This window comes from Kaistella chaponensis (genome assembly GCF_900156725.1).
In the GTDB taxonomy this organism is placed as follows: Bacteria; Bacteroidota; Bacteroidia; order Flavobacteriales; family Weeksellaceae; genus Kaistella; species Kaistella chaponensis.
This window is the reverse complement of the sequence record NZ_FTOI01000005.1, coordinates 57672-115342: the sequence shown is the minus strand read 5'-3', so window position 1 is coordinate 115342 and position 57671 is coordinate 57672. Positions and strand designations below refer to the sequence as shown.

The window sequence follows — 57671 nt, the reverse complement described above, 5'->3', positions numbered from 1 at the left end:
CAGTTCTGTGTTTTAGAATGTGGCATTTTACCCTTTCGCCAAAAAATGGTATTTTTGATCAAATCCTTTTCACATGAATTTTAAAACTATTGCGGTAAGTGCAGCCGGATTACTTTTTGCAAATTACACCGCCCAGAAAATGACCCCTAATTTGAAATATCCTGAAACAAAAAAAATAGATCATTTTGATGATTATTTTGGAACAAAAGTAAACGATTCTTACCGCTGGTTGGAAGATGATCGCGCAGAAGACACCAAAGATTGGGTAAATCGGGAAGTTACTTTTACAAAAGATTACCTGGCGAAGATTCCGTTTCGGGAAGAAATTCGCGCGCAATTGAAAGAGATCTGGAATTATGAAAAAATCGGAGCTCCCTTTAAAGAAGGCAATTTTACCTATTTCTATAAAAACGACGGACTTCAAGCGCAATCCGTTTTGTATCGAACAGATCAATCGGGGAAAACCGAAGTTTTCTTAGATCCCAATAAATTTTCCGAAAAAGGAACCACTTCTTTGGCCGGAGTTTCTTTCAATAAAAAAGGAAATCTCGTTGCATATTCGATTTCTGAAGGCGGAAGTGACTGGAACAAAATCATCATCATCGATGCATTGACGAAGAAAGTGATTGATGAAACCATCATTGATGTGAAGTTTTCCGGCGCTTCTTGGAAAGGAGATCAAGGTTTTTTCTACTCGAGTTATGATAAACCAAAAGGATCAGAATTATCTGCCAAAACCGATACACACAAAGTATATTTTCACCAATTAGGAACGAAACAGAGCGCTGATCAACTGATTATTGGTGGTGATGACTTCAAAAGAAGATACATGGGAATCGGCGTTTCTGATGACGAACGTTTCGAGATTTTAAACGCTTCGGAAGCAACCAACGGAAATGAACTGTACATTAAAGATGTACAAAATAAAACCGATTTTCTCCCTATTCAAAAAGGATATGAGTTCAATACAGATTTCGTGGATTCTAAAGGTGATTTTATTTATGCGATGACCGATCAAAATGCCCCGAATATGCGTTTGGTGAAATTTGATATTAAAAATCCTTCCGTTTGGATCGATGTGATTCCGGAAACTGAAAACGTTTTGAATGTTTCTACAGGCGGTGGTTTTATTTTCGCAAAGTATATGAAAGACGCTGTAACTTCTGTAAAACAGTTTAATTACGAAGGCCAATTAATTCGCACCATCGCTCTTCCTGGAGTCGGAACTGCGGGTGGTTTTAGCGGAAAGGAAAAAGAAAAAGAGCTTTATTTCTCTTTCACCAATTATATTACGCCACCTACGATTTATAAATTCAACGCCGATTCTGGAAAGTCGGAAGTTTATCAGAAACCAAAAGTGAAATTCAATCCAGAAAATTTTGTGTCGGAACAAGTTTTCTACACTTCAAAAGACGGAACCAAAATCCCGATGATGATCAACTATAAAAAAGGTTTGAAATTGAACGGAAAAAATCCGACCATCCTTTATTCTTACGGCGGATTTAACGTCAGTTTGCAACCGGCTTTTTCGGTAGTGAATGCAGTCTGGATGGAAAATGGCGGAATCTATGCCGTTCCAAATATCCGCGGTGGTGGAGAATACGGCAAGAAATGGCACGATGCCGGAACCAAAATGCAGAAGAAAAATGTTTTCGATGATTTCATTGCGGCAGGTGAATTTTTACAGAAAAATAAATATACCTCGCCAAAATTCATGGCACTTTCCGGTCGGTCAAATGGCGGACTTTTAGTTGGAGCAACCATGACAATCCGTCCAGATTTGGCGAAAGTTGCTTTTCCGGGTGTTGGTGTTTTAGATATGTTGCGTTACAATAAATTTACGGCAGGAGCAGGTTGGAGCTACGATTACGGAACCGCCGAAGATTCCAAAGAAATGTTCGATTATCTGAAATCTTATTCCCCGGTTCACCAAGTGAAAAAAGGAGTTTGTTATCCTTCCACCATGATCATTACAAGTGATCATGATGATCGCGTTGTTCCGGCGCACTCTTTTAAATTTGGCGCAGAATTGCAGGAAAAACAATCCTGTGGAAATCCGGTTTTGGTGAGAATTGAAACCAATGCAGGTCATGGAGCGGGAAGAAGTACAGAACAAGTGATTGGTGAAAACGCCGATATCTTGAGTTTTGGCTTGTTTGAAATGGGTTTTAAAACTTTGAAGAAATAATTTCAAGCTGAATACTTCAAAAAAAACTTTCTGGATTTTTTCAGAAAGTTTTTTGTTTTTAATGGTCATCGCGAGGAACAGTTTGTCCCGAATTTCGCAAAAGCAATCTCAACATTCCGTTTTCTTTTAAATTGGTGTTTCGTTAATGGATTTCGTTCAAACAAACCAAAATACCATTACAACATCATTTTGTTGCCTACAAAACAGCAGCAGATTAACCATTGAAAAACAAAAACAAAAATTCCTTATTTTTACCACATGAAACAGCAGGAAATATCCCAATTTTATGATGAATTTGTGCAGCGCCAATTGAAGATCGGGGCCAACGAAAGGCTCATCTCTTTATACAAAAGACTTCTCCATTTAGGATTAAAAGAAGATTCCAGAGTTTTGGAGTTAGGTTGTGGCGTCGGAATTTTCACGAAATTATTGGGCAAAAAAATTTCCTCCGGATTGATCGAAGCGGTTGATCTGAGTGAAAAAAGCATCGCGGTATCTCGGGAAGAAATGAAAGCGAAAAAAAATGTTTTCTTGTCAGTCGGCGATGTCGTAAAATACCAACCTCAAAATTCAGATTTCGATTTCATTACTTTAATGGATGTTATTGAACATATTCCGCTGGATCAACATGAACAATTATTCGAAAATTTAAGCCAAATTTGTACAGACACTACTCAGATCGCCCTCAATATTCCGAGTCCGCAATATATTGGATATGTTAAAAAACATCGTCCCGAAACTTTACAGGTAATCGATCAAGAAGTGCATTTGTTTCCTTTGATGCAACATCTCGAGAAAAGCAATTTGGAATTGGTTTATTTTGAAAAATATGGCATTTGGGAAGAGGAAGATTATCATTTTATGGTGATCAGAAAAAAAAGAGATTTCGTTCTCAAACATCTTTCTGACCAAAGAAATCTTTCAGAGAAAATTGCTAAAAAGATCGCGGATCAAATCGACGGACTGAAGTATAAATAATCGGGGAACAACTATTTCAAAAAATAATTCAATAAACCCCTTTTGAATCACTATTTTTGTCGCGATTATAAAAATATGTCAGATATTATCAAACTTTTACCGGATCATGTTGCCAACCAAATCGCTGCTGGTGAAGTGGTGCAACGACCGGCCTCTATTGTAAAAGAATTGATGGAGAACGCGGTAGATGCAGGTGCTACGAAAATAGAACTCATCATTCGCGATGCAGGAAAAAACCTGATCCAAGTCGTAGATAACGGGAGCGGAATGAGCGATACCGATGCGCGCCTCGCTTTTGAAAGACACGCTACCTCAAAAATAAGTACCACCGAAGATATTTTCAGAATTTCTACAAAAGGATTTCGGGGCGAAGCGTTGGCTTCCATCGCGGCAGTTGCTCAGGTGGAACTCAAGACGAAAACGAAAGACGCAAAAGCAGGTACAAATATTTATATTGAAGGCGGTGGTTTTCAGTTTCAGGAGCCGATTCAAACCACGGAAGGTTCTAACTTTCTTGTCAAAAATCTTTTTTACAATGTTCCGGCAAGACGGAAATTTCTTAAAAACAATAATGTAGAATTTCGCCATATTATCGATGAGTTTCAACGCGTTGCTTTGGCGCATGAAAACATCGATTTTGAGCTTTTTCATAATGATGACATTATCTTTCGGGTAAGAAAATCGAGTATTCTGCAAAGAATCGTCGAAATCTTTGGCCGAAAATTGCAACCGCTTTTAGTTCCCATTAATGAAAATTTAGGATGGATCAAACTGGGCGGATTTGCCGCAAAACCAGAAGGAGCTAAAAAAGTTCGGGGCGAACAGTTTTTGTTTGTAAATGGCAGGTATTTTCGCAGCGCTTATTTGAACAAGGCGGTTCAGGAAGCTTTTGAAGGTTTGCTTTTGCCGGGATATATCCCTACTTTTTTTCTGTTTTTAGAATTAGATCCAGAGAAAGTAGATGTCAACATTCATCCTCAAAAAATCGAAGTGAAGTTTGAAGATGAAAATCTTATTTTCGCTTTGATTCGCTCCACCATCAAAAGATCGCTTGGAATTTACAATGTTGCGCCGAGTTTAGATTTCGATAGAGATACTTCAATCGACGCATTCACCCATCAAACCAAAAAGACTGGCGAATATAAAAGTCCAGAAATATTGGTCGACCGAAATTATAATCCTTTCTTGGAAGAAAAGGTTTCGGCGACCGAGAGTGTTGCAATGGGCGAAATGTACCAACAAAATAATTCAGCAGAACCCTCGAAAATTAACCTTTTTGAAGACGAAGATTTTGATGAAGATCTGATGCGGCTACCAAATGGTTATTGGCTTTTTAATAAAGGTGGAAAGACATTGATGCTCGATTTAGGCAGAATGCACCGCTTGGTGGTGAGCGAAAGAAATGGCAAGAAAAAACGCGGCAACGAAAAGCAGACTTTGCTTTTTTCTTTGGAGTATCACATGAATGAAACGGAGAAAAATAAGTTTCGCTCCATCAAGAAATTTTTGCCAGATTTAGGATTCGATATGGTGATTGCCAATGACAACGTTTTGCGAATCGATGCAGTCCCAGAAGGATTAAAAGAAATGCAGGTCATGAGATTCATGGAAGAGCTTTTCGAGATATTAGAATACAGAACGGAAGAAGAATTCCTTCAATTCTACCAAAGCAAGTGGAACAAGATCCAAAGTAAATCTAGATTTGATTTTCTTTATAAAACTGATGCAGAACACGTCATTCGTGATTTTACTGCATTAGGTTTTCCCGATTATTTACCCTCTGGAAAGCGCTGTTTTATCGAAGTTCCGCTGGATGAATTAAAAAATAAATTTTAAAAATATGTTCCCAAGACTCACCCCAATTACCAAAAATATAATCATTATTAATGTTCTGGTTTATTTGGTTTCCAATTTTTGGAATCCACTTTTCATGTACACCGAATTTTCTGCTTATTATATTGGCTCACCATTTTTCAAAGTTTGGCAAATCATTACTCACATGTTTATGCATGCACCTTTAGGACAGGGAATTGGTTTAACGCATATTTTGTTCAACATGTTAACTCTAGTGAGTTTCGGACCGATTTTAGAGCAAGTTCTAAGTCAGAAAAAGTTTATCATTCTCTATTTCGCAAGCGGAATTGGAGCGTATGCTTTAAACTGTCTTTGGAATTTTGTTGAAATTTCGCAACTTGGAGCCAATCCCGAAGACATTTTCCGATCTCCAATGATGGGAGCTTCTGGTGCCATTTTCGGTGTTGTTGCTGCTTTTTCTACGCTTTTTCCAGATTCCAAAATGTCGATTATGTTTATTCCTTATGGCATCAAAGCGAAATATCTCTTGCCCGGAATCATCGTAATCTCGCTTTATTTAGGCTTCAGCGGTTCCATGGGCGGAATTGCGCATTTTGCGCATATTGGAGGTGCGATCGTAGGTTTTGTTCTGGCGCGATACTGGAAAAACAACCAGTTTAGAATTAATTAAAAAGTACATTGGTGAAGATTCTGAAGTTTTTTTTGGTCCTCATACATCTTTTGGTTATTGTTCTTCTCTTGGGAACTTTGCTGAATGATGTTGTACCGCCGAAAACTTTTGCCTGGCTCAATTTACTTTCTCTGGCTTTTCCGGTTTTAATGATTTTCAATGTAGGATGCTGCATTTTTTGGATCATTTTGAGGAAAAAGCGAGCGCTTTTCTTTCTTTTGGTTTCCGCAGTTTTTATTAATCCTGTGAGAAGATGGGTGAATTTTACGGAGAAAGTTTCCGAAAAACCCAATTTAAAGATCGTCACCATGAACATCAAAACCGGAGCGATGGGCAGAGAGAAAATTTATGATTTTCTAAAGAATACAGATGCAGATATCATCATTGGTCAGGAATATGGCACTGAATTTAATGTTCCAGGATATCTTTACCGAACCGATCAATATGAAATTGTCGCTCTAAATTCGAAGACTGAAATGATCAATCAGCAGAAATTAACCACCGTCGGGAATGGCAATTCTTTTTTTGCGGATATCAAGTTTAAAGGAAAAATAATTCGCGTGATCAATGCTTATTTAAATCCTTTTTCCTTTGAAAAAGCCAAGGTAAAACCTACCGAAGATTTAGAAACCAATAAAACCAAAGCGCTTTATATTCTAAAAAGACTCATTCCGACCTTCAAAATTCATCAGCAGGAAGTTTCAGATATCCGAAAAGCCATCGATGATTCCCCATATCCTGTGATTTTGGCAGGCGATTTTAATTCGGTGCCGAATTCTTATGAATACTACACTTTAGGAAAAAATTTAACCGATGCTTTTGTCGCTGTAGGAAGAGGAAGCGCTACGAGTTTTCACGATTATCAATTTCCGATCAGAATCGATTATATTTTTACCTCAAAAGAAATTAAACCCATCAGTTACAAAGTGGACCGTAATGTAAAATTATCGGATCATTTTCCGGTTATTGCAGAATTTAAAATTGATTAAAATGAAAAATTTCATCGTGTTTTCCTTTTTTTTACTCATGGTTTCGTGCGGTAATAAAGAAGTGGTAAGTGAGGCGGTTGTCGAGGAAAATGTCGCCATTCCGCCGTATGATACCATTGCAGTAGATTCTTTTTCTACAGGCGCAATGTCGGTTGATATCGCACGCAAAATTAAAATGTCTTCTGTAGCGTACCAAGATTCTTTACGCGATGTTCTAAAGAAAATGGAAGCTGAGAAATTATTGCAAAAAGAAAAAGAGGAGGTCGAGAAAGCCACAAAAAAAGGGGAAGAAGATCTAAAAAAAGCGGAAGCCTCAAAATTGAAAAAAGAGAAAGACAACGCTTCACCTGAAGTTTCACCTTCTGATAATACGGTAAAGCCTTAAAAAGTGGAGCTTTAATAGTAAACTACAAGTATAACGGCAAGGAGTTGCACGAGACGGGAATGTATGATTTTACGTCGCGAGAGTGAAACATTGGCTCAAAGTCAGGAGAATTTGCGCAGCGGGTTAATTTTTTGAGACAGAAAATGCAGATGAAACCACCAGTAAAAAATTAAAAAATGAAAGTTATTTTTTATATTATTAGTTTTTTGTCAATTTTATTGATATTGGTTACGCCTAAAAGTTTTCATGACGACATGACAGGTTTACTTGATAAAATTGTTTTTATTGGTATACTAATAAATATTATTTTAGGGAGTATAAATAAAATACATTTAAAACAGTACAATTTTTATTTGATTGCTTTGTTTCAATTTATTTATTGTCTAGTAACAATTAGCTATTACGACCACAATGATTCTTATTGGCTAAGAATTGATAGTATTTTTTCACAAAAAGAAAAAATCTTTAATACAGCTTTATTGAGTTCTTTTGGATTTTTATACTTGATTATTGCATTGCTAGTGATTACACTACAGATAAGAAGTTTTATATTAATTTTATATTCCCGTCAAAAATAAAATAACAAACCCTCCGCTGCGCAAAGTCTCCTCACTTTGAGCGAAACTAATCAACCCACTTCATAAAGTCTCCCGACTTGAACAAAGGTGAGAGTAATGATGTGACAGGAAAAGGACTTATAAATATAGAAATAGTAGATAATCCGATGGTGAATGTACCGAAGACCAACGAATTTTGGAAATATAATAGTTATGAGGAGTGAAACATTGGCTCAAAGACAGGAGACTTTGCGCAGCAGGTTAAATATTGATAATAATACGGGTTTAATATCTTCTTATTCAGAATTATTTAATTCTTTATTTAGTGATTTTGATTTTGACTATGAAATAAAAGATTTAGAGGATGATAAATTAAAGCAAAACCTTCAGAAATTGAAAGTTATGCTTGAAGAATACAAAGAGCCATATTCTTTTGATTTTAAAGAAAATTGGGATGACAGTATAATTCTTAATGATTCTAGATGGTTAGAAATTGTAAATTTTGCAAAAAATATTATAAATGATATTAATGAAAATCCCTTGGAATAAACAATTATATTTAACAGTTCTTTTAATGTTGAGTTTTGTTTCTTGTCAAACAAAAAAACTGTATTTTAGTGCGTATAAGGATTTGCCTCTTGAAGAAAAGCAAGAAGTAAATACATATTTAGCTGAAGTTAAACAAGCATATCCAAAAAATGATAATGAAATAATTCTTATGCTAAGCTATGAATGCTTTTTAAAGCAATCAGTAATTATTAACAAGAAAATACAAAAAGAGTTTCCTGAAGTAAAAAATGGCAGTCACTATGGAAAAACTCTTATAATTACTATTGGAAAAGCTTTAAATAAAAATATAGAATTAGAATTCTCAAATGGAAATACAATCAAGATTTCTCCTAAAGAAAAATATGATTATATATCTGTTTGCTATGGAAAGGATTCTAAAGAATGGTACATTGAATATTACGATTACCCCCATTTAAATTTTAGCGAATAAAACCCGCTCCGCAAAATGTACGCACTTTAAGGCATAGCAAATCCTCCACTTCGCAAAGTCTCCCCACTTTTCCGCATATCCTCCAACTTATACCCTCGGTTTCCAACCAAGGGTATTTTTTTTAAAAAAAAAGGGTGTTTTCACTCTTGTGCCATTTCACAATATCAAATAAATTTGAATAATATTAACCCCTAAAAACACAAAACGATGCCATCACAATCAGAAGTAGGTCACGCCAAAAATGTAGCCAACCTACAAAAACTCACAGAACAAGTAACCGTTTTCGCCCTCTACAATCCACCCGTAGAAAACCTTACCGTTGCAAATCTTCAAGCTCTTTACACCACCGCATCTGCAAAATTAACCGAAGTCGAATACCAACGAAACGCCAACAAATACACAATTGCAGTACGCCAAACCACATTCGGAAACCTAAAATCAACCTGCACAAGAATCATCAATCTCCTCAATATTTTAGGATTACCTCCCGGAACACTCGACCAAGCAAAATCCTTAAACCGCTCTATTCAAGGCGGCCAAAAGTCAACAACCAAAACACCAGAAACCCCCGACAACGGACAACCATCACCCATGAACCAAATCTCAACCTCAAGACAATCCTACACCCAAAAAGCCGTCAATTTCGGGATTTTGTTGCAGTTGTTAGAAACCATTCCAACCTACACCCCCAACGAAGACGATCTCAAATTACCCAATCTCACCACCTACCAAGCTTCACTAATGAGTGTCACACAAGCAGTTGACCAAACCGAAGCACAGCTCAACGCAAAATTTATAGAAAGAGACCAAATTTTATATGCAGCCGGAACAGGACTCTACACCATCGCCCAAAACGTTAAAAAATACGTGAAAAGCCTTTACGGAGCCACCTCTCCCGAATACGCAACCATCTCTATAATCAAATTCACTGTCCCAGTTTAATAGTGAAGCAAGCCCATTTTCCATTACACCATCCGTGTTTTATATTCTCGCATCCTAACCGAATATTCCGTTAGGATGTTTTTATACTCTTCCATCATAACACGATATTGGCACACCCAAAAGTTATATTCTTTCCTTTGTAAGTTATATTCTTCCATCTGTAAGTTATATTCTTGCGCATGTAAGTTATATTCTCGCGTCTGTAAGTTATATTCTCGCATCTGTAAGTTATATTCTCGTGTCTGTAAGTTATATTCTTCCATCTGTAAGTTATATTCGTGCGTTTGTAAGTTATATTCTCGTGGATGTAAATTATATTCTTCCATCTGAAAACAATATTCGAGCGTTTGAAACTTATATTTTTACGTTTGTAAATATGATGCTCCCAAAATCAATTCACCCATTGATAAAGCCAAAGAAAAACACAATCCACCTGGCGAAAATTTGAAAAATCCAGCCGCAGACGGTGCAGAAAAAGTAGAAAAAAATGCAGAAAAAGCAAAAGAAGATTTACGAAAAAAATAACAATACCATCCGTTGAAATTCAGCGGATTTTTATTGATTCAATAATAAAAGGGGCTCAATAAATTCGCGGTCGTTGCTTAGTCGCGGGACTTTATTCTGTCCCCCGAGTTTTCCTCTTTGCGACATCCATTCATAAAAAAGATGAGGTTTCGCGGCGTGAACAATTGGTTTTTTCAGCGTAATATTATTGTATCTTTTCGCTTCGTAGTCAGAGTTAACCGCTTTTAAATGGCCATCGAATATGTCGGTAAAGTGGGCCAAATCTTGTGGCGGTTTTGTAAACTCAAAAATCCATTCGTGTGCGCCACTTTCGCCATCTTTCATAAAAACCGGCGCACCTGTAAAATCTGAAACACAAGAATCAGTAATCTCGCAAGCTTTCGTAAGAGCCGTTTCTACATTGTCGATCATCAGTTCTTCACCGAACGCATTAATGAAATGTTTCGTTCTGCCAGAAATTTTTATCCTGAAGGGTTTCAAAGACGTGAATTTTACAGTATCCCCAATTAAGTAGCGCCAAAGTCCGCTGTTGGTCGTAATAACCATAGCATAGTTTTTTCCGATCTCTACATTTTCTAAAGGAATCGCTTCTAAATTTTTGGGATCAAAAGTTTCCATAGGAATAAATTCGTAGAAAATTCCATAATCGAGCATGAGCAACATTTCGTCGCTGCCATACTGATCCTGAATACCAAAAAAACCTTCGGAAGCATTGTAGATTTCGTAATAATTGATGTCTTTCCCAATGATTTTACGGTATTGTTCTTTGTAAGGTTTAAAACTGATTCCCCCGTGAAAGAACACTTCCAAATTAGGCCACAGTTCAGAAATACTTTTGTTGCCAGTTTCGGCCAAAACTCTTTGCAGTAAAACCATCATCCAACTTGGAACACCAGTAAGACTTCCTACATCTTCATTTTTTACTTCAGAGATGATCGCTTTCAGTTTGCTTTCCCACTCCGACATTAAAGAGATTTTTTTGCTTGGTGTGGTAGTGATTTCTACCCAAAAAGGCAGATTCTCAATCATAATTGCCGATAAATCCCCAAATTTGGTATTGTAATTTTTGTAGAGTTCAGAACTTCCGCCCAATCTTAAATTTTTATTGAGAAAGAGCGCGTTATCGGGATGATTATTGGCATAAATAGAAACCAGATCTTTTCCGGCTTTGAAATGGCAATCGGCCAAACTCTCTTCGGAAATGGGAATAAATTTACTTTTCGCATTGGTAGTTCCGGATGATTTCGCGAATTTCCGAATGTAACCTGGCCAAATAACATCTGGTTTTCCCTGTCTTGCCTGTTCAATAAAGGGTTCGAAATCTTCGTAAGTAACGATAGGAATGTTTCTGCGGAAATCATCATAACAAGAGATCGAATTGAACCCGTGAATTTTGCCATAATCCGTGTTTTCTGCCAGAAAAAGCTGCGACAGCAAAACCCCGTTTTGTGTTTCAAGAGGGCGATTCATAAAATTCTGAATCTGATCAATTCGTTGCCGAATAAAATAATTAACTACCGTATTGAAAAGCGCTTTGGTTGCCATATAGACAAATATAATATTTTTCCTATAAAGTGCACGTAGCTTTTGCCAACAAAAAAATTCCGCCTTCTGAAAAGCGGAATTTTTATTTAAACTAAAACTGTCGTTTAGCAATATTCGTTGTAAGCAGCTTGCAGGTTTGCTGCAATTGCTCCTGCCGGATTTCCTTCGATGTGGTGTCTTTCTAGCATGTGAACCAATTCACCGTCTTTGAAAAGTGCGATACATGGTGAACTTGGCGGAAACGGTGCTAAAAATTTTCGTGCTTCGTCGACCGCATCTTTATCATACCCTGCGAAAACAGTTACTAAATGAGCGGGTTTTTTATCGCCTGTTAAAGAAAAAACAGCTCCTGGTCGTGCTGCTCCTGCTGCGCAACCACATACAGAATTAATCATCAAAAGGGTTGTTCCTTCTGTTTTGATGGCGTTATTTACGGCTTCAGGAGTTGTGAGGTCTTGAAAACCTTTATCGGTAAGTTCTGCCTTCATCGGCATTACTAAATCTTCTGGATACATATTAATATTATTTATGGTTTAAAATTTTACTTAATTGTTGCAAAATAATTCGCGTACAAATTTAAATCTTTTTAGAGGAGTACGTTCATCTAAAATATTGATCAAAATCATTCCAAATTTCAATAATGGTCTTTTTGGCAGAAAAAACCCGAAGGCAATCAATGCTTTCGGGTCTAATCAAATCGATATGCAAAAGTTGAATATCCGTTTTTTTAATGATAACGCTAGATCATCATTTTAGAATGAGACTTTAATGATTGCTCATCAAAAGTTCATTATCATTTTAGGAAAGTAATTTTTTTGCCATGTCGGAAATACTTTTTCCGTCGCTCTTTCCAGCAAGTGCTTTGCTTGCCATTCCCATTACTTTTCCTAAATCTTTGGCGCTTTCGGCACCGGTTTGCGAAATTATTTTCTTTATTTCCGACTCTAATTCCTCCGTGGAAAGTTGCTGCGGAAGAAACTTTTCGATGATGGTCGATTGGGCTTGTTCAACTTCAGCGAGATCGCTTCTGTTTTGTGCAGTAAACTGGTCAAAAGAGTCTTTTCGCTGCTTAATCATTCGTTGCAAGATTGCAATTTCCTGTTCGGCAGAAACATCGGCGCCTTTTGCTTCTGTTTTTACTAATAAAATCTGTGATTTCACTGCGCGCAAAGCATCTAGTGCTATTTTATCTTTTGCCCGCATTGCATCTTTGATTGCGTCGCTGATGATTATTTCTAAACTCATAATTTTTTATTTGAGAATTTGATACTTGCTTAATTTGATAATGAAAATTGATGATCACATTTTCAAATGAGCTCGTTATCACATTATTATTAATCTACGTCTTTGTTTAAGAATCTGTTTTCGCGAACCTGCATTTTTCCATCGGTTTCGGTGAGAAAACTGTTGATGGTTTGTGATGATGCATGTTGTCCTTCCAACATGATGTTTTTTCTTTTAAAAGCCGGGATCGTATCGAAATCGTTTTCAGAATCATTAACTTGATATCTGGAATTGAATTCTTTTAATTTATTTCTTCTTTCCAAAGCTTTCTCATTCGGAGTCGTTTTCGTGATAAATGTAAAATCATTTTCAGCTTCGAACTGCGCGAGTTCAGCATTGGTTTCTGTTACAGTTTCCGTTTTGATTTCCTGCACCGTTGTCGGTAATTTTTGAACCGGTTCTTGTTTGATTTCTGCTTTTGGTTGTGGTGTTTCAACTTTGGGCTCCTCAATCGGTTCGTTTACGAAAAAACTGAATTCCATAGCGGTTTCATCCGAAAATGTATTCGTCGTTTGCGATGGTTTTCTTTCGATTGGTTCTTCGATCTCGAAGGTGAAAGACTCTCTTTCTAGTGATTCTGAAGCATCGCTATCGAAAGAAAATAGATTCATTTGATCGTCAACCGGAATATTGAAAGTGCGGTCTTGTTGGTTTTCGTTGTCTTCCAGATCGAAATATTTTACTTCGGCAGGTTGCTCTTTTTGCAACATTGTTGGTCGCTCTGCAGAAGTTGTTTTAAATTCTGGCGTACTGAAATCATCTTCATCATCTAAGATAAAAAGACTTTTTCTATTGAAATCTTCTCTTTTAATTTCCTCTTTCTCCGCTTTTTGTTTGAAAGGAGAAGTTTTGGCAGGTTCCATAGAATCTCCGAGCGCAAATTTTATTTTCTCTGTGGATCCAGCGTGTTTTTTATCTTCATTAGAAAAACCGGTTGCGATCACCAAAACGCTAATTGAATCGCCTAATTCGTCATCTGTTCCGACTCCGAAAATGATATCTGCAGTGTTTCCTGCTTCTTTTTGGATATGATCCATGATCACTCCAATTTCGTCCATGGTTACTTCCTCGGAACCACTTCTGATCAAGAGTAAAACGTTTTTCGCACCTGTAATTTTATTGTCATTTAATAATGGCGAATCCAAGGCTTTTTTAACGGCATCTTCGGCTTTATTTTCACCTGAAGCGATCCCATTTGACATCAATGCTGTTCCTGAATTTGCTAAGACAGATTTTGCATCACGGAAATCGATGTTGACATCAAAATATCCGGTGATTACTTCTGCCATTCCTTTTGCAGCGTTTGTTAAAACTTCATCAGCTTTAGAAAAACCAGATTTGAAGCCTAGATTTCCGAATTGCTGACGTAATTTATCGTTGTTAATGACGATTAAAGAATCGACGTTGTTGCGTAATTTATCGAGACCTGTGTCTGCTTGTTCTAATCTTCTTTTTCCTTCAAAACTGAAAGGGATTGTTACGATTCCTATGGTTAGAATTCCCATATCTTTTGCCACTTTAGCAATAATCGGCGCTGCACCAGTTCCGGTTCCACCACCCATTCCTGCGGTGATAAAAACCATTTTGGTATTTTGTCCGAGAGCAGCTTTTATTTCTTCAATGCTTTCTATTGCTGCTTTTTCGCCAACTTCAGGATCAGCTCCGGCTCCAAGTCCTTCTGTAATCGACATCCCAAGTTGTACTTTATTGGCAACAGGATTATTGTCTAGAGTTTGAGCATCGGTGTTACAAATCACGAAATCTACGCCGTGAATTCCGCGTTCGTACATGTGTTTCAAGGCATTGTTTCCGCCACCGCCAACTCCGATTACTTTTATTATTGAAGAATTTCCTTTTGGCAAATCAAATGAAAATCCTTGGGTGTTTATATTTTCCATAGCTTGTATAATTACTGATTAATAGTTGATAATTTTTAAAATTGACCTTTGATAAAATCATTGATCAATGATCATTCGTGTTTGATGGTTATTCTACTTCTTCAAAGAATTTTTTTACACTTTCCATGATTTTTTGTCCGATCGTGGGTTTGTCTTTTCTTCGATTTGCGGTTTCTGGAACTGCTATTTCTTCGGTTCTAAATTCAGGTGTTTCTACAATTACCTTTGGAGTGTCGATGATTTCCTGTTTTTCTACCACTTCTTCTGGTTGTTCAAGGCCGTTTTTCTTATCACGGATTTTCAAACTTTCCATGAGCAATCCGATTGATGTAGCGTATTCTGGACCTTTTAACTGTTGATTTTTATCGTTTGCTATGTATTCATTTGCAAAACCGATTCTGCTGTCGAAACCAGTGGTATAGTTGGCTAATTGGCGCAGATGACGAAGGTTTGAACCACCGCCAGTTAAAACGATTCCTGCGATGAGTTTTTTCTTCTGTTCAAAGGCGCCGTAAGCTTTAAGCTCCGTATTCACCATTTCTAAAATTTCTTCGACTCTTGCATTCACAACCTGCGCCAAAGTTTTCAGAGAAATTTCTTTATCTGGTCTTCCGTGCAATCCTGGAATGGTTACGAACGTAGAATCTTTTTCTAACTCAGGAACTGCAGATCCGAATTTTACTTTCAGTTGTTCTGCATGTTTTTCAATGATTGAACAGCCTTCTTTGATATCATCGGTAATGATTCCGCCACCGTAAGGAATGACGCAAGTATGACGGATAATATTATCTTTAAAAATAGCAATATCTGTAGTTCCGCCACCAATATCTACGATGGCAACTCCAGCTTCTTTTTCTTCTTTGGTTAAAACAGATTCGGAAGAAGCCAATGGTTCTAAGGTTAAAGCTTCCATCTCTAAACCAGCTTCACGAACGCATCTCGCAATGTTTCTAATACTTCCCATTTGTCCGACCACCACGTGGAAATTCGCTTCCAATCGTTTTCCGTGCATTCCGATGGGTTCCTGAATTTCGCCTTCAGAATCAACTTTATATTCCTGCGGAAGGACGTGAATAATTTCTTCGCCCGGAAGCATCACTAGTTTTTTAACCTGATCTTTCAGTCTTTCGATATCTTCTTCGGTAATATATTGATCAGGATTGTCCCTCATAATATAATCTGAATGTTGAAGAGAGCGAATGTGTTTGCCAGCGATTCCTACGGTAACTTTTCGGATAAGTACGCCGGAACTGGATTGCGCTTCTGCTACTGCGGCTTTTATGGACTGAATAGTTTGGGAAATATTGTTCACAATTCCTTTGTGAACACCCAAACTTTTTGCTTTTCCAACGCCGAGAATTTCAATTTTTCCGTGGGCATTTCTTCTACCGACAATCGTTACAATTTTTGTGGTGCCAATATCTAGGCCTACTGAATACTCGTGTTTTTCCATTTGTATGTCGATTTGATTTCTAATATTTTTTTCAGGTTTTTTTCCGTTGCATTTCTAAATTGTCACTTAGAGATTTTTTTTACTCTATTTTCACTTTCGCTTTGGGTTTAGGCTTCGTAGCGGAAGTTGAGGTTTTTTTTGATTGAGATGCTTTAGGTTTTTCCTTTTCTTTTTTTACTGTTTTTCCTTCTTGCTTTGTTTTAAGCTTTTCCGGTGCTGATTTCGGTTTAGCAGAAGTTGTTTTTGTTTGCTCTGCCTTTTTAGCGGTGTTTTTTTTAACAACCGGCTTTAGTTTTTCTGCTGTGGTCGCTTTTGTGGAGCTGTGTTTTATGGCTTCTTCTTTTTTCTGCGCAAGCAAAGGTAATTTTGCCAACTCCTTATTTCCTACGACAATGATACTGTCATTTTCTTCAAAGTTAGGATTGAGTGTCGTGACAATTTGGTTATCATATTTTACAGAAATTTTGCTGTATTTTTCGCCTTGCTGATAAACCAGATATTTTTCGACAAATGTTTTAAAACCTTTTACTTTCAGATGAATTCGATCTAAATCACCGATTTCAACTTTATAATTTCCCTGACTCGTTATCAAATTGTAGCCGCCTTTTTCTTTGGAGACTCCAATAAAATATTTTTTGCTGAATTCATCATTATCAATTTTATCGACCAATTCTGCCAATTTTTGGTACTCAGATTTTTGAACGTCACCGGTAACCAGCATGCAGGGAAAAGAATAGTTTTTCGAAATCGGGAACTCATTTCCTTTTTCATCCACATAAAAATCTTTTCCGTCTTTGTTTAATCGGAAAGCAGGAACTCTTTGTTTGATATCTAAATTCAGATTTCCATTCAAATTCAAATAGACGTTTGCACTGTCGACCGCAGGAAGTTGATTGAGCTTTTTCTCCAACAGCGGAATATCAATATCGCCCACTCTTTTCGTGGGATTTGAACTTTTCACCAAATCTTTTACATCTTTCTCATCAATAAAATAAACCGGATTTTTGGTTTTGGTCATGTTTACCGTGACTTTTTCCATGGGTTTATTATTGAATCTTTTCAACGAAAAACTCAACAGAAATCCAAAGATGATTACTGTAATTAATATTTTTAATATTCTGAATTTGTTTTTCATTTCTTTTTTTTGAACACGAAGTTCACAAAGGTTTTATAGTTAATTCTTTTATAAGCGAAGTGGCTCTATGAGACACTCTACGCAATTTTCTCTGTGTGCTCTGTGTTTGAATCAGCCATTCAACCATTCTACAATTCCATCATAAAGCGTATCGATATTTCCGGCTCCTACCGTCAATAAAACATCGAAATCTTTATTTTTTATTTTATCAAAAGCTTCATTTAAGGTTGAAATTTCCTTGTTCTCTAATTTTATTTTTTCTAAAAGCCATTTCGAAGTGATGCCTTCAAAATTCTCCTGTAATTCACGCGCCGGATAAATATCGAGCAAGATCAATTCATCTGCTTTATCTAAACTTTCGGCAAAACCATCGGCAAAATCGCGGGTTCTGCTGAATAAATGTGGCTGAAAAACCACCAATAATTTCTTGTGCGGATAAAAAGTTTTAATTGATCCAATTACCGCATTCAATTCTGTTGGATGATGCGCATAATCATCGATATAGATTTTTCCGCTATCGAAATTATGTTTCGTATATCTTCTTTTAATCCCTTTGAAATTGGCAATACCGCTTTTCAAAGTTTCAAAATCAACGCCCAAATTATTTAAAATTGCAATAGCAACCGTTGCATTTTCCACATTATGAATTCCCGGAATTTCCCAAACGAAATCATCAATTTCTTGTGTTGGGGTGTGAAAATCAAAATAAATTTTGTCACCAATTTCTCGGATATTGTCCGAATAAAAATCGGCTTCCTCATTTACGGCATACGTTTTCGCAGCTCTTCCAATCTGAATTCCTTTTCGGATAAAAAGTTGATCACTTTCCGGAACCAAATCTGCAAAATCTCTGAATCCTTTTTCAATCGTTTCTTTGTCGCCGTAAATATCCAAATGATCTGCATCAATCGAAGTTATTGCAGCCCAATTTGGGGAAAGATTGAGGAAGCTTCTGTCGTATTCATCGGCTTCAACCACGGAGATTTCATTTCCATTAAACAAAAAATTCGATTTGAAGTTTTCTGCAATTCCCCCTAAAAAACAGGAGAAAGGAAGGTTTGCTTCTTTACATAAATGCGCAACCAGCGAAGAAGTTGTTGTTTTTCCGTGCGTTCCTGCGATGGCGATGCAATTGGTGTTTTCGGTAATCATTCCGAGGACTTTCGCTCTTTTCAAAACCGTGAAACCATTCTCATTGAAATAGTTGAGAATATCAAGTTTTTTAATTGCAGGCGTATAAATGACGAGCGTATTTTCCCGATCCAGGTTTTTAATTTTATCATTAATACCATCTTCAAAAACAATATCGATTCCCTCTGAAACCAAGACATTGGTCAACTTGGTCACGGTTTTATCGTAACCCAAAACATTTTTTCCCGATTCGTTGAAGTAGCGCGCCAAAGCACTCATTCCGATGCCGCCGATTCCTACAAAGTAGAAGTTTTGATATGTTTCTAAAGATTTCATCTTATGATTGAATGTTTATTAGTTCTAAAATTTTGCTCACTATTTCATTTGTCGCTTTTGGTTTTGCAAAAAATTCCAGATTTGCAGACATTTCTTTTCTTTCGTTTTCATTTTCGCAGATTGCTAATAAAGTGGATAGAAATCTGTCCTTCATTTCGGTGTCTTTTACCATTTTCGCCGCGTCTTTTTCAACTAGAGTCATCGCATTTTTGGTTTGATGATCTTCAGCCGCAAAAGGAAATGGTACTAAAAGCACGGGTTTTTTCGCGACCGCCAATTCCGAAATCGCAATTGCTCCAGCTCTGGAAACAATAACATCTGCGGCGGAGTAGGCTAAAGCCATGTCGGAAATAAATTCTCTGACGAGAATTTGGTTGTTGGTTGTTGATTTTTGGTTGTCTGATTTCCCATCAACCGACAACCGACAACTATCAACAATTTCAGCATAATCTGTTTTCCCAGTTTGCCAAATAAGTTGGTACTCTTTTTCAACGATTTGATTGAAGTTTTCTTTCCAACCGTTGTTTATTGTTCTTGAGCCTAAAGAGCCGCCAACAGAAAGGATGGTGAGTTTTTCTGGGTTTAAACCTAATTTTTCTTTTGCAGATTTTGTTTCAATTAAATCTGTAATAATATTTTTACGAATAGGATTTCCGAGGAAAAAAGTTTTCGTTCCGTGGAAAAATTGCTCCATGTTCGGATAAGCGGTGAAAACTGCTTTTGCTTTTTTAGATAAGAAGATATTTGTTTTTCCCGGCAAAGAATTCTGTTCCTGTACAAAAATAGGAACACCTAATCTCGAAGCCGTATACAAAGCGGGTCCACTTGCAAATCCTCCTGTTCCAATGGCAATATCGGGATTGAATTCTTTGATGGTTTTTCTAGCTTTCATCAAGCTTGAAATGACTTTGAAAGGAAGATTGATGTTTTTCAGCAAATTTCCTCGATCGAATCCAGCGATATTGAGTCCGACAATTTTGTAGCCTGCTTGTGGAACTTTTTCCATCTCCATTTTTCCGTTCGCACCAATGAACAAAAATTCTGCATCCGGAAATCTTTTTTGGATTTCATCGGCAATAGCGATTGCTGGAAAGATGTGTCCACCAGTTCCGCCGCCGCTCATTAAAACGCGAATTGCTTTTGGCTTTTGGCTTTTAGCTTTTTGTTCTAAATTGTTTGACATTATTTCTATTCTTACTTTATGTTTGTAACGCCAGATATTTTGCGATTGTAATCTAAAAATATTCGGTTTTAATTAGATTAATTTCGCAATACATCTACTTTACGCAATATCATTTATTTCTTCAATATTTTGTGTTTTGCCCATTCCTTCTTCATCGTAAACTTGAATTCTTGAACTCACATTTAAAATTATTCCCAATTGGATATAAGTAACCAACATCGAGGTTCCACCGTAACTTATCAAAGGTAAAGGTTGTCCTGTAACCGGAATGAGATTAATGGCGACCGCAATATTTACGGAAAGTTGCATAAAAATCATGATTCCTAAACTCAGCACAAGCAAGCTGCCGAAAAAAGCGGGCATTTTACTGGCAATCATTACAATTCTAATGATCATGATGAGGTAAAGAACGATTAAAAACACCGCCCCAAAAAATCCATATTCTTCGACGATAATGGCAAAAATAAAATCGGAGGCAGATTGTGGAAGCATTTGTTTCAACGCGCTTTTTCCAGGTCCCATTCCGGTAATTCCGCCGTGAACGATGGCTGCTTTTGCCTGCATCACCTGATAATTTTTTGCTTTTAAGGTTTCATCTTCAACATCGGTGGTTTTTTTGGCATTGCTGAAAGTTTCTACACGGCTCATCCAAGTGTGAACACGGTTGCTTCCAATCAAATCGGTTTTTAATGCCAAAAACATAAATAATCCGATCGCGACCGTGGAAATTCCCATGAAGCCTAAAATATATTTTTTGTTCAGTTGTCCGATAACCATTACAGCAAGTGAAACCATTAAAATCATTAAAGCGGTAGAACCGTTATCTTTTGCGACCAATCCAAAAACCAAAAGTACAGGTCCGAAAATATAAAATACATTCTCTATCGGAAGCCGGTCTCTTTTAATTCTTTTGGTTAAATATCTGCAGAGATAAATCACAAGCAGCAAATAGGCGAAAGACGAAGGTTGAAAAGAAATGGGCGTTCCAGGAATTTTTAACCAGCGGGAAGCGGAAGCACCGTCGATTTTCTGTCCTGTAAACATGGTTAAACCTAAAAGCAAAACCATTACTCCCAATAGAATACTGCTGAGTTTACCGATGTGTTCGTATTTGAAAAATCCTACAGATCGCATAATCACTAAACCAAGGAATACGAAAAACATGTGCTTCATTAAGTGCGTCGTCGTAGTTCCATTATTCACGATAAATTCCAAATTTGAACTTGCAGAATAGACGGGAAATACAGAGAAGAACGAGATCAGCAAGATCACGCTCCAAAGTACTTTGTCGCCTTTTAATAGTTCGAATTTGTTTTCTGTTTCCTGCATTTTGTTGGAATCGTTTCTGATTTTATGTTTTGGTGTAGGACGATTTTCGATATGATCCTACTTCATTTTCTATTTTAAAACTTCTTTTTTGAACTGATTTCCTCGGTCTTCGTAATTGTTGAACAAATCGAAACTTGCACAACATGGGGAAAGTAAAACCGTATTCCCTTTTTCAGCTAAAGATTTCGAAACTTTCACGGCTTCTTCCATACTTGATGTGCTGTAAATCAGTTCTGTTTTGTCTTGAAAAAAGTCGATAATTTTCTGGTTGTCAATTCCTAAACAAACAATTGCTTTCACTTTTTTCTTTACCAAATCTTCAATTTCGGTGTAATCATTTCCTTTATCAACGCCACCTACAATCCAAATCGTGGGTTGTTTCATGCTTTCAAGAGCGTAATAAGTTGCGTTGACATTGGTTGCTTTGCTGTCATTAATGAATTTTACCCCATCAATTTCTGTCACTTGTTCCAAACGGTGTTCAACCGCTTGAAAAGTCATCAATGAATTTCGGATGCTTTCATTGCTTATTTTCAAAATTTTTCCGGCGATAGAAGCGGCTAAACTGTTCGCAATGTTGTGATTACCGACCAAAGAAAGCTCTTCGATTTTCATGGAGAACTCGTTCTCCATTTTCACAATCAACTTTCCGTCATTGATAAAACCTCCCTCTTTCATTTTCTCTTTCGTGGAAAAAGGGATCATTTTAGCGTTGATTTCTAATTTTTCGAGCAAGTTGATGCTCATTTCGTCATCCTTATTGTAGATGAAGAAATTATTTTTTTCTTGGTTTTCTGCAATTCTGAATTTCGCCAATGCATATTCCTCATAATTGTAGTTGTATTGATCCAAATGATCCTGACTTAAATTCAACAACAAAGAAATATACGGTCTAAAATTTTGAATATCGTCGAGTTGAAATGAACTTACTTCTAAAACATAGTAGTCGAAATTTTCATCAGCAACTTGTTTGGCAAAACTTTTCCCAATGTTTCCACCAAGACCAACTTTCAGATCATCATTTTTTAAAATATGATAAATGAGAGAAGTCGTCGTGGTTTTTCCGTTGCTTCCGGTGATGGCAATTATTTTAGCATCAGTAAATTGTGAAGCGAACTCAATTTCTGAAGATAATCGGATTCCTTTTTGGTTAATTTTAAAAATAATATCCGCTTTTTTAGGAATCCCGGGAGATTTGATAATCCAATCTGCGGCGAGAATTCTTTCTTCCGAATGTTGCCCTTCTTCGAACTCGATTTCGGCGTCGGTCAAAAGTTTTTTGAAGTCCTCTTTGATCATGCCTTTATCGGACAAGAAAACATCAATGCCTTTTTTCTTCGCCAAATAAGCTGCGCCAAATCCGCTTTCTCCGCCACCTAAAACTACTATTTTCATATTTCGTTTTGTAAAATGTATCAAGTACAGTGTAAAATGTTCTCTCTACGCTTTTTATTTATCTAACTTTTAAGGTAATCAAACAGATTATTGCAAATAAAACGCCCATAATCACCATTCTATTCACAATTTTACTTTCGTGATACCCTTCTTTTTGGTAGTGATGATGCAATGGAGACATTTTAAATAACCTATTGTTTTGGGCATATTCTAACCCATATTTTCTTTTTCTATATTTAAAGACTGCAACCTGTAACATGACAGAAATGTTTTCTATTAAGAAAATTCCGCACAGGACAGGAATCATTAATTCTTTTCGGAGAATTATGGCTAAAACTGCGATAACTCCGCCCAACATTAAACTTCCGGTATCGCCCATAAAAACCTGCGCAGGATAAGTATTGTACCAGAAAAATCCGATCACAGCACCGACCAAAGCGAGCGCAAAAATGGTCGTTTCACCCATATTCGGAAGGAACATTATATTGAGATAGTCGGCAAAAATGATATTCCCCGAAATGTAGGCAAAAAACGAAAGGGTGAGCAAAATGACGACACTTGTTCCTGCAGCGAGACCATCGATTCCATCTGTTATATTCGCACCATTGGAAACTGCAGTCACAATAAAAATTACGATTGGGATAAAAACAATCCAAGACCATTCGTGTGCTTTTTCAGGCGTCATCCAAAATAAAATTCCGCTGTAATCGAACTCGTTATTTTTTACGAAAGGAACGGTAGAAACCGTAGATTTTTCCGTCGGCATAAAGTTTCTTTCTACATTATTCCGATTCACTTCTTTTGCATCTGCATACTTTCTTTTTACGGTAATATCGGGATGAAAATACATGGTAACTCCCACAATTAATCCCAAACCAACTTGTCCGATCACTTTGAATTTTCCGCTGAGTCCGTCTTTGTTTTTCTTTACTTTCTTTAAATAATCATCGATAAATCCGATCGCACCCATCCAAACGACGGAGGTAATCAGCAAAACGATATACACATTAAATATGCGGGTAAATAAGAGCACGGGAATTAAGGTTGCCATAATAATGATCAAACCACCCATTGTTGGTGTGCCTTCTTTTTGTTTCTGACCATCTAAACCCAAATCGCGAACCAATTCGCCCATTTGTTTCTGTCGCAGATAATTGATGATTTTCTTCCCAAAAACCATCGCAATGATTAATGACAATAAGACCGCCATTCCAGCTCGGAAAGAGATAAATTTAAACATGCCAATTCCCGGAATATGAATTCCGTGGGCGATGCAATATTCGTAGAGGTAGTATAACATGCTCTTGTTTTTGGTTTATTTTGACATTAATTTTGCTAATTCCAGTACCGTTTCTTTATCATCAAAATGATGTTTGATCCCATTAATTTCCTGATAATTTTCGTGACCTTTTCCAGCGATCAGGATGATGTCTTTCGGTTCGGAAAATTTAATGGCCATTTTTATCGCTTCTTTTCGGTCGGGAATGGAAGTGTATTTGCTGAAATACTGCGGTTCGACTCCAGCTTCGATTTCTTTAATGATGTCTGCTGGATTTTCTGTCCTCGGATTATCTGAAGTGATGATTGCCAAAGTAGATTTTCTTGTCGCAATTTTTCCCATTTCGGGGCGTTTTGCCTGATCTCTGTCGCCTCCACAACCGAAAACCGTGATTAATCTTTCGTTTTTCGTACGGATTTCGTTGATGGAATCTAATATATTTTCCAACGCATCCGGAGTATGTGCATAATCGATAACGAAGAAAATTCCGCCTTCAGATTTTACGGTTTCAAATCTGCCTTTTACGGTTTTTAATTGAGACATTGCTTTTAAAATATCTTCACTATGAAAACCACTTTCTTCCGTAATTGCATAGGCTAAAAGCAAATTATAGACATTAAATTTTCCGGTTAAAGTCGACCAGAATTCTTTTCCATTAAAGTGGAGAAGCATGCCATTGAAGTCGGTTTCCAACATTTTGCCATGGAAATCTGCCATTGTTTTCAAAGCGTAAGATTTCTTTTTCGCTTTGGTGTTTTGTAGCATGAAGTTTCCGTTTTTGTCATCAATATTGGTGATGGCAATTGCGTCTGAACTTAACTCGTCGAAAAATCTTTTTTTGGTTTTTAAATAGTCCTCAAAAGTTTTGTGATAATCGAGATGATCGTGCGTAATATTGGTAAATCCGGCGATTTTGAAATGCAAACCTTCCGTTCTGTTTTGATGAATTCCGTGGGAAGAAACTTCCATAAAAGCATATTCGCAACCCAATTCTACGGCTTTTGCCAACATTTGATTGATTCGGATAACATCAGGAGTGGTGTGTGTGGAGGGAATTATCTCGTCCCCAATTCGGTATTCCACTGTGGAAATCAAAAGCGATTGAAAACCTAAAATTTTGAAAATATCAAAGAGGAGAGTAGCAACAGAAGTTTTTCCGTTGGTTCCTGTAATGCCGATTAAATTTAATTTCTCTGAAGGATTTCCGTAAAAATTAGAAGCCAACTGACCTAAAGTTTTCGAGCTATCTTTCACTTTAATGTAAGTCACTGCTTCATGCAGAACTTCGGGTAAAATTTCACAAATAATTACTTTCGCACCTTTTTCAATAGAAGAATCGATGAAGGTGTGACCATCGGAAACAGTTCCTTTGATGGCAATATATAGAGAATCCGCCACAGCTTTTCGGCTGTCGAAAATGATTTCTGAAACATCGGGATTTTGATTTCCGATCATTTCTAAAACGGGGATTCTATTTAATAATTCTTGTAAATGCATTTTTTAGTTCTGTAATTGCAGATAAATTCTTTGATTCTTATTAATAATAGTGCCTTCTACTGGAAATTGTTCTTTAATTCTTCCAACCCCTTTGTAATCAACTCGGTATCCTTGGTTTTCCAATTGCGGAATAATATTTTTTCCGATAAGACCTGTTACTTTTGGCATTTGGTTTCTGGTAACTGCTATTTTTACAGAAGGCTCGATCATTTTGCTTAAATCTACCTTGTTGTCGACCAGTAATTCTTGCTCTATATTTTGTGGTGTTTTCAAAAATGTTTTCCCTGCGATTTCTTTAAAAACCGGAGCTGAAACTGTTGCACCATAAAAACCTTTGGAATTATCTGGCTGATTAATCATTACAATACACGTATATTTTGGATTATTTGCGGGATAAAAGCCGGCGAAACTCGCTTGATATTTTGCGGGACCCGGTTTCCAATATTCGAATCTTGCGGTACCTGTTTTCCCCGCCATTTTTAAATTTGGGGTGAAAATACTTTTTGCAGTTCCTTTTTCCACTGCTTTTGTTAAAGCATTGGTCATCATCGTAATTGCTTTTTCAGAAGCCATTTTTTTAACCATGATTTCTGGTTTGGCGGTGAAGAGAACCTGCCCATCTTTCATAATTTTATCGATGAACAAAGGTTTTAGCATGACTCCTTTGTTGGCAAGACCATTATAAAAAGTGGTTAACTGCAACAAATTAAACCGAGAAGAATATCCGTAAGCTAAAGAAGCAAGCGTTGCAGCGTTCCATCTTTTGCTTTCTGGAGTTACAATATAGGGTTTGGTAACGCCGGGAAGTTCGATATCCATTTTATCGAACATTTTCCATCTTTTTAAATGGTCTAAAAATACCTGCGGTTTGTCTGCATAATATTTGGTAATCAGTTTTGCGGAACCAACGTTGCTCGATTTCGCTAAAACATCTGAAATATCGTAAGTTCCGCCGCCGTGACCGTCAGAAATTCTTTGTTTCGCATAAACCCAAATTCCGTTCCCAACATTTACGGTCGTATTTTCATCAATGAAACCATCGTCCATTGCTGCTAAAAGCGAAACTGTTTTGAAAGTCGATCCTGGTTCTGAGGCGTCTTTCATGGCATAATTGTAGGCGTCAACATAAATTCCGGGTTCAGTTCGGCGAAGATTAACCATGGCTTTTACTTTTCCAGTGGCTACTTCCATCACTAAAACACAACCATGATCTGCATCAAATTTGATGAGTTGTTTTTCTAAAGCTGAGCTTGCAATATCTTGAATTCTTAAATCGATGGTCGTGTAAACATCTTGTCCATCAATGGGTTCGTTCACTTTCCAGTAATCGATAGGTTTCCATTGGCTAGAATTGACTCTTTGCTCCAAACGGGTTCCATCTTTTCCGGTTAAATATTTGGAAAAAGCACCTTCTAAACCAGATTGCGATTCTCCATTGTCCATTCCGATTGTTCCTGCTCCGATTTGAGTGGTTGCCAATTCTCTTTTGAATTTTCGGTCGATGATGAATCCCCCTTTATTTTTTCCTTTAATGAAAATCGGGAATTTCCGAATCCGGTCATACTCATCGAAATCTAAACCTTTTGCTAATGCATAATATTGGTTTTTCTCTTTTTTCTGTTGATCAAGTCGATCTCTGAAATAACTTCTGGGTTTGCCAAACATTTGTGACAATGAATCGGTTAACGCACCGATATTGTTGGAGTAAACCGTGTCTTTTATGGTTTTGAAATCGAGATAAACATCGTATCGCATTACGGTCGTGGCAAGAATAGAACCGTCTGCAGCATACAGATTTCCGCGTGCTGCTTTTAAGCTTGCTTCGCGGTAGTTTTTGTTGATATAATCGTCTTTAATTTCCTGAACATTAGTGTTTTGCAAGACAATTATTCTGGCGAGAAAGATCATAAATAAGACAAAGGCAAAACCTGCGAAGAAGTAACCCCATCGTAATGTTTTTGAGCGCTTATTTTCGAATTCATTTTGAACCGCCATCTGTACTGTCTAGTTTTATCAATAATTTGTGAGGATGATTTTCTAAAGATAAGAGGGAATCCTGCACCATTTCTTTTCCTAATTCTGATTCTAATTTAACTTTGATCAATCTGCTTTGAGCGTATGCATTCCGTGATTTATATTCCTCGGTCTGCTCTTTTAGATCATTAACCATTTCTATTTTCTGGCTCACCAAGTGATTGCTGTAGATCATGATCATCATTAATAAAAAGACCAACATAAAATACTTGTAATGGATTTTTACTTCATCGCGATTGAGGAAATTTCCTTTTATAACATCTATAAAAGTGAGTCTTTTCTGCGGGCGATTTGAAGGTCTTTTTGCCATTTTTCAAGATGAATGATAGTGAATCACCAATCAATTATAATTTTATTCCAACACGCATTTTTGCGCTTCTTGCACGGGAGTTTTCTGCGATTTCTTCCTCAGAAGGAATAATTGCTTTGGTTTGAAGAAGATCAAATATTTTTGAAAAATTCCCATAAATATCGCGCGCAGGTTCGCCTTCGAACATTCCGTTTTTCAAAAACCTTTTTACCAAACGGTCTTCTAAGGAATGGTAAGAAATTACGACCAATCTTCCTTGTGGTTTTAAAGTATTGTAAGACTGTACAAGCATTTCTTTTAATACTTCTAATTCTTGGTTTACCTCAATGCGAATTGCCTGAAAAACCTGTGCAAAAAATTTATTTTGCTTGAATTGTGGAATATAGCTGAAGAGTTTTTTTAAGTCGTCGGTCGTTTCGATTATTTTGGTTTTTCTATGATTGACGATTTCTCTTGCTAATTTTCGGGACTCTCTTAGTTCTCCATAATAATAAAAGATAGAAGCTAATTGTTCTTCTTCATATTCATTAATGATTTTTTTGGCGTCTAAAACCTGCATTACATTCATTCTCATGTCTAAAGGAGCATTCATTCTGGTTGAAAATCCTCGGGAAGCTTCATCAAACTGATGAGAAGAAACTCCCAAATCTGCCAAAACACCATCAACACGAGTGATTCCATAAGCCATCAAAGAATTTTCCAGAAATCTAAAATTTTGGTTAATCAATGTGAATCTGTCATCATCAATTGTATTTTTCAATGCATCTAAATCTTGGTCGAAACTGTAAAGCTTCCCTTTAGGAGAAAGTTTTTTTAAAATTTCACGAGAATGACCGCCGCCGCCGAAAGTTACATCTACATAAATTCCGTCAGGATTCGTCACCAAATCATCTACACTTTTCTTCAATAAAACGGGATTATGATACATCTTTTTTATTATTTCGCGGATTAATTTTCGCTGTCATCAAAACTTATTTCGCCCATCACTTGTTCAGCTAATTTTGCGAAATCCTCTTCGGAAGTGGCGATTACTTTTTCATAAGCATCTTTGTCCCAAATTTCAAAAAGTTCCCCTGCGCTGGTTATCACGATTTCTTTTTTTAGGTCTGCAAAAAGCGTAAGATCTTTAGAAATCTGCAATCTTCCAGCGTTGTCTGGCTCAACAGTTTTTAAACCGGCCGTAAACTGGCGAATAAAATCGGCATTTTTCTTTTGGAATCGATTGAGCTTATTTATTTTTTCCATCAGCTTTTCCCAACCCTTCATCGGATAAACTTCTAGGCAGGATTGAAACACAGAACGCTTTACCACAAAGGAATCACCGCCAAAATCCTCCATCTGCTTTACCAAAGATGAGGGAAGTTTGATGCGACCTTTGTCGTCCATTTTGCATTCGTAAGTGCCGATGAAATTCTTCATTTGGGACAAATTTATATAAAAAATTCTAAAACCTCCCACTTTTTCCCACTTTTTGACTTAATGTTAATAAGTTTTGGATTTTGGCATTAAATAATTGATTGAAAAGCAGTTATGGTTCTGTAATATTTTTTGGAATTTTTACGAAAAAATGATTTTAGATGTTATTAAAAATATTACATTTATTAAAATTTAAACAACCAAATCAATATTGGTGTTAAATTTGTATTTTTGCGACGCTGATAAAGCAATTTTATGAGATTTATTACGAAAAAAGAAAAGAAATTCTCTTTCATTGAAGCTGGAGAAGGGCATCCGTTGATTTTATTACACGGATTGATGGGTGGTTTGAGCAATTTTGACAAAACCGTGAAGTTTTTTTCGGAAAGAGGTTTCAAAGTTTTTGTACCTGTATTGCCAATATACGATCTTCCCGTTTTAAATACCAACTTAACGACGATTGCGAAATATGTCGCAAAATTTATCGAGTCAAAAACAACTGAACCTGTAACCATCGTTGGGAATTCGATGGGAGGTCATGTAGGTTTGATTTTAACTTTGGCGAGACCCGAATTGGTAAAAAATTTGGTGCTCACAGGAAGTTCTGGTCTTTATGAGAGGACTTTTGGGGACAGTTTCCCGAGAAAATCTGATAAAGAATACATTAAAAAGAAAACACAAGAGGTTTTCTTTGATCCTGATATTGCGACCGAAGAATTGGTTGATGAAGTATTTACTCTTGTCAATGACCGCATGAGAGGAATCAAAACAGTTATGCTTGCAAGAAGCGCTATAAAACATAATATGTTAAATGACTTGCCTAAAATTACAGCACCTGTTTGCTTGATTTGGGGAAAGCAAGATAATGTGACGCCACCCGAAGTGGCTATAGATATGAATAAATTTCTACCCAAATCTTCTCTTTATTGGATTGAAAATTGTGGGCATGCAGCAATGATGGAAAAACCCGATGAATTTAATCAGATCTTATATGACTGGTTGCAGGGTTTAGAAAGTTAGTAAAGTGGAAGTTTTAGCTTCCATTTTTTATTTAATAAATTTGAAAAAAAAACAAATGGTTATCAAAACAACGGAATTTGTAAAAAGCAGTGGTAAATGGCAGGAATGTCCGGAACCCAACTTGCCAGAATATGCTTTTATTGGCCGGTCGAATGTGGGGAAATCGTCACTCATCAATGCGATGATGAATCACAAGGATTTGGCAAAAACTTCTCAAACTCCCGGAAAAACACAATTGATTAATCATTTTTTAATCAATGAAAATTGGTATCTTACTGATTTACCAGGTTACGGTTATGCGCGAGTTTCGAAAAGTATGCGAAAGGACTTTGAGAAAATTAATACCAATTATATATTGAACCGACAAAATCTGGTGAACCTTTTTGTTTTGGTTGATTCCCGACATTCTCCACAGCAAATCGATATCGAATTTATAGAATGGTGTGGAGAGAGCGGAATTCCTTTTTCGATCGTTTTTACGAAAGCTGATAAATTAAAACCCAATACTGTCAATGCAAATGTGGAGATATATCGGAATGAGCTTTTGAAAAGTTGGGAAGAATTACCAGACATGTACGTAACTTCAGCAGAAAAGAAAATTGGAGGCGACGAGATTTTGGAGTTTATTACCAAAACCAATGAACTGTTAATTAAAAATAAAGTGAAGTTCGAATGATCGAAGAACGCATCTGGAAAATAAAATCTTTTGAAGAGCTTACCACAAAAGAACTGTACGAAATTTTAAAAATCCGGCAAGAAGTTTTTGTCGTAGAACAAACCTGCTATTATCTTGATGCTGATGGAGCCGATGAACATGCGGTACATGTGTGGGCAGAAAGTGAGGGTCAGATTTTAGCGTACTGCAGAATTTTCGAACCGGGAATAAAATTTACCGAAGCATCCATTGGAAGAGTCCTCACACACCCATCCTACAGAAGTCTTAAATTAGGAAAGATATTGATGAATATTGCGATGAGTACCATCGAAGGAAAATTTCGCACCCCAAATATTAAAATATCTGCGCAGGATTATTTGCTAAAATTTTATTCAGATTTTGGTTTTAGAGCGACCGAAAACAAGTATTTAGAGGATAACATCCCTCACACTGAAATGATTAAATATTCTTAAAATGCACGAAACGCTGTTTGGTGAAAAAATTGGATATTTGAAAATTCTGTCCGAATATGATTTTTATTCAAACGATTATGTGCTTTTTACGTACTTAAATTAGCAATTGTTTAAAAAAGTAACAATATAATTTGTTTAATAAAGATGAATTATATACTTTTACCAAAATCATTTAATTTAAAAGGTTATGAAAAAATTTTTACTTACTGGCTTTGCGCTAGTTTCAATGGCATCTCAAGCACAAACTTGGGTACCACAGGCGACAAAACTACCTACGTCATTTGCTCCTAGAGAAATCGCTATAGTCAATGCAAATGTTGTTTGGACAACAGTTTCAGATGGTAGACCTTTATCACAAGGTGGCGGAACTTATCCTAAAACCTTCACTAAAACGATTGACGGTGGAACAACCTGGACTCCAGGTAATATTACGGGTGCTCCTGCTGCTGCACTTGTTGGTGACATTGCGGCGTTCGATGCAAATACTGCGTGGGTTGTAACTGCACCTTCTGATGGTGGTACAGTCGGAAATGGTGTTTATAAAACAGCGAATGGTGGTACTTCTTGGACAAAGCAAAATGTATTTTCTGCTTCTTCTTTTGGTAACATTGTCTATTTCTGGGATGCAAACATAGGTATCACTGCTGGAGATCCTGTTGGCGGAAAATTTGAAATTTTCAGAACGACAAATGGCGGTACAGCTTGGAGTGCAGTAGTAACTGCTCCATCGCCGAGTTCTTCAACTGAGTATGGTTTAACAGGAGTACGTTATGCTATTGGCGACAATTTGTGGTTTGGTACCACAAAAGGTAGAATTGTTCGTACACAAGATAAAGGACTTACTTGGAACATTTATTTTTCACCAGCTTTAGATTTCGGTAGTGGAGATGCCACTGCTGGTACTGTTGGTTCATCAGCTTCAATGGCTTTCAAAGATTCAAATAATGGTCTTTTAATTACTGTTGATGGCGAAGTAACCGGTCAAACACCTACAGTTTCCCTTTACCCTACTACAGACGGTGGACAAACCTGGAGTCCTAATCCAATTATTCCTAATGGTCCGATGTACTATGGAGACATCACTTATGTTAAAGGAACTCCTAATACTTATGTTTCAACCGGAAATACTACCGCTGATGCTACAAAAACAGGTAGTTCATATTCCACAGATGGTGGTTTAAACTGGATTGCAATTGATAATGGCCAACAAAGAGGTACCGTACAATTCCTTAATTCTACTACAGGGTGGTGTGGTGATTTCGCTGATGCTGCTCAAACAAAGGGAATTTTTAAATTTAGTGGTGATTTAGCTTTAGCAACCAACGAAAATGCAGTGAAGTCTACTTTAAAAGTATTCCCTAACCCAGCAGTTGATGTTGTAAATGTATCTTCAAAAGAAGACATTAAAGCAGTAAGCATCATGGATCTTTCTGGTAAAAGAGTAAAAGCTGTTCAAACTAAAGGTGAAGTGAATGTTTCTTCTTTAACCAAAGGAACTTACATTTTACAAGTATTATACACGAACGGATCTGTAGAAAATACGAAATTGATCAAAAAATAATTTTTATAATGATCGCAATAGAATGGATGAGTTTTTCTCATCCATTTTTTTTTGATCTAAAGTCCTATATGAAATGATTTTCTTAAATTAGCCCTACTAAAATTTTATAAATGAAAAGAATATTTTTATTGCTCACCTTTATGTTGAGCTTTGTACAATTTAAAGCCGACGAAGGAATGTGGCTTTTAATGATGATTAAAAGACTCAATGGCGTTGACATGCAGAAAGATGGTCTTCGACTCACAGCAGAGGAAATTTACTCTATAAACCAATCAAGCCTGAAAGATGCAATTGTTCAGTTTGGTGGTGGTTGTACCGCAGAAATGGTTTCAAAAGAAGGCTTGCTTTTTACCAACCATCATTGTGGTTATGGGTCGATTGCTGCACTTTCTACTCCAGAAAAAGATCATTTAACTAATGGATTCTGGGCCATGAAAAAAAGTGAGGAACTCCCTTCCAAAGGACTTTCTGTAAGATTCTTGGTCAGAATGGATGATGTTTCTAAAAGAATTAATGCCAAATTAAATAACAACATGACTGCTGACGAAAGAAAAGCAATCATCGATGCAGAATACAAAGCCATTCAAACCGAAAATTCCGAGAATGGGAAATATGTGGTAACCGTAAGAGATTTCTTTAATGGTAATGAATTTTATTATTTTGTTTATCAAGATTTCAAAGATGTAAGATTGGTTGGAACTCCACCAAATTCTTTAGGTAAATTCGGTGGCGATACTGACAACTGGGAATGGCCAAGACACACTGTAGATTTTTCTGTCTTCCGTGTATATGCAGACGCAAACGGAAATCCAGCAGAATATTCGCCGAATAATGTCCCAATGACTCCAAAACATGCGCTTCCAATTTCCTTAAAAGGATATCAACCGGGAGATTTTACAATGATCCTCGGTTTTCCAGGGAGAACAAACCGATTCTTGACTTCGTTCGGAATCGAACAAATGGTTAATAAGGACTATCCAGCTTGGGTAGAAGCTTCTAAAATGGCAATGGACGTGATGAAAAAGTTCATGGACAAAGATCAGGCAACTAAATTAGACTATGCATCCCAATATGCTTCTGTTGCAAACTACTGGAAAAACAGACAAGGAACTATCGAAGCCGTAAATAAAAATGGGACCATCGCCGAGAAGAAAGCTTTAGAAGGAAAATATATGGCATGGGCTTTATTGCCAGAAAATCAAGCCATGTATAGTGGAGTTTTAGATGATCTTAAAGCCAACTATCTGCAAATTTCAAACAGAAATGTAGAGCGTAATTATTCGCAAATAATGCAGAGAAATGCCAAATATATTCCGATTTCTTATCAGTTGGGAACGCTATTGAAAACCTATGCAGATCAAGATGATGCCGGTAAAACTGCCATGAAGCAGAAAGTAACCGACGCAATTAACAAAGCGTACGACAAACTTAATGTGAATTTAGAAGGTGAAATGCTCAACTCTTTGGTAAACCTTTATCAACAAAAAGTTAATAAAGATGTTGCATCCCCAACTTTGATGAGTGCAGATGCAAAAAATCTCTCTCTCCAAGCATTCTCTTCTATTTTTGCTAACAAAGAATCTGCTTTGAATTTTGTTAACAATCCTGACCGATTGAAAATCGATGCCGATCCTATGTTTAAATTGGCAAACGGATACATTACCGATCAAAAACTAGAAACTGAGAAATATGCCAAAGTTGATGAAGCTTTTGCTAAAAATACCAGAATGTTTTTAGACGGTTTAAGAAAATCTCAACCAGAGAAAGACTTCTATCCAGATGCAAATTCTACCATGAGAATAACTACTGGGAAAGTTACAACGCTTCCAGAGCGCACCGATAGAAAATATTTCGGCATCAATGAGAAAAATAACTACTATACCGATATTAATGGAATGGTTGCCAAATACAAAAAAGGTGACGAGGAATTTGATTTGCCACAAAGATTATTAGATTTGGTGAAGAAAAAAGATTTCGGACAGTATAAAGACAAAAAAGGATTTATGCCCGTAAATTTCTTGTCAGACAATGATATTACAGGTGGAAACTCTGGTTCTCCGATTATGGATGGATACGGAAGATTGATCGGTCTTGCTTTCGATGGTAACAGCGAAGCACTTAGTGGAGATATTATCTTCGATAAGAAATGGCAGAAAACAATTAACGTAGATATCAGAATGGTTCTTTGGACCATCGAAAAATATGGACAAGCTGGTCACTTAATTAGTGAAATGACTTTGGTGAAATAACTCGCCCGATAAATTTATAAGAAAGACTGCCGAATTTTCAGCAGTCTTTCTTTTTTTGTATCATCCTGCGATAATGGTAATTCAACCCCAATTCAGATGTACCGTTAAAACTTTACCAATCTGAACATAAGAAAACATGAAGATTTTCTTCGTGAAGTTAATTTTGTAGGACTGCAAAACATTTTACTTTCCCAAAACACATTATATTCTTCTGTATTTCCTTATTTAAGATAAAGCTTTTAATTAAATTTAAAAGGCCACGGAATTGATAGCCTTCTCTTCTTTCTTCATTTTTCTCCAATTCCACGGTGATACAGGAGTTTTATCTTTCCACAATCCCACTTTTTTATTTCGAGCTTCAATTTCTAATTGAGCATAAATTTCATCTTTAGAATACTTCTTAAAATGCCAAGCTAAACCAGCTTTTACCAAAGTTTTATTTACATTAATCCCATTAGGAAGAAGGAGTTCTGCAATTAATCTGCCATTGCGGTCCCGTTTTCCATCACCTTTCAAACTTACCATTTTCCCGAAACAAAGCACCGAAATCATATCCTTCGCTTTCGTACCATACGGCTGTTTTTTTTCCGGACAATCGATATGTGCCAAACGAACCGTCTGTTCTTTTCCGTCCATTAGCAGTGAGACGGTATCACCATCTTTGATACCGATGACCTTGTAGGTTTGGCAAAAAGCGAAGGAACAGAAAATTAAAAGAAAGAGGAGGAAGCTTTTTTTCATCATTAAGTAGTATTTAATCCTTTATATAAAAGGAATTCGATCTGAGATTGAGGCACAAAAAAGCGAAGAAATAATCTTCGCTTCTTTTTTAATTATTTAAGTCTGCACGAAGCATTCCCAATTCACCGTAATGCTTTTTGAATTTTGCAATCTTCGGTCCCACTACTGCACTGCAATATGGTTGCGTTGGGTTAACTTCATAGTAACCTTGATGATATTGTTCTGCCGGAAAAAACTCCTCCAACTTTGTAATTTCTGTCACATATTGTCCGTTCCATCTTTCGCTAAGTTCAGATTGTTTCAATGCGTTTTCAGCTTTAGCTTTTTCCGCTTCATCTTTAAAAAAGATCACCGAGCGGTATTGCGTTCCGATATCATTTCCTTGTCTGTTCAGTTGCGTAGGATCATGCAGGAAAAAGAAAACATCCATTAGCTGCTCATACGAAATAAGAGACGGATCATAAGCAATTTGCACCACTTCAGCATGGCCCGTTTCTCCCGTACAAACCTCCTCATAAGTCGGGTTGGCTTTATGTCCGCCAGAATACCCCGAAATCGCAGCATGCACTCCGGTTAATAGATTAAAACAACTTTCTACACACCAAAAACAACCACCACCAAAGGTGATATATTCTAAATTTTGTTGACTCATTTTTTATATTTTAAATTCTTTTTCACCCTCTTCTGCACAAAACAGACCATTTTTTGAAAGAATGAGAAGAATCATTTTTTTTAATTTAAATTTTTCGCTGATTTTACTGATTGAGTAGATTTCAGGAAGTCATAAACCCGCATAGTTTTTAAAATCTACGAGAAAGTATCGTTTCAAAAATTTTTTTACCGATATTTTGAAAGGGATTTAAGAAAACCACGATAGTCACTTATCCCACACCAAAGCACTCGCACCCAGAATGGCGGCATCTGCTTCATCAAGCTCACTGAAGACTAGCCGAACTTTGTTACGAAAAATAGGTAAAAGATTACGCTCCATATGAAGTTTCGTGGGTTTCAGAATAAAATCTCCTGCGTGTATAACGCCACCAAAAAGTAAAATCGCTTCCGGCGAAGAAAACATCACAAAATTGGCTAAAGCTTCCCCCAATTTCTGACCCGTATAACGAAATACTTCAATCGCAGTAGCGTCACCTTTTTTTGCGCATTCAAATACAACCTGTGAGTTGATCTCTGCTTCAGGATATTCGTTTAGCTTCGAATCAGGAAATTCGGCACGCATTTTTTTTGCGGTGATGGTAATTCCCGTTGCCGAAGCATAAGCTTCCAAAGAACCTTCAGAACCAGTACTCCAGTGTTTTCTGCCACCTGGTTTTACAATGGTATGTCCTAGTTCTCCGGCAAAACCATCATGTCCGTAAATCAGTTGTCCGTTGGCTACAATTCCGCTTCCAACACCAGTTCCTAGAGTCATCATGATGAAATCTTTCATTCCTCTCGCCGCACCAAACATCATTTCGCCCAAAGCTGCAGCATTAGCATCGTTGGTCATTTTACAAGGTACTCCAAACTTTTTTGTCATTAATTCGGCAAAAGGAACGATTCCTTTCCAATGAAGATTTGGCGCCTGCTCAATTGTGCCGCTATAGAAATTGGCATTTGGTGCACCCACGCCGATTCCATCAAATTGCTTTTGAGAGCAGTGCTTGTCTATCAATGGGGATACTTCATTATAAAGGGCATCAATAAAATCTTCAACTTTCGGATAATCTTCAGTTTTTAAATGGCCTTTCGCCAGAATTTCTCCACGGTGGTTTACAATTCCATATTTGGTGTTGGTTCCACCGATATCGACACCGAGTGCAACTTGTTTTGATAAATCGATTAAGGACATCTAGTTTTATTTTTAGCCTTTAAAAATACAAAATATTTAAGTAAAAGACCCAAAAAAACTTCCCCGATGCCGAGGAAGTTTTAAATATAATAAGTTGACCTTTTTACGTTGGGATTTCTCCTTTGTATAAAAATGAAATGATTTCTTTATTTACTCTTTCAACCATTTCGCTGAAAAGATAAAAAGACTCTTGTTTGTAAATCACCAAAGGATCTTTTTGTTCGTAAACTGCACCTTGTGACGATTTTCTTAAATCATCCATTTCTCTCAAGTGAAGCTTCCAGTTTTCATCGATGATAGAAAGCGAAATGTTTTTCTCAAAATCGTTGATAAGGGAATCACATTGCGTGTCGTGTGCTTCTTTCAGATCTGTAACAATGGTCATTGTTTTAATTCCATCTGTAAACGGAACCTGAATCATTTTGAACATAGAACCTTGGTTTTGGTAAACGTTTTCGATGATTGGGAATGATTTTTCTTTTAGCAAATTCAGCTTCATTTGGTAATCAGCTGAAGCAGCTTTAAATAATAAGTTTGTTAATTCAGGGACTTGCTTAGTTTTAAATTCGTCTGCCGAAACTGGCGATTCCATTGTAAAGTTTTTGATAATTTCGTATTCAAATTCTTTGAAATCTCCTTCTATTTTTCCTTTGGTTACAATGGATTGTGATACATCGAAAATCATGTTTGAAATATCATATTTCAAGTGATCTCCGAACAATGCGTTCTTTCTTCTTTTGTAGATGACATCGCGCTGTTTGTTCATTACATCATCATACTCCAACAATTTTTTTCTGATTCCGAAGTTGTTTTCCTCTACTTTTTTCTGCGCTCTTTCGATGGATTTAGAAATCATTCCGTGCTGAATTACTTCACCTTCTTTATGACCCATTTTATCCATCATTTTCGCAATTCTTTCCGAACCGAAAAGTCGCATCAAATTATCTTCCAAAGAAACATAGAATTGAGAACTTCCAGGATCTCCTTGTCTTCCGGCACGTCCACGCAATTGTCTGTCAACACGTCTAGAATCGTGTCTTTCGGTTCCGATAATTGCCAATCCGCCGTTTTTCTTAACTTCTCCTTGCAATTTAATATCGGTTCCCCTTCCTGCCATGTTGGTTGCAATGGTTACAACTCCTGGTCCTCCTGCCATTGCTACAATTTCTGCTTCTCTGGCGTGAAGTTTCGCATTCAATACATTATGCTGAATTTTTCTTAATGAAAGCGCTTTTGATAATAATTGAGAGATTTCAACCGAAGTTGTTCCCACTAAAACCGGTCTTCCAACAGCGGTTAATCTTTCGATTTCTTCAATAACTGCATTGTATTTTTCACGATTGGTCTTGTACACCAAATCTTGTCTGTCATCTCGAACAATAGGCTTGTTGGTAGGAATTACCACTACATCCAATTTATAAATTTCCCATAGTTCACCAGCTTCAGTTTCTGCTGTACCCGTCATTCCCGCCAATTTATTGTACATGCGGAAGTAATTTTGAAGAGTAATGGTTGCAAAAGTTTGTGTTGCTGCTTCAATTTTTACGTTTTCTTTTGCTTCAATCGCTTGGTGAAGTCCGTCGGAATAACGTCTCCCTTCCATGATACGACCGGTTTGCTCATCTACGATTTTTACTTCACCGTCAATTACCACATATTCATCATCTTTTTCAAATAAAGTATATGCTTTTAATAATTGGCTTAAAGTGTGAACGCGCTCAGATTTTACTGAAAATTCACTAAATATTTTCTCTTTTGCTTCAAATTCTTCTTCTTTCGATAAATTTTTAGCTTCTATTTCTGCGATTTCAGTACCGATATCATTCAAAACGAAGAAATCTTTGTCTTCATTTCCAGCTGACATATATTCCACCCCTTTATCGGTAAGATCAATTTGATTGTTTTTTTCGTCAATAACGAAATACAAATCTTTGTCAACAATCGGCATATCGCGGTTGTTGTCTGCCATGTATTGCCCTTCAACTTTTTGAAGGAGTGCTTTGTGACCACTTTCAGAAAGAAATTTAATAAGGGGTCGAGATTTTGGTAAACCTCTGTAAGCTTGCAAAAGTTTGAATCCGCCGTCTTTGGTATTTCCGTTGGCGATTAATTTTTTTGCTTCACTAAAAATTCCGGAAACTGTTTTTTTCTGAATTTCAACAATTCTGTCAACAGAAGGTTTTAAAACATCAAATTCTTGGCGATCACCTTGTGGAACTGGTCCTGAAATAATTAATGGTGTTCTTGCATCATCAACCAAAACAGAATCTACCTCATCAACAATCGCAAAGTTTAATTCTCCTTGTACCAATTCTGTTGGAGACGTTACCATGTTATCTCTTAAATAATCGAAACCAAATTCGTTGTTTGTTCCGTACGTAATACTGGAATTATATGCTTTTCTTCGGGCGTCAGAATTCGGTTGGTGCAAATCGATACAATCGATTGTTAAACCATGAAATTGATACAAAGGTCCCATCCAAGCGGAATCTCGTTTCGCCAAATAATCATTTACGGTTACAACGTGAACTCCACGTCCTGGAAGTGCATTGAGGTAAATAGGTAAAGTTCCCACCAAAGTTTTTCCTTCACCGGTCGCCATTTCCGCGATTTTTCCGTTGTGAAGTTCGATTCCTCCGATAAACTGAGTGTCGTAATGAACCATGTCCCATTTAACAGCGGTTCCTGCAGCATCCCAATGGTTGACCCAAATCGCAGTTTCTCCTTCAATGCTTACGAAATCTTTAGTTGAAGCCAATTCACGGTCAAGTTCGGTTGCTTTCACTCGAATTTCTCCGTTCTCTGCTAATCTTCTGGAAGTTTCTTTGATCAAGGCAAAAGCTTCTGGAAGTATTTCTTTCAGAACTTTTTCTTCAATTTGATAGGAGTCTTTTTTTAATTCTTCTATTTTGGTAAAAAGGTTTTCCTTTTCATCAACATCTTTAGAATTTTTGATCTGTTCTTTAGTTTCTTCGATCTGAGCGGTAATGTTTGCAGTTGCAGCTTTTAGTTTAGCCTTAAATTCTGCGGTTTTATCTCTCAAACCATCATCAGAAAGTTGATTTATAGTTGGCTCAACAGCTTTTATTTTACTTACTACTTTTTTTACTTCCTTCAGGTCGGTCACACTTTTGTCCCCCAAGAAACCTTTAAGAATTTTATCTATAAAACCCATATGTTTTAGCTTTGCGCTTAGTGCAAAAGGCAATAAGCAATGTTGCACAAATTGTGCTTATGTTAATGAAAAGGCTTAAAGCGTTTTGCCAAAAGCCGGCTGTTTTTTTTAATATTCATCCTCATTCCAGAGGAAATCATCATCGGTTGGGTAATCGCTCCAAACTTCTTCGATAGACTCATATATTTCCCCTTCATCTTCGATGGCTTGAAGATTTTCTACCACTTCCATTGGTGCACCTGTTCTAATTGCGTAATCAATAAGTTCTGCCTTCGTCATCGGCCAAGGTGCGTCACTTAAATAAGAAGCTAATTCTAATGTCCAATACATATCATATAATTTTTTGCAAAAGTATAAAAATAGGCGACATAAAAAAGGTTTTTGTCGCTGATTTTCAATAAATTTTGATTTTTTATTGTTAATTTAATCACGAACCATTTTTCAAAAACCATTCCACAAATTTTTTTATGCCATTTTGGAAGTGAGTGGTTGGATGATAGCCAATTAATGACCGTGCTTTGGTAATGTCGGCATTGGTTTTTTGTACATCACCGGGTTGTAATGGCAGAATTTTTTTGGTGGCTTTTTTATCTAAATTTTCTTCGATCGTTGCAAGCATCTGATTCAGATTGATGACTTCGTTTTCACCAAGGTTAATAATTTCATACACATTTTGATGGGTTTCTAAATAGTGGATAGATTTTAAAATTCCATCGATAATGTCGTCAATATAGGTATAATCTCTTGCCGTAGAACCGTCGCCATAAAAAGGAATTTCTTGGTGGGAATTAATAAATGTGGTGAATTTAGAGATCGCCAAGTCGGGTCTCTGTCTCGGTCCGTAAACAGTGAAAAACCTTAGATGAACCATGTTAATCCCATACAGATGATGGTAAACGTGACCTAGAATTTCAGTGCATTTTTTTGTTGCTGCATAAGGTGAAATCGGTTCGTCAACTGCATCTAATTCGGAGAAAGGAATTTTACTGTTATTGCCGTAAACACTTGAACTTGAAGCATTCAAGAATTTAGTGATGTTAAACGCTTTGCAAAGTTCCCAAAGATTCATCGTGCCTTTTATATTAACTTCCTGATAAGCCATTGGATCTGCAATTGAAGGACGAACTCCTGCCAAAGCTGCTAAATGAATGATTGCATCAACTTTATGTTTCGTAAAAATTTTCTCTAAACCTTCTTTATCCCGAATATCCTGATAATAAAGGTGATATTTTTTCGAAGAGGTTTCGAAAATAAGTTTTTGAATATCCAACTCTTTTTCGTGGAAAGAAAATTCCAAAGTTTTGCCGATGGATTCTAAAGTATTTTTAATTTTTATTTGGTAATCATAGAAATCATCAAAATTGTCAATGTTAATGACAGAATGTCCGTTTTTCAACAGATGTTGCACCAGATGAGACCCAATAAATCCGCTTCCGCCTGTAACGATATAGTTCATTATGTATTTTTAGAATGCTAAGGTAAGGATTTAATAAAAAAATCTACACTTTTTTAATGGGTACAATTAGGGCATAATAAGAGTTTTTTGAATGCTAATCCAGGCTTTCACGACCTTTGTTGAAAATTAATGAAGGCTCTGCTCGTATTTTTTAACTCAATAAAATAGGAGATATGCAGTTTTGGAAAAGTTGTTTTCATACTTTTGTTTAAAATAATTGCATGATAGATTTCCGAAGACTTATTGTTTTACCAAAAGAGGAAGATGAAGAGGTTACTTTTTCAGAAATACAAGAAGGTGTTTTTTTCAGGGGTCACAATTTGTGGCTTTTGGTCATCTCGATGGGTATTGCCTGTATTGGTTTAAATACGAACAGTTCAGCAGCGGTGATTGGTGCAATGCTTATTTCGCCACTGATGGGACCGATTGTTGGAGCTGCTTTCGGCTTATCGATCGGAAACCGACTTTTGATAAGATTGGGAATTGTCAACTGGATTTTAATGATTGTCATCGCATTATTTTCTTCTACCATGTACTTTCTTATTTCTCCTTTTCATGCAGAGACGGCACAACTTGAAAGTTTTAAAACAGCGACAATTTTCGATTGTTTTCTCGCTTTTTTAGGCGGACTTGCGTGGTTTCTTGGTATTGTGAGAAAAGAAGCCATTAAAGTAATTGCCGGTGTTGCAGTATCTACAGCTTGCATCCCGCCGCTTTGTACTGCGGGTTTTGGCATTGCAAATGGCAACTGGGAGTATTTTTGGGGTGGATTTTATTTCTACCTCATCAATTGTTTTTTTATTGGTGTAGGTTCATTCGTTCTCAGTATTGTTTTGGGTTATCAAAAATATTACCTCAACAAAAATAAATTCAGGAATCTAAAGTCATACATGATGATTGGATTGATTTCGGCTGTCATTCTGATTCCAAGCATTTTACTTACAAAGAAAAAATGGGATCGGGAAAAACTGAAAGAGAGATCCGACCACTATATAAAAAGTATAAAAACAAACCATCCCGAACTTGCCATTATTAGCTACGAATCATTCCAAAATAAAGGAAAGAATTTTTTAAAAGTAACGGTGCTTAATGATAGCATGACCCTGGAAAAAAGCAGATTAAGTGATCATGATAATATGGTGAAAGATATCCATCTGATTTGGCAATATTCACCACGACAGGAAAATAATCAAAATCCGGAAGTGAAAAATCTTCAGACACAGATTTCGGCTTTGCAGGAAGAGATTCAACAAATAAAATCGCAAAATAATCGTAACTGATCTTAAAATTTTATCTTTACCAAAAGTATCAATCACTATGCAGTTTCAAGGGCAAATTTTAAAAATGATCACGCAAAACGCGAAACCCATTCAATACTTTCTCAACCTGTCTTCAGATTTGATCAATATGAATCAGTTGATCGGTAAGAAAATCACCCTCAAACATGTCGGGTACGAATGCGTAAACTGTGGTAATGATGAGAAAATTTACCGCATGGGATTTTGTAAAAGATGCTTTTTCGAAAGTCCGTACGCAAGTGAGACCATTATTCGTCCCGAACTTTCGACCGCACATTTAGGAATCGGCGAAAGGAATCTGGAAGTAGAAGAATCCATTCAGCTTGTGCCACATATTGTCTATCTTGCATATACAGGCGACGTGAAAGTGGGCGTTACAAGAGAAACTCAAATCCCAACAAGATGGATTGATCAGGGTGCAACTTTCGCAATTCCCATTGCAAAAACACAGAATCGGTATGAAGCAGGAATGATCGAAGTGGCTTTGAAAGAACATTTTGCCGATAAAACCAACTGGCGAAAAATGTTAGAAGACGATTATGAAGATGATCTAGATTTAGCTGATTTCCGCGAGAAAGTGCAAGAATATTTCCCAGAGGAATTCAAAAACTATTATTCCATAGACCACGAAATGTGCAAACTGGATTATCCTTATGTCGCGCCAGAAAAAATCAATTCTTTTACCCTGGATAAAAAACCAGAGTTTGAGGGAATTCTACAAGGTATCAAAGGACAATACCTTTCTTTCGAAGGTGGTGATTTTATCAATATTCGTGGGCATGAAGGATATGTGATTGAAATGAAAATCGAGTAATTCTGCAATTTTACCAATTCACTTTACCATCTTTGAGCAGTTCACGATCCTTTGATAAGATTTTTTTTGCATGTACTAAAGAAAATTAAGTTCGATCGTTTCAATTCTCATTTGTAATGGCACAAAATTTTTATACGGATGATCATGAAAAAAAAATACCTTAAAATTTTTTCGATTGTCGCAGGAATCGTACTCCTTCTTTTTATTTTTGCAAATTTTGGATTAAATTTTTGGCTGAAACATCACCTTCCGAATTACATCAAATCTCAGTCAGAATACGTGGTAACGTACAAAACCCTCGATGTTGATCTGGGAACTGGAACTGTTTTTTCTACCGGAATCACCATTAACAATAAAAATCCTGACCGTACGGATAAAATAGGTTTGCAGGGAACGGTCGATACGCTTTCTGTGGCCAGATTAGGTTTTTACGATATGGTTTTCAATAAAACTATTAATATTTCTGATCTTAAACTAGCAAGTCCAAACCTCAATATTATACTCCCAAAATCACGCGATAAAAAAGGGCGCACCAATAAAAATGAATTTGCTTTCAAAAATATCACCATCAACAATGGAAATATTCAGGTTTATCAATCCACCAAACAAAAGGCTTTTTCGGTTCGTGATCTAAATTTAAAGGTAGAAAACCTGCAGATGAATGACGATTCCATGCAAAACAAACTTCCATTTACTTTTGATCACTATACGGTGAATGGGAAAAACTTGTTTGTTCGTCCCGATAATATTTACGCTTTTACCGCAAAATATATGTCCACAAAAGAAGATCAGATCAGTGTCAAAGAATTGGCAGTGATTCCTTTGCTTTCTTATCAAAATTTTAAAAGATTTTATCCTGAAAAAAGAAATCTGTTTGATTTTAAATCTTCTGAAATGGAGTTTAAAAATATCGCACTGAAAGATAATAGAATTAATTTACAGAAAGTTCGTTTTGAAAATCCAGAACTCAAAATGTTCACAACCAATGTAAAATCTCCAGAAAAAAAGAAAAACTTTCCCTACGAAGTGCAACTGGATGATGTTCTCCTTAATAATGCCAAAATAAATATCGTAAAACCAAACGGATCGCCCTTATTTTCCGCCGGAAACCTCACGCTGAATATCAACCAACTGGTCATGAACGAGGAAACTGCAAAAGGCAATATTCCTTTTCAATACAATGATTTTAAAATAGTCGGGAAGCAAATTAATTATGTTTCGAATTCTGAAAATGTAAAAGCTGGTGCAGTTTCAATTTCGCCAAAATGGGCAGATTTTAGAAATCTTTCTGTCAATCCCACTGTTTCAACTTCAGATCAAACTTTGCTCGATTTTACGGTGCAAAATGTTAATTTAAAAATTAAAGAGTGGAATTTCCGAGATCGCAAACTGAAATTCAACATCGAAAATATATTAGTGAACGGACTGAACGGAAAAATTGTTGGTGCAGAACATCCGAAAACTAAAAAGCCAAACTTTGAAGGAGTTTCTTTTCCGCTCATCATTAAAAATGTGAATTTAAAAAATTCAAATCTTACGTATTCGAAAGGCAATCAACCATTAATTTTAAAGGATTTGAATGCAAATGTGCAAAATATCCAATGGGATGAATCGCGCGGTAAAGGGACTGTTCCGTTCACAATAGGTTTTTACAGTCTATCGAGTCGTAATTTTAAGTATGAAACAAAATTCTATCATTTATCTTCCTCATTATTAAAATGGAATAAAAATGCGGCTCAGATTTCTAATTTCGCCATGAAACCAAAAGTTTCCAGAGCACAGTTTATTCGAATGATTCCTACCGAGAAAGATTTGTACACCATTACTGCAAATCAAATTTCGATGAAAGGCAATTGGGATTTTCTTTCTGCGCAACCATTTTTAAAGGCTTCTCAAGTGACTTTAGGCGAAGTGAACGCCAATATTTTCAGAAGTAAAATTCCGAAAGATGATCTCACCGAAAAACCGTTGTATTCAAAATTATTAAGAAGTATTAAATTCCCTTTGCTGATTGAAAATTTGGATCTGAAAAATTCAGTTTTAACTTACGAAGAAGATACCAAAAAGAGTGATGGACCCGGAACACTCACCTTCAATCGATTTAATATGAATGTGAAAAATATCAATTCTGGGAAGATGAAAGGGAATTCTTCGGTGGTTCCGATCGCGATTAATTGTCTTTTTATGAATGCATCGCCTATGAATGTAAAATGGACTTTTAATACAGCAGATTTAACGGACTCGTTTTCGATCTCCGGAAATGTTGGCGATTTACCAGCTGCGAGAATTAACCCTTTTATTGAACCTTACCTGAAAATTCGCGCAACGGGTTTTATCTCTGATCTCCTTTTTAGTTTTAAAGGAAATAGAGAAGGACTCACCGGAAGTTTGAAGATGAAGCATGAAAATTTAAAGATTTCGGTTTTGAAAAAAGATGGTGAGAAAAACACGGTACTTTCGGCGGTGGCAAATATTTTTGTAAAAAGCAATTCTGGTAATTATCCAGAATCTGTTGAAGTAGAAAAAGTGGAGCGCGACAAGACCAAATCTTTTTTCAACTTATTTTGGCGTGGAATTGAGCAAGGATTAAAGAAAACGCTCATCGGTAAAAATGCGCCAAAAACTGAGAAAACGATTAAGGAAACCATCGGTAATACCAAATCTGCATTGGAAGAGAATAAAAAAGTCTTGAAGCAAACAAAACTAGAAGTAGCAGAAAAAACAGGGTTAATCAAAGAGAAAGTTCAACAAACCAAAGAAAAAATAAAGGAAAAAACCGATTTCGAAAAAATATTCAAAAAAAAACCCAGGTCGTAAATACCTGGGTTGGATTATGTTTTATTCAAAGTCATATTCGGGGTTTTCTTCTACCGGAACCTTTCGAAGAAAATTATCAAATTCTTCTCCATTGTGATTGCTTTCTGCGCCATAAGCATCTAGAATCGTAGAAAGTTCACCCTCTTTATCTTCCAATAAATACAAGACTGCGTTGTCATCAGGATTGCTGTCGCCTTCGAAGCGGTAAGATTTTACAATCCTAAGATCTTCAGGTTGATACATTTTTTCGTCTTTCCCCAAAATCATTTGGTGTTGATCATTCATGGTGATTTCTTTCGTAATACCGCGTTGAATCAAAATATTTAGAACTTGGGAGAGTGTTTTTAAGTTATGATTGTCCATGATGTTATATTTAATTAGTAAACGTATCAAATAAAGGACCACGAAAAAAACGAACAACGTAAATAAAACATGATCTCCTCTCATCAGAATAACGCGACGGTTAATTAAACGCTGAACTTAAATATTTAGATGGGTCTTATTTAGATGGGTCTCAACTTCATTTGTGAAACCAAAATGCTGTGTTATAGCAAGAGGATTATTGCTGTGGAAGAAACGCAAAGCGAGGCGTAATTAAAATTTTTATTGATTATAAAAATAAAAAACGCTGCTAATCAAATGATTAACAGCGTTTGAAGTACCTCGGACGGGACTTGAACCCGTACATCCTTACGGACACAGGATTTTAAGTCCTGCGTGTCTACCAATTCCACCACCAAGGCAAAGTGGAGAGCGAAAAACGGGATTCGAACCCGCGACCCCGACCTTGGCAAGGTCGTGCTCTACCAGCTGAGCTATTTTCGCATAGCTAATTTTCTAAAAATTTAATAAAAAATATTTCAAAAAAATCGTGCGGATGAAGGGACTCGAACCCCCACGCCGTGAAGCACCAGATCCTAAGTCTGGCATGGCTACCAATTACATCACATCCGCAAAATGAACTTCTTTCCTTTTTTTGTGAGTGCAAATATAAATACTTTTTCTCTTCTAACCCAATAAATTTTCATTTTTTTTATTTTTTTCAAAATTTTAAAACTCTAGCTTCTCTATCTCTTCTTAATTTCTTACTTTTACACCTTTATATAATCAATTATGGAATTACAAGGAATAGTGAAAAAATTAGGTGAAGTTCAGACTTTTCCGAGCGGTTTTCAGAAAAGAGAAATGGTTGTAGTGACCGAAGAACAATATCCACAACCGATCAGTATCGAGTTTCTTAAGGAAAAAGGAGATCTGCTGAATCAATTGAAGGAAGGTGATAAAGTAAAAGTTTCCATTAATATTGGAGGTAGAGAATGGACTTCTCCTCAAGGTGATGTGAAATATTTTAATTCAATCACAGGTTGGAAAGTAGAAAAAGTAGATTCAAATGATTTCAATGAGCCTACTTCTGCAAAACCAGCAGATTCGCAAAGCACTGCATCTAAAACAGATGTCTTTGCTGAAGAAGATGACGATTTGCCGTTCTAGACTTATTAAGTAAAAAATACATCATAATCCTGCTTTCCAAAAAGCAGGATTTCATTTTGAAAATGATTCTTCTCGATCCTCATATCATTTCTTTTCCAGACCCAGAATCTACTGATTCGGAGAGTGGCTTATTGGCAATTGGAGGCGATTTGTCCGCAGAAAGAATTCATTTTGCGTACCAATTAGGTCTCTTTCCATGGTTTAATCCGGGAGAAGAAATCTTGTGGTGGTGTCCAGATCCACGGTTTGTTCTTTTTCCGAATGTGGTAAAGATTTCCAAATCAATGAGAAAAATTCTGCGCGACGAAGTTTTTAGTTTTACAGAAAATAAATTTTTTCGGGAAGTCATAGAAGAATGTCAGAAAACCTTTAGAAAAGACCAAGACGGAACCTGGATTTCCGATGAACTCATCAATTCTTTTGTTGAACTTCATCATTTAGGAATCGCAAAAAGTATCGAAGTTTGGCAAAATGAAGAATTGGTGGGTGGATTTTATGGAATTCAAATTGGTCATGTTTTCTGTGGCGAAAGTATGTTTGCCAAAGTGAGCAATGCTTCAAAAGCCGGGTTTATTAATTTTATTCAAAACAATAAAGAAAATTTAGAGTTAATTGACTGTCAAATTTTTTCCGAACACTTGGAAAGTTTGGGAGCGAAAATGATTTCTAAAAAAGACTATTTAACAATTTTAAAAAGAAATAATGAATCCTGAAAAAGAAAGATGGGTTTTACTGGTGGTACTTTCCATCATCTGGGGTTCATCATTTATCCTCATCAAAAAATCTCTGGAGCATTTCACTCCTTATGAAGTAGGAGCGTTGCGCGTTTTAATTGCGGGGATTGTTCTTCTCCCTTTGGCAATTCTGAACATCAAAAAATTCCCCAGAAAACATTTGAAGTGGTTAATTATTGCGGCAGTGACGGGAAATTTTATTCCAATGTTTCTTTTTCCGATTGCCGAAACTCAAATCAGCAGCAGTATTGCTGGAATCATCAATTCGATGATGCCCATCTTCGTTATTATTGTGGGAACTCTTTTTTGGAAATTTTCTACCAGTAAAAGACAATTAATTGGCGTTGCAATAAGTTTTTCCGGAGCCTGCATTTTAGCGCTTTCCGGAGGAGAAAGTGGCGAGTTGAAACTTATTCCAATTGTGCTTTTGCTTCTAGCGACTTTGTGTTACGCAATTTCTACTACCACTGTAAAATCAAAGCTTCATGAGATTCCTGCGAAAATTTTGTCGGCTTTTGTTTTTTCTTTCGTATTAATTTTGCCCTCTCTCATCACTTTGGTGTTTTCGGGATTTTTTAATAACCTTCATGCGAATGAGAATCTCTTTGTAGGATTGGGATTTGTGAGTTTACTTTCAATTTTTGGTACTGGTTTGGCGATGATGCTCAATTATCGTCTTCTGAGTATTTCAACCCCATTATTTGCTTCCACAGTAACTTTGTTGATGCCGGTTGTTGCAGTGATTTGGGGGATCTTAGACGGGGAGAAATTAACACCAATGCAAGGTTTAGGAGGTGTTGTAATTTTGGCTGGATTAATTTTCCTGCGAGCAAAACCTCTGGTCACAAAATAAAAAAAACTGCAATGCCCGAAAGCATCACAGTTTGAAATAAATCTAATAAAAAGTAAAAATGAAAGGCGACAAAGATATATTTTGTTTTATTACAATGCAAATTATTCTTTAATAATTTTAAAATTGTTTAAAAACCGTTCACCCTTTTTAATATTTCCCTAAATTAGCGTCATGTTTATCAAAGATTATATCTCCAAAGATTATCCTGCATTTAATTCTAGCGACCGAATTGAGGATGCAAACGAAATCGCAAAAGAGTTTGGTTATTCGCACATTTTTGTTAAAAAGAAAGGCATTTATCAAGGCGCAGTCAGTCAATCTTTTTTAGAAGAAAGTCCAGAAGGTAGTCTCGGTAGTTTGGCGGTGCATTTTGAGAAATTTGCGATTCTAGATGATGGCAATTTATTAGATTCCATCAATCTTTTCCATGCTTTTAATGCAAACGTAATTCCTGTAATTTCTAGGGTCGAAAAATATGTGGGATACCTTTCCTGTGACGATATTTTTAATGAGTTTTCGAAATATCCACTTTTTTCCGAAAATGGAGCAGTGATGATTGTTCAGACCAATGATATGCACTATTCCTTCACCGAAGTCTGCAAAATTGTAGAATCTAATAATGGCAAGATTTATGGGTGTTTTGTGAATCAGATTGGCGAAGATTTTATTCAAATTACCTTGAAAATAAATAGTGAGAATCTCAGTTCTATCGATGAAACTTTCGAGAGATATGGGTACAATGTAGTTCACAAATACTATGATGATGAAAAAGAAGAATTGATGAAAGACCGATTTGGTTTTTTTCAAAAATATCTCGAATTTTAACTAATGAAATGCCATTTCCGTTGGTTGAATGAAAATAAAATGGTGTTGGTTTCCCATCTGACCAATAAAAAAATTAGAATCATCAGATGAAAGTAGCAATCTATTCTCAAAAAAGCGATTTAGATACTTTTCTGTATTTAAGCAAATTTGTGTCTGAACTTGAAAAACGCGGCGTTCAGGCAATTCTTAATGAAGAAATGGCAAATTCGATGCAATTTTCCAAAGAGTTCGAAACTTTTGCGGGCAAAGAAGATTTAAAGGAAAAAAAAGTCGATCTGTTTTTTACTTTCGGCGGCGATGGAACGATCGTAACTTCTCTTCTTTTTATTCAGGATTTAGAAATTCCGGTGGTTGGTGTGAATACCGGTCGGCTCGGGTTTTTGGCAAGTTTTACGAAAGAAGAAATTTTTCTGGAGCTTAATGATATCATTAATGGTAACGTGAAAATCAGCAGAAGATCGGTCATTGAAATCGTTTCGCCTAAAAATGCCTCATTTTTTCCATACGCTTTAAATGATATTACGATTTCCCGAAAGGAAACTACGGCGATGATTACCGTAGAATCCTACATCGATGGTGAATTTCTAAATGTTTTTTGGGGCGATGGTGTTATTATTTCCACACCAACTGGCTCTACAGCGTATTCTTTAAGTTGCGGTGGACCAATTATTACGCCGACCAACCAAAATTTTGTCATCACTCCAATTGCGCCCCATAATTTAAATGTGCGTCCTTTAATTGTGAATGATGATGTAGAAATTCGCCTGAAAGTAGAAAGTCGCGTTCCACAATATTCCCTTTCCTTAGATTCGCGATTAATCCACATGGAAACCGATGTAGAGATTGTTTTAAGGAAAGCGCATTTTCAAATTTTGTTGATTCATCCTAATAATCTCAGTTTTTACGAAACCATTCGCCAAAAATTGCTTTGGGGAAAAGACAAAAGAAACTAACCTTTTTCGCATAAAATCCCTAACTTTACACTTCTAAATTTTTAGTTAAAAATCTTTTAAAATATAAATTATGAGCAGACTTTTTCCGGCAGGTGTTGCCACAGGACAATTGGTTACCGATATTTTTAATCACGCAAAAGAGAACAACTATGCACTTCCAGCAGTGAATGTAATTGGTTCCAGCAATGTAAATGCAGTGCTAGAAACTGCAGCGAAATTGAATGCTCCGGTGATTATTCAGTTTTCTAATGGCGGTGCCGCTTTCAATGCAGGAAAAGGGTTGAGCAACGACGGTCAAAAATCTGCTATCTTAGGCGCAGTTGCCGGTGCAAAACATATTCATACTTTGGCAGAAGCGTACGGAGCAACCGTAATTTTACATACCGATCACTGCGCAAAAAAATTATTGCCTTGGATTGATGGATTGATGGATGCGAACGAAGAGTTTTTCGCACAAACAGGAAAATCCCTTTATTCATCACACATGTTGGATTTATCTGAAGAACCGATCGAAGAAAATTTAGATATTTCTTGCAAATATTTCGAGAGAATGGCGAAAATGGGCATGACCTTAGAAATTGAATTGGGCGTAACTGGTGGTGAAGAAGATGGGGTAGATAATACCGATGTTGATTCTTCTAAATTATACACACAACCCGATGAAGTTGCTTATGCTTACGAAAGACTTAATGCGATTTCTCCAAATTTCACCATTGCTGCTGCTTTTGGAAATGTTCACGGAGTTTACAAACCCGGAAATGTGAAATTGACACCGAAAATTTTAGATAATTCTCAGAAATATGTTCAGGAAAAATTCGGAACAGGTGAAAAACCAGTTAATTTTGTTTTTCACGGTGGATCTGGTTCTTCAGTAGAAGAAATTAGAGAAGCGGTAAGTTACGGAGCCATCAAAATGAATATCGATACTGATCTTCAATTTGCTTATACCGAAGGAATCAGAGATTATATGGTCGAAAAACTAGACTATCTAAAAACACAAGTAGGAAATCCTGAAGGGGACGAAAAACCAAACAAAAAATTCTATGATCCAAGAGTTTGGGTTAGAAAAGGAGAAGAAACTTTTTCTACAAGATTAGAGGAAGCTTTCCGTGATTTAAATAATATCAATACGCTTTAATTATAAATTTTAGATTTTAAATTTTAAATGAGTTACTCGTTTTTAATTTAGAATCTAAAATCTAGAATCTAAAATTAAGAAAAATATGGCATTCGACTGGTTTAAAAGAAAAACGCAAAATATCACCACTTCTACGGAAGACAAAAAAGATGTTCCCAAAGGACTTTGGCATCAAACTCCGACAGGAAAAGTAATCGAGCACGAAGAACTGAAAGCCAATAATTACGTCTCTCCAGAAGATGGTTTCCACGTGAGAATCGGAAGTACAGAATTTTTCTCAATCCTTTTTGATGAAAATAAATATACCGAACTCGATGCGAATGTAGAGAGTGTAGATATGCTGAATTTCAAAGATACCAAGTCGTATGCAGACCGTTTGAAAGAAGTAAAATCGAAAACCAAACTCACCGATTCTATCAGAAATGCAGTTGGAAAAGTGAATAATACCGAAATGGTAATTTCTTGTATGGATTTTAGTTTTATCGGTGGTTCATTAGGATCTGTGATGGGCGAAAAAATCCGTAGAGCAGTCGATTATTGTATCGAACACCGACTTCCTTACATGATTATTTGTCAGTCAGGTGGTGCAAGAATGCAAGAAGCGACTTATTCCTTGATGCAATTGGCGAAAGTACAATCAAAATTAGCTCAACTTTCTGAAGCCGGACTTTTATACATTGCGTATTTGTGCGATCCAACTTTTGGTGGAATTACCGCTTCTTTCGCGATGACTGCAGATATTATCATGGCAGAACCAGGAGCTTTAATCGGTTTTGCGGGACCAAGAGTAATTCGCGAAACCATTGGTAAAGATTTGCCGGAAGGTTTTCAAACTTCAGAATTTTTGCAGGAAAAAGGTTTCGTCGATTTTATTGTAAAAAGAACCGAAATTAAAGACAAAGTTTCTAAAACAGTGAATCTTTTGGTTCACTCTTAAATAACAATTACAAATTCATAAAATCTCACCTCTATGGAGGTGGGATTTCTTTTTTATGAGGAATATTTCAATAATATTTAATGCTTTACGATCCCTTAGTTTCGATAAAATAAAGAAAGTGATGGGATTAACGCTTCCGCATCCTTTATTTTCGATAATGGGTTTTTATGCGATTCTCAGAAGTTTTTCTTTGGCTCAAAAGCATTTTCCGAAAACCCATTCTAACAATGGAATTGGGAACGCATTTCGGCATTCGCTCTGGAATTGTCTTATTTTGATGTACTGTTGCAAAATTTCTTCCCCCCAAAAAGCCTTAGATTATTGCAAAAAAATGACCGATTTGCACGAAGAACTCTTTCCCAATGAACCCCTAGAAACCAAGATGGATTTGCACAATAACCAAGTAGGAATCAATCTTTTCATGGAACTTCTTCCCGGGATTCACCGCCAGTTTTTTGAAACCAGTTTCTTTGTAGAAAAATTGATGCAGAAAACGAAAACCGCAAAAATTTTAGAAAAATTAGAGGATGATTTTGGTGATGAATTGGTTTATTTAAAGGAGTAGTGCCTCTTCAATGATTTCCGATTGTTCAAATATCTTACTTTTTTGATACTTTATATAGTTTTCCGCTATCTGTAATTCCATACAAGTTTCCATCTGATCCATTCAAAACATCACGGAATCTTTCTTTTTGATCTTCTAAAAGCCATTCTTCACCGACTACTTTATTGTTTTCGATCACCAAACGGATTATTTTCTCACCACTTAGACCTCCTAAAAACAGATTGTTTTTCCATTCATTGATGTTTCCCGTGTAGAATGTAATTCCACTCATTGATATTGAAGGATCCCAATAATAAACGGGTTGCTCTGTTCCTTCTTTTTGCTGAATTCCGGCGCTAACTTTCGTACCGCTGTATTCTCTTCCATACGTTACATCGCCCCATCCGTAATTTTTGCCTGGATTGATGAGGTTAACTTCGTCGCCACCTTTTGGACCCATTTCCGCTTCCCAGAGTTGTCCTTTTTCATCTAGCGCCAAACCTTGTGGATTTCGGTGTCCGTATGAATAAATTTCAGGTTTATATTTCGAATTTCCGATAAATGGATTTCCTGGAGCGGTTTTTCCCTCTTTCGTTATTTTTAAAATTTTACCCAAATAAGCCATGGTGTTTTGCGCTAAAGGTCTGGTTTCTATATCTGAACGTTCTCCTGTACTTACATAAAGATGTCCGTCTTTGTCAAAAACCAACCTACTTCCATAATGCAGTTTACCATCATAACTTGGTGTTGCATGAAATATGACCGTAGGATTTTCTATTTTTTTCTCGTCATTTGAAAGTCTTCCTTTTCCAACCGCCGTATTATTTCCGTTCGCTACAGATTCAGAAAAGGTAAAATAGATCATTCTGTTGTTTTTGAAATCGGGATCCAAAGCAACATCTAATAAACCGCCTTGTCCTCTGTCATCAACTTCTGGAAAACCTTCAACCTTAGTGATGGTTTTTCCATCAGCTGAAACAATATTCATATACCCTGATTTTGATGTAATCAGAAACCGGCCATCGGGAAAGTTTACAATTCCCCAAGGTTTTTCTAAGTCTTCATTAATGATGTCAACTTTGTAAGCAGTTTTGGTTTTTACACCTTGTGTTCGGGTTTGACCAGCGAAAGCAGGTTCATATTCAGGTGAATTTTTATCTGCTGTTTCAGGATTTTTGAGCGGAGAATTCTCTGAAACACCAGTCTTTTGTAAGTCGATTTTAGCTGAGTTACCGGTACATGAAATGCACGCAATTAAATTGAAAAGCAAAATAGAAGTTGAAATTAAGGTTTTCATATAAATATTTAATTGTATTACCATCAAAAAACATTCCCCTACGAAAATCTAAATCATTGCTATCGTACAGAAATTTGAATTGATGCACTACTTTAAAGGCAATCACACTGAAAGCAGATTAAGGATCACTACCAAGAACGCCGGATTTTCTGAACGGAATTACCCCGATTTAAATACTCAATGTTCATCATTTACAATCAGGGATTTAAAAAGTATTTCGCAACATTTTTATTTCCGTAATTTTACGCCATGAAATTTCAGCTTCATTCAGAATACAAACCAACCGGCGATCAACCTCAAGCAATTGAAAAGTTGACGGAAGGTTTGAATATTGGCGAAAAATACCAAACCCTTCTCGGAGTTACCGGTTCGGGGAAAACATTTACGGTTGCCAATATTGTACAAAATACTCAAAAACCGACCATTGTTTTGGCGCACAATAAAACATTGGCGGCTCAGCTTTTCGTAGAATTCAAAGAGTTTTTTCCCGAAAATGCCGTTGAATATTTTGTTTCGTACTACGATTATTATCAACCGGAAGCTTTTATCGCTTCTACCAACACTTATATTGAGAAAGACTTATCCATCAATGAAGAAGTAGAGAAATTGCGGCTTTCTGCCATTGCCAGTTTACTTTCCGGAAGACGCGATGTTTTAATTGTTGCTTCGGTTTCCTGTATTTACGGTGTTGGAAATCCCACAGAATTCAACAAATCCTTAATTTCCATTGAGAAAAATCAAAAAATGACGCGAACCAATTTGCTTCATTCTTTGGTTAATGCTTTGTATTCCAGAACGCTGAATGAATTTCAGCGGGGAACATTCCGCGTGAAAGGAGATGTTGTTGATGTTTTTCCGGCATATACCGATAATGCGATTCGGATTCAGTTTTTTGGCGATGAAATTGAAACCATTCAAAGTTTCGATCCTGTTTCTGGAAATGTGATGGATGTTTTTGAGGAGATGCAGATTTATCCCGCAAATCTTTTTGTAACCTCGAAAGAAACGCAGGTAAGTGCCATTCGAGAAATTCAGGATGATTTGGTGAAACAAGTGGATTTCTTTACAGAAATTGAAAAACCTTTCGAAGCAAAACGCCTTCAAGAAAGAACCGAACTCGATTTAGAAATGATGAAAGAACTTGGTTATTGCAGTGGAATCGAAAATTATTCGCGCTATTTTGACGGAAGATTACCCGGTTCCCGACCGTTTTGTTTGTTGGATTATTTTCCGAAAGATTTTTTGATGGTGATTGATGAAAGTCACGTTACCATTCCGCAAGTTCACGCCATGTACGGAGGTGACCGAAGCAGAAAAGAAGTTTTGGTGGAACACGGATTTCGTCTTCCCGCTGCGATGGATAATCGCCCTTTAAAATTCGAAGAGTTTGAAGGCGTACAAAATCAAGTCATTTATGTTTCTGCAACTCCAGCTGATTACGAATTGGAAAAAAGTGGTGGAGAATACATCGAACAGCTTATTCGTCCGACAGGATTATTGGATCCGATTATTGAAGTACG

At 36.6% G+C, this 57671-nt stretch carries 50 protein-coding genes and 3 tRNA genes (1 of these 53 only partly in view); 26 read left to right on the top strand and 27 right to left on the bottom strand.

Features of this window, described 5'->3' with window-relative positions; translation table 11 throughout:
* Positions 1-73: 73 nt before the first annotated feature.
* The 9 genes from BW932_RS06890 to BW932_RS06845 all read left to right on the top strand — a co-directional run bounded on the left by BW932_RS06890 (position 74) and on the right by BW932_RS06845 (position 9524).
* Positions 74-2188 carry a prolyl oligopeptidase family serine peptidase gene (locus BW932_RS06890; protein WP_076386746.1) on the top strand — a complete coding sequence of 705 codons (2115 nt, stop codon included), beginning with the start codon at positions 74-76 and terminating at the stop codon, positions 2186-2188.
* Positions 2189-2446: 258 nt separating this feature from the next.
* Positions 2447-3166 (top strand): class I SAM-dependent methyltransferase, encoded by a 720-nt coding sequence (locus BW932_RS06885; RefSeq protein ID WP_076386745.1) that lies wholly within the window; start codon positions 2447-2449, stop codon positions 3164-3166.
* Between the two features lie 75 nt (positions 3167-3241).
* A complete protein-coding gene (gene mutL, locus BW932_RS06880; protein ID WP_076386744.1) occupies positions 3242-5002 on the top strand; it encodes a DNA mismatch repair endonuclease MutL in 1761 nt (586 codons plus the stop codon).
* A gap of 4 nt (positions 5003-5006) precedes the next feature.
* Complete coding sequence (locus tag BW932_RS06875; RefSeq protein ID WP_076386742.1) at positions 5007-5651, top strand: rhomboid family intramembrane serine protease; 645 nt, start codon at positions 5007-5009, stop codon at positions 5649-5651.
* A gap of 11 nt (positions 5652-5662) precedes the next feature.
* Positions 5663-6640, top strand: coding sequence for an endonuclease/exonuclease/phosphatase family protein (locus tag BW932_RS06870; RefSeq protein ID WP_084566472.1), 978 nt, complete (start codon positions 5663-5665; stop codon positions 6638-6640).
* A gap of 1 nt (position 6641) precedes the next feature.
* Positions 6642-7025, top strand: coding sequence for a hypothetical protein (locus BW932_RS06865; protein ID WP_076386860.1), 384 nt, complete (start codon positions 6642-6644; stop codon positions 7023-7025).
* Positions 7026-7795: 770 nt separating this feature from the next.
* Entirely contained in the window at positions 7796-8131 is a 336-nt protein-coding gene (locus BW932_RS06855; RefSeq protein ID WP_076386736.1) for a hypothetical protein, read from the top strand.
* Complete coding sequence (locus tag BW932_RS06850) at positions 8112-8582, top strand: hypothetical protein (protein ID WP_143745518.1); 471 nt, start codon at positions 8112-8114, stop codon at positions 8580-8582. The genes BW932_RS06855 and BW932_RS06850 overlap by 20 nt, the downstream gene beginning before the upstream one ends.
* Before the next feature lie 207 nt (positions 8583-8789).
* On the top strand, positions 8790-9524 hold the full coding sequence (locus tag BW932_RS06845) for a hypothetical protein (RefSeq protein ID WP_076386732.1): 735 nt from the start codon (positions 8790-8792) through the stop codon (positions 9522-9524).
* A 555-nt stretch (positions 9525-10079) separates the two neighbouring features.
* Here the strand turns inward: BW932_RS06845 and BW932_RS06835 are convergent.
* From BW932_RS06835 to mraZ, 16 genes are all read right to left on the bottom strand, one after another.
* Complete coding sequence (locus tag BW932_RS06835) at positions 10080-11594, bottom strand: GH3 auxin-responsive promoter family protein (protein ID WP_076386728.1); 1515 nt, start codon at positions 11592-11594, stop codon at positions 10080-10082.
* Between the two features lie 104 nt (positions 11595-11698).
* Positions 11699-12109 (bottom strand): BrxA/BrxB family bacilliredoxin, encoded by a 411-nt coding sequence (locus tag BW932_RS06830; RefSeq protein ID WP_076386726.1) that lies wholly within the window; start codon positions 12107-12109, stop codon positions 11699-11701.
* Positions 12110-12392: 283 nt separating this feature from the next.
* Positions 12393-12839, bottom strand: a complete 447-nt coding sequence (locus tag BW932_RS06825; RefSeq protein ID WP_076386724.1) for a GatB/YqeY domain-containing protein — start codon at positions 12837-12839, stop codon at positions 12393-12395.
* Positions 12840-12928: 89 nt separating this feature from the next.
* Positions 12929-14776, bottom strand: a complete 1848-nt coding sequence (ftsZ, locus tag BW932_RS06820; RefSeq protein WP_076386722.1) for a cell division protein FtsZ — start codon at positions 14774-14776, stop codon at positions 12929-12931.
* A gap of 88 nt (positions 14777-14864) precedes the next feature.
* Positions 14865-16229, bottom strand: coding sequence for a cell division protein FtsA (gene ftsA / locus BW932_RS06815; RefSeq protein ID WP_076386720.1), 1365 nt, complete (start codon positions 16227-16229; stop codon positions 14865-14867).
* Between the two features lie 79 nt (positions 16230-16308).
* The gene (locus tag BW932_RS06810) at positions 16309-17364 is read right to left on the bottom strand and encodes a cell division protein FtsQ (RefSeq protein ID WP_076386718.1); all 1056 of its coding nucleotides are present in this window, start codon (positions 17362-17364) and stop codon (positions 16309-16311) included.
* 111 nt (positions 17365-17475) lie between these two features.
* The gene (murC, locus tag BW932_RS06805; protein ID WP_076386716.1) at positions 17476-18831 is read right to left on the bottom strand and encodes a UDP-N-acetylmuramate--L-alanine ligase; all 1356 of its coding nucleotides are present in this window, start codon (positions 18829-18831) and stop codon (positions 17476-17478) included.
* A 1-nt stretch (position 18832) separates the two neighbouring features.
* On the bottom strand, positions 18833-20014 hold the full coding sequence (murG, locus tag BW932_RS06800; RefSeq protein WP_076386714.1) for an undecaprenyldiphospho-muramoylpentapeptide beta-N-acetylglucosaminyltransferase: 1182 nt from the start codon (positions 20012-20014) through the stop codon (positions 18833-18835).
* Positions 20015-20113: 99 nt separating this feature from the next.
* Positions 20114-21343 carry an FtsW/RodA/SpoVE family cell cycle protein gene (locus tag BW932_RS06795; protein ID WP_076386712.1) on the bottom strand — a complete coding sequence of 410 codons (1230 nt, stop codon included), beginning with the start codon at positions 21341-21343 and terminating at the stop codon, positions 20114-20116.
* Between the two features lie 69 nt (positions 21344-21412).
* Positions 21413-22738: a UDP-N-acetylmuramoyl-L-alanine--D-glutamate ligase gene (murD, locus tag BW932_RS06790; protein WP_076386710.1), complete on the bottom strand. Its 1326-nt coding sequence runs from the start codon at positions 22736-22738 to the stop codon at positions 21413-21415.
* 58 nt (positions 22739-22796) lie between these two features.
* Positions 22797-24038 carry a phospho-N-acetylmuramoyl-pentapeptide-transferase gene (gene mraY, locus BW932_RS06785; RefSeq protein WP_076386708.1) on the bottom strand — a complete coding sequence of 414 codons (1242 nt, stop codon included), beginning with the start codon at positions 24036-24038 and terminating at the stop codon, positions 22797-22799.
* Positions 24039-24053: 15 nt separating this feature from the next.
* Positions 24054-25514 (bottom strand): UDP-N-acetylmuramoyl-L-alanyl-D-glutamate--2,6-diaminopimelate ligase, encoded by a 1461-nt coding sequence (locus BW932_RS06780; protein WP_076386706.1) that lies wholly within the window; start codon positions 25512-25514, stop codon positions 24054-24056.
* Between the two features lie 3 nt (positions 25515-25517).
* Positions 25518-27509: a penicillin-binding transpeptidase domain-containing protein gene (locus BW932_RS06775; RefSeq protein ID WP_076386704.1), complete on the bottom strand. Its 1992-nt coding sequence runs from the start codon at positions 27507-27509 to the stop codon at positions 25518-25520.
* Positions 27493-27858, bottom strand: a complete 366-nt coding sequence (locus tag BW932_RS06770) for an FtsL-like putative cell division protein (RefSeq protein ID WP_076386702.1) — start codon at positions 27856-27858, stop codon at positions 27493-27495. Before BW932_RS06770 ends, BW932_RS06775 begins: the two co-directional genes overlap by 17 nt.
* A 34-nt stretch (positions 27859-27892) precedes the next feature.
* Positions 27893-28786, bottom strand: coding sequence for a 16S rRNA (cytosine(1402)-N(4))-methyltransferase RsmH (rsmH, locus tag BW932_RS06765; protein WP_076386700.1), 894 nt, complete (start codon positions 28784-28786; stop codon positions 27893-27895).
* A 20-nt stretch (positions 28787-28806) separates the two neighbouring features.
* A complete protein-coding gene (gene mraZ, locus BW932_RS06760; RefSeq protein ID WP_076386698.1) occupies positions 28807-29277 on the bottom strand; it encodes a division/cell wall cluster transcriptional repressor MraZ in 471 nt (156 codons plus the stop codon).
* 252 nt (positions 29278-29529) lie between these two features.
* Here mraZ and BW932_RS06755 point away from each other — a divergent pair, with 252 nt between their 5' ends.
* From BW932_RS06755 to BW932_RS06735, 5 genes are all read left to right on the top strand, one after another.
* A complete protein-coding gene (locus BW932_RS06755; protein WP_076386696.1) occupies positions 29530-30294 on the top strand; it encodes an alpha/beta fold hydrolase in 765 nt (254 codons plus the stop codon).
* A gap of 55 nt (positions 30295-30349) precedes the next feature.
* Positions 30350-30970, top strand: a complete 621-nt coding sequence (gene yihA / locus BW932_RS06750; RefSeq protein WP_076386859.1) for a ribosome biogenesis GTP-binding protein YihA/YsxC — start codon at positions 30350-30352, stop codon at positions 30968-30970.
* A complete protein-coding gene (locus BW932_RS06745) occupies positions 30967-31422 on the top strand; it encodes a GNAT family N-acetyltransferase (protein WP_076386694.1) in 456 nt (151 codons plus the stop codon). The genes yihA and BW932_RS06745 overlap by 4 nt, the downstream gene beginning before the upstream one ends.
* A 187-nt stretch (positions 31423-31609) precedes the next feature.
* Entirely contained in the window at positions 31610-32983 is a 1374-nt protein-coding gene (locus BW932_RS06740; protein WP_076386692.1) for a T9SS type A sorting domain-containing protein, read from the top strand.
* Between the two features lie 110 nt (positions 32984-33093).
* The gene (locus BW932_RS06735; protein WP_076386690.1) at positions 33094-35232 is read left to right on the top strand and encodes a S46 family peptidase; all 2139 of its coding nucleotides are present in this window, start codon (positions 33094-33096) and stop codon (positions 35230-35232) included.
* 249 nt (positions 35233-35481) lie between these two features.
* Here the strand turns inward: BW932_RS06735 and BW932_RS06730 are convergent, their stop codons facing one another.
* From BW932_RS06730 to BW932_RS06705, 6 genes are all read right to left on the bottom strand, one after another.
* Positions 35482-35976 (bottom strand): thermonuclease family protein, encoded by a 495-nt coding sequence (locus BW932_RS06730; RefSeq protein ID WP_076386689.1) that lies wholly within the window; start codon positions 35974-35976, stop codon positions 35482-35484.
* Positions 35977-36061: 85 nt separating this feature from the next.
* Complete coding sequence (gene msrA, locus BW932_RS06725; RefSeq protein ID WP_076386687.1) at positions 36062-36625, bottom strand: peptide-methionine (S)-S-oxide reductase MsrA; 564 nt, start codon at positions 36623-36625, stop codon at positions 36062-36064.
* 225 nt (positions 36626-36850) lie between these two features.
* Positions 36851-37819, bottom strand: a complete 969-nt coding sequence (locus tag BW932_RS06720) for an ROK family protein (protein WP_076386685.1) — start codon at positions 37817-37819, stop codon at positions 36851-36853.
* Between the two features lie 103 nt (positions 37820-37922).
* Positions 37923-40994, bottom strand: a complete 3072-nt coding sequence (secA, locus tag BW932_RS06715) for a preprotein translocase subunit SecA (RefSeq protein WP_076386683.1) — start codon at positions 40992-40994, stop codon at positions 37923-37925.
* A 108-nt stretch (positions 40995-41102) separates the two neighbouring features.
* Positions 41103-41324, bottom strand: a complete 222-nt coding sequence (locus tag BW932_RS06710) for a DUF2795 domain-containing protein (protein ID WP_015807225.1) — start codon at positions 41322-41324, stop codon at positions 41103-41105.
* Between the two features lie 97 nt (positions 41325-41421).
* Positions 41422-42450 carry a GDP-mannose 4,6-dehydratase gene (locus tag BW932_RS06705; RefSeq protein ID WP_076386681.1) on the bottom strand — a complete coding sequence of 343 codons (1029 nt, stop codon included), beginning with the start codon at positions 42448-42450 and terminating at the stop codon, positions 41422-41424.
* A 221-nt stretch (positions 42451-42671) separates the two neighbouring features.
* Here BW932_RS06705 and BW932_RS06700 point away from each other — a divergent pair, with 221 nt between their 5' ends.
* From BW932_RS06700 to BW932_RS06690, 3 genes are all read left to right on the top strand, one after another.
* Entirely contained in the window at positions 42672-43730 is a 1059-nt protein-coding gene (locus tag BW932_RS06700) for a DUF389 domain-containing protein (protein ID WP_076386679.1), read from the top strand.
* Between the two features lie 37 nt (positions 43731-43767).
* Positions 43768-44562, top strand: a complete 795-nt coding sequence (locus BW932_RS06695; RefSeq protein WP_076386677.1) for a DUF2797 domain-containing protein — start codon at positions 43768-43770, stop codon at positions 44560-44562.
* 144 nt (positions 44563-44706) lie between these two features.
* Positions 44707-47379 carry an AsmA family protein gene (locus tag BW932_RS06690; RefSeq protein ID WP_076386858.1) on the top strand — a complete coding sequence of 891 codons (2673 nt, stop codon included), beginning with the start codon at positions 44707-44709 and terminating at the stop codon, positions 47377-47379.
* 21 nt (positions 47380-47400) lie between these two features.
* Here the strand turns inward: BW932_RS06690 and BW932_RS06685 are convergent, their stop codons facing one another.
* From BW932_RS06685 to BW932_RS06670, 4 genes are all read right to left on the bottom strand, one after another.
* On the bottom strand, positions 47401-47742 hold the full coding sequence (locus tag BW932_RS06685) for a hypothetical protein (protein WP_076386675.1): 342 nt from the start codon (positions 47740-47742) through the stop codon (positions 47401-47403).
* 296 nt (positions 47743-48038) lie between these two features.
* Positions 48039-48122 (bottom strand) — tRNA-Leu (locus BW932_RS06680).
* 9 nt (positions 48123-48131) lie between these two features.
* Positions 48132-48204: transfer RNA gene (locus BW932_RS06675), tRNA-Gly, on the bottom strand.
* A 47-nt stretch (positions 48205-48251) separates the two neighbouring features.
* Positions 48252-48333, bottom strand: a tRNA-Leu gene (locus BW932_RS06670).
* 159 nt (positions 48334-48492) lie between these two features.
* Here BW932_RS06670 and BW932_RS06665 point away from each other — a divergent pair.
* The 8 genes from BW932_RS06665 (at position 48493) to BW932_RS06630 (ending at position 54875) form a co-directional block, all read left to right on the top strand.
* Positions 48493-48870, top strand: coding sequence for a DUF3127 domain-containing protein (locus BW932_RS06665; protein ID WP_076386673.1), 378 nt, complete (start codon positions 48493-48495; stop codon positions 48868-48870).
* Between the two features lie 62 nt (positions 48871-48932).
* Positions 48933-49583, top strand: coding sequence for a leucyl/phenylalanyl-tRNA--protein transferase (gene aat, locus BW932_RS06660; RefSeq protein WP_076386671.1), 651 nt, complete (start codon positions 48933-48935; stop codon positions 49581-49583).
* Positions 49573-50457: a DMT family transporter gene (locus BW932_RS06655; RefSeq protein ID WP_076386669.1), complete on the top strand. Its 885-nt coding sequence runs from the start codon at positions 49573-49575 to the stop codon at positions 50455-50457. Before aat ends, BW932_RS06655 begins: the two co-directional genes overlap by 11 nt.
* A gap of 171 nt (positions 50458-50628) precedes the next feature.
* Entirely contained in the window at positions 50629-51282 is a 654-nt protein-coding gene (locus BW932_RS06650; protein ID WP_076386667.1) for a CBS domain-containing protein, read from the top strand.
* 86 nt (positions 51283-51368) lie between these two features.
* The gene (locus BW932_RS06645) at positions 51369-52235 is read left to right on the top strand and encodes an NAD kinase (RefSeq protein ID WP_076386665.1); all 867 of its coding nucleotides are present in this window, start codon (positions 51369-51371) and stop codon (positions 52233-52235) included.
* A 70-nt stretch (positions 52236-52305) separates the two neighbouring features.
* Entirely contained in the window at positions 52306-53373 is a 1068-nt protein-coding gene (gene fbaA / locus BW932_RS06640) for a class II fructose-bisphosphate aldolase (protein ID WP_076386663.1), read from the top strand.
* 85 nt (positions 53374-53458) lie between these two features.
* Positions 53459-54310, top strand: coding sequence for an acetyl-CoA carboxylase, carboxyltransferase subunit beta (gene accD / locus BW932_RS06635; RefSeq protein WP_076386661.1), 852 nt, complete (start codon positions 53459-53461; stop codon positions 54308-54310).
* A 55-nt stretch (positions 54311-54365) separates the two neighbouring features.
* The gene (locus BW932_RS06630; RefSeq protein WP_076386659.1) at positions 54366-54875 is read left to right on the top strand and encodes a DUF6973 domain-containing protein; all 510 of its coding nucleotides are present in this window, start codon (positions 54366-54368) and stop codon (positions 54873-54875) included.
* Positions 54876-54909: 34 nt separating this feature from the next.
* Here the strand turns inward: BW932_RS06630 and BW932_RS06625 are convergent, their stop codons facing one another.
* Positions 54910-56151, bottom strand: coding sequence for a PQQ-dependent sugar dehydrogenase (locus BW932_RS06625; RefSeq protein ID WP_076386857.1), 1242 nt, complete (start codon positions 56149-56151; stop codon positions 54910-54912).
* 249 nt (positions 56152-56400) lie between these two features.
* Between BW932_RS06625 and uvrB the strand changes: the two genes are divergently transcribed.
* A protein-coding gene (uvrB, locus tag BW932_RS06620) for an excinuclease ABC subunit UvrB (RefSeq protein ID WP_076386657.1) crosses the window boundary here: on the top strand, positions 56401-57671 show its 5' portion. It continues 721 nt past the right edge of the window; the window shows 1271 of its 1992 coding nt (coding positions 1-1271); it begins with the start codon at positions 56401-56403; its stop codon lies beyond the right edge, outside the window.

Coding starts and splice junctions, on each gene's coding strand:
- BW932_RS06845 (WP_076386732.1), top strand. CDS start 8,790: ATGCCATCACAATCAGAAGTAGGTCACGCCAAAAATGTAGCCAACCTA.
- murG (WP_076386714.1), bottom strand. CDS start 20,014: ATGTCAAACAATTTAGAACAAAAAGCTAAAAGCCAAAAGCCAAAAGCA.
- BW932_RS06755 (WP_076386696.1), top strand. CDS start 29,530: ATGAGATTTATTACGAAAAAAGAAAAGAAATTCTCTTTCATTGAAGCT.
- BW932_RS06835 (WP_076386728.1), bottom strand. CDS start 11,594: ATGGCAACCAAAGCGCTTTTCAATACGGTAGTTAATTATTTTATTCGG.
- BW932_RS06740 (WP_076386692.1), top strand. CDS start 31,610: ATGAAAAAATTTTTACTTACTGGCTTTGCGCTAGTTTCAATGGCATCT.
- BW932_RS06780 (WP_076386706.1), bottom strand. CDS start 25,514: ATGCATTTACAAGAATTATTAAATAGAATCCCCGTTTTAGAAATGATC.
- murC (WP_076386716.1), bottom strand. CDS start 18,831: ATGAAATCTTTAGAAACATATCAAAACTTCTACTTTGTAGGAATCGGC.
- BW932_RS06655 (WP_076386669.1), top strand. CDS start 49,573: ATGAATCCTGAAAAAGAAAGATGGGTTTTACTGGTGGTACTTTCCATC.
- ftsA (WP_076386720.1), bottom strand. CDS start 16,229: ATGGAAAAACACGAGTATTCAGTAGGCCTAGATATTGGCACCACAAAA.
- BW932_RS06625 (WP_076386857.1), bottom strand. CDS start 56,151: ATGAAAACCTTAATTTCAACTTCTATTTTGCTTTTCAATTTAATTGCG.
- accD (WP_076386661.1), top strand. CDS start 53,459: ATGGCATTCGACTGGTTTAAAAGAAAAACGCAAAATATCACCACTTCT.
- mraY (WP_076386708.1), bottom strand. CDS start 24,038: ATGTTATACTACCTCTACGAATATTGCATCGCCCACGGAATTCATATT.
- BW932_RS06825 (WP_076386724.1), bottom strand. CDS start 12,839: ATGAGTTTAGAAATAATCATCAGCGACGCAATCAAAGATGCAATGCGG.
- BW932_RS06705 (WP_076386681.1), bottom strand. CDS start 42,450: ATGAACTATATCGTTACAGGCGGAAGCGGATTTATTGGGTCTCATCTG.
- BW932_RS06710 (WP_015807225.1), bottom strand. CDS start 41,324: ATGTATTGGACATTAGAATTAGCTTCTTATTTAAGTGACGCACCTTGG.
- ftsZ (WP_076386722.1), bottom strand. CDS start 14,776: ATGGAAAATATAAACACCCAAGGATTTTCATTTGATTTGCCAAAAGGA.
- msrA (WP_076386687.1), bottom strand. CDS start 36,625: ATGAGTCAACAAAATTTAGAATATATCACCTTTGGTGGTGGTTGTTTT.
- BW932_RS06730 (WP_076386689.1), bottom strand. CDS start 35,976: ATGATGAAAAAAAGCTTCCTCCTCTTTCTTTTAATTTTCTGTTCCTTC.
- BW932_RS06885 (WP_076386745.1), top strand. CDS start 2,447: ATGAAACAGCAGGAAATATCCCAATTTTATGATGAATTTGTGCAGCGC.
- BW932_RS06665 (WP_076386673.1), top strand. CDS start 48,493: ATGGAATTACAAGGAATAGTGAAAAAATTAGGTGAAGTTCAGACTTTT.
- yihA (WP_076386859.1), top strand. CDS start 30,350: ATGGTTATCAAAACAACGGAATTTGTAAAAAGCAGTGGTAAATGGCAG.
- BW932_RS06770 (WP_076386702.1), bottom strand. CDS start 27,858: ATGGCAAAAAGACCTTCAAATCGCCCGCAGAAAAGACTCACTTTTATA.
- BW932_RS06875 (WP_076386742.1), top strand. CDS start 5,007: ATGTTCCCAAGACTCACCCCAATTACCAAAAATATAATCATTATTAAT.
- BW932_RS06700 (WP_076386679.1), top strand. CDS start 42,672: ATGATAGATTTCCGAAGACTTATTGTTTTACCAAAAGAGGAAGATGAA.
- BW932_RS06830 (WP_076386726.1), bottom strand. CDS start 12,109: ATGTATCCAGAAGATTTAGTAATGCCGATGAAGGCAGAACTTACCGAT.
- BW932_RS06645 (WP_076386665.1), top strand. CDS start 51,369: ATGAAAGTAGCAATCTATTCTCAAAAAAGCGATTTAGATACTTTTCTG.
- BW932_RS06685 (WP_076386675.1), bottom strand. CDS start 47,742: ATGGACAATCATAACTTAAAAACACTCTCCCAAGTTCTAAATATTTTG.
- BW932_RS06850 (WP_143745518.1), top strand. CDS start 8,112: ATGAAAATCCCTTGGAATAAACAATTATATTTAACAGTTCTTTTAATG.
- rsmH (WP_076386700.1), bottom strand. CDS start 28,786: ATGTATCATAATCCCGTTTTATTGAAGAAAAGTGTAGATGATTTGGTG.
- BW932_RS06795 (WP_076386712.1), bottom strand. CDS start 21,343: ATGCAGGAAACAGAAAACAAATTCGAACTATTAAAAGGCGACAAAGTA.
- mraZ (WP_076386698.1), bottom strand. CDS start 29,277: ATGAAGAATTTCATCGGCACTTACGAATGCAAAATGGACGACAAAGGT.
- BW932_RS06855 (WP_076386736.1), top strand. CDS start 7,796: ATGAGGAGTGAAACATTGGCTCAAAGACAGGAGACTTTGCGCAGCAGG.
- BW932_RS06735 (WP_076386690.1), top strand. CDS start 33,094: ATGAAAAGAATATTTTTATTGCTCACCTTTATGTTGAGCTTTGTACAA.
- fbaA (WP_076386663.1), top strand. CDS start 52,306: ATGAGCAGACTTTTTCCGGCAGGTGTTGCCACAGGACAATTGGTTACC.
- BW932_RS06865 (WP_076386860.1), top strand. CDS start 6,642: ATGAAAAATTTCATCGTGTTTTCCTTTTTTTTACTCATGGTTTCGTGC.
- secA (WP_076386683.1), bottom strand. CDS start 40,994: ATGGGTTTTATAGATAAAATTCTTAAAGGTTTCTTGGGGGACAAAAGT.
- BW932_RS06775 (WP_076386704.1), bottom strand. CDS start 27,509: ATGGCGGTTCAAAATGAATTCGAAAATAAGCGCTCAAAAACATTACGA.
- BW932_RS06650 (WP_076386667.1), top strand. CDS start 50,629: ATGTTTATCAAAGATTATATCTCCAAAGATTATCCTGCATTTAATTCT.
- BW932_RS06890 (WP_076386746.1), top strand. CDS start 74: ATGAATTTTAAAACTATTGCGGTAAGTGCAGCCGGATTACTTTTTGCA.
- mutL (WP_076386744.1), top strand. CDS start 3,242: ATGTCAGATATTATCAAACTTTTACCGGATCATGTTGCCAACCAAATC.
- BW932_RS06690 (WP_076386858.1), top strand. CDS start 44,707: ATGAAAAAAAAATACCTTAAAATTTTTTCGATTGTCGCAGGAATCGTA.
- BW932_RS06810 (WP_076386718.1), bottom strand. CDS start 17,364: ATGAAAAACAAATTCAGAATATTAAAAATATTAATTACAGTAATCATC.
- BW932_RS06720 (WP_076386685.1), bottom strand. CDS start 37,819: ATGTCCTTAATCGATTTATCAAAACAAGTTGCACTCGGTGTCGATATC.
- BW932_RS06695 (WP_076386677.1), top strand. CDS start 43,768: ATGCAGTTTCAAGGGCAAATTTTAAAAATGATCACGCAAAACGCGAAA.
- BW932_RS06745 (WP_076386694.1), top strand. CDS start 30,967: ATGATCGAAGAACGCATCTGGAAAATAAAATCTTTTGAAGAGCTTACC.
- BW932_RS06630 (WP_076386659.1), top strand. CDS start 54,366: ATGAGGAATATTTCAATAATATTTAATGCTTTACGATCCCTTAGTTTC.
- murD (WP_076386710.1), bottom strand. CDS start 22,738: ATGAAAATAGTAGTTTTAGGTGGCGGAGAAAGCGGATTTGGCGCAGCT.
- aat (WP_076386671.1), top strand. CDS start 48,933: ATGATTCTTCTCGATCCTCATATCATTTCTTTTCCAGACCCAGAATCT.